This is a genomic window from Streptomyces ambofaciens ATCC 23877 (assembly GCF_001267885.1).
Classification (GTDB): Bacteria; Actinomycetota; Actinomycetes; order Streptomycetales; family Streptomycetaceae; genus Streptomyces; species Streptomyces ambofaciens.
On record NZ_CP012382.1, the window covers coordinates 1,190,797 to 1,246,267 of the forward strand.

General features: G+C 73.6%; 54 protein-coding genes (1 of these 54 cut by a window edge). 27 read left to right on the plus strand and 27 right to left on the minus strand.

All coding sequences use genetic code 11. From position 1 onward, the window contains the following. Positions 1 to 384, plus strand: the 3' end of a protein-coding gene (locus tag SAM23877_RS05265; protein WP_053142186.1) for a hypothetical protein. Its footprint begins 414 nt before the window's first position; the window shows 384 of its 798 coding nt (coding positions 415-798); the start codon falls outside the window, past its left edge; it ends in the stop codon at positions 382 to 384. On the opposite strand, the gene SAM23877_RS05270 is transcribed toward SAM23877_RS05265, so the two are convergent. From SAM23877_RS05270 to SAM23877_RS05290, 5 genes are all read right to left on the minus strand, one after another. After that, positions 365 to 1,663 carry a DUF6986 family protein gene (locus SAM23877_RS05270; protein WP_053127361.1) on the minus strand — a complete coding sequence of 433 codons (1,299 nt, stop codon included), beginning with the start codon at positions 1,661 to 1,663 and terminating at the stop codon, positions 365 to 367. The two genes, SAM23877_RS05265 and SAM23877_RS05270, sit on opposite strands and share 20 nt — an antisense overlap. A 155-nt stretch (positions 1,664 to 1,818) precedes the next feature. Beyond that, positions 1,819 to 2,781 carry an electron transfer flavoprotein subunit alpha/FixB family protein gene (locus SAM23877_RS05275; protein ID WP_053127363.1) on the minus strand — a complete coding sequence of 321 codons (963 nt, stop codon included), beginning with the start codon at positions 2,779 to 2,781 and terminating at the stop codon, positions 1,819 to 1,821. Between the two features lie 58 nt (positions 2,782 to 2,839). Further along, positions 2,840 to 3,628, minus strand: a complete 789-nt coding sequence (locus tag SAM23877_RS05280; RefSeq protein WP_053127365.1) for an electron transfer flavoprotein subunit beta/FixA family protein — start codon at positions 3,626 to 3,628, stop codon at positions 2,840 to 2,842. Positions 3,629 to 3,847: 219 nt separating this feature from the next. Beyond that, on the minus strand, positions 3,848 to 4,357 hold the full coding sequence (locus SAM23877_RS05285) for a flavin reductase family protein (RefSeq protein WP_053127367.1): 510 nt from the start codon (positions 4,355 to 4,357) through the stop codon (positions 3,848 to 3,850). Between the two features lie 146 nt (positions 4,358 to 4,503). Further along, positions 4,504 to 4,851 carry a TlpA family protein disulfide reductase gene (locus tag SAM23877_RS05290; protein ID WP_053127369.1) on the minus strand — a complete coding sequence of 116 codons (348 nt, stop codon included), beginning with the start codon at positions 4,849 to 4,851 and terminating at the stop codon, positions 4,504 to 4,506. 293 nt (positions 4,852 to 5,144) lie between these two features. On the opposite strand from SAM23877_RS05290, the gene SAM23877_RS05295 reads away from it, so the two are divergent. Continuing rightward, positions 5,145 to 5,873 carry a lysophospholipid acyltransferase family protein gene (locus SAM23877_RS05295; RefSeq protein ID WP_053127371.1) on the plus strand — a complete coding sequence of 243 codons (729 nt, stop codon included), beginning with the start codon at positions 5,145 to 5,147 and terminating at the stop codon, positions 5,871 to 5,873. A 21-nt stretch (positions 5,874 to 5,894) separates the two neighbouring features. On the opposite strand, the gene SAM23877_RS05300 is transcribed toward SAM23877_RS05295, so the two are convergent. The 4 genes from SAM23877_RS05300 to SAM23877_RS05315 form a co-directional block, all read right to left on the minus strand. Then, positions 5,895 to 6,473, minus strand: a complete 579-nt coding sequence (locus SAM23877_RS05300) for a transglutaminase domain-containing protein (RefSeq protein WP_053127373.1) — start codon at positions 6,471 to 6,473, stop codon at positions 5,895 to 5,897. An 83-nt stretch (positions 6,474 to 6,556) separates the two neighbouring features. Beyond that, positions 6,557 to 7,627, minus strand: a complete 1,071-nt coding sequence (locus SAM23877_RS05305; RefSeq protein ID WP_053127375.1) for a threonine aldolase family protein — start codon at positions 7,625 to 7,627, stop codon at positions 6,557 to 6,559. Next, positions 7,624 to 8,370 (minus strand): SDR family NAD(P)-dependent oxidoreductase, encoded by a 747-nt coding sequence (locus tag SAM23877_RS05310; RefSeq protein ID WP_053127377.1) that lies wholly within the window; start codon positions 8,368 to 8,370, stop codon positions 7,624 to 7,626. Before SAM23877_RS05310 ends, SAM23877_RS05305 begins: the two co-directional genes overlap by 4 nt. 50 nt (positions 8,371 to 8,420) lie before the next feature. Beyond that, positions 8,421 to 9,818 carry a DUF6421 family protein gene (locus SAM23877_RS05315; protein WP_053127379.1) on the minus strand — a complete coding sequence of 466 codons (1,398 nt, stop codon included), beginning with the start codon at positions 9,816 to 9,818 and terminating at the stop codon, positions 8,421 to 8,423. Positions 9,819 to 10,044: 226 nt separating this feature from the next. Here SAM23877_RS05315 and SAM23877_RS05320 point away from each other — a divergent pair, with 226 nt between their 5' ends. After that, positions 10,045 to 10,728, plus strand: coding sequence for a glycerophosphodiester phosphodiesterase (locus SAM23877_RS05320; protein ID WP_053127381.1), 684 nt, complete (start codon positions 10,045 to 10,047; stop codon positions 10,726 to 10,728). A 12-nt stretch (positions 10,729 to 10,740) separates the two neighbouring features. Here the strand turns inward: SAM23877_RS05320 and SAM23877_RS05325 are convergent, their stop codons facing one another. After that, entirely contained in the window at positions 10,741 to 11,289 is a 549-nt protein-coding gene (locus SAM23877_RS05325; protein WP_053127383.1) for a GNAT family N-acetyltransferase, read from the minus strand. 81 nt (positions 11,290 to 11,370) lie between these two features. Between SAM23877_RS05325 and SAM23877_RS05330 the strand changes: the two genes are divergently transcribed. Together SAM23877_RS05330 and SAM23877_RS05335 are read left to right on the plus strand one after the other, a co-directional pair. Next, positions 11,371 to 11,763 carry a VOC family protein gene (locus SAM23877_RS05330; RefSeq protein WP_053127386.1) on the plus strand — a complete coding sequence of 131 codons (393 nt, stop codon included), beginning with the start codon at positions 11,371 to 11,373 and terminating at the stop codon, positions 11,761 to 11,763. A gap of 103 nt (positions 11,764 to 11,866) precedes the next feature. After that, positions 11,867 to 12,631, plus strand: coding sequence for a VOC family protein (locus SAM23877_RS05335; RefSeq protein ID WP_053127388.1), 765 nt, complete (start codon positions 11,867 to 11,869; stop codon positions 12,629 to 12,631). Positions 12,632 to 12,853: 222 nt separating this feature from the next. Here the strand turns inward: SAM23877_RS05335 and SAM23877_RS05340 are convergent, their stop codons facing one another. Both SAM23877_RS05340 and SAM23877_RS05345 read right to left on the minus strand, forming a co-directional pair. Beyond that, positions 12,854 to 13,411: a MarR family winged helix-turn-helix transcriptional regulator gene (locus SAM23877_RS05340; RefSeq protein WP_053127390.1), complete on the minus strand. Its 558-nt coding sequence runs from the start codon at positions 13,409 to 13,411 to the stop codon at positions 12,854 to 12,856. After that, a complete protein-coding gene (locus SAM23877_RS05345) occupies positions 13,408 to 15,096 on the minus strand; it encodes an FUSC family protein (RefSeq protein ID WP_053127393.1) in 1,689 nt (562 codons plus the stop codon). The genes SAM23877_RS05340 and SAM23877_RS05345 overlap by 4 nt, the downstream gene beginning before the upstream one ends. 186 nt (positions 15,097 to 15,282) lie before the next feature. Here SAM23877_RS05345 and SAM23877_RS05350 point away from each other — a divergent pair, with 186 nt between their 5' ends. From SAM23877_RS05350 to SAM23877_RS05365, 4 genes are all read left to right on the plus strand, one after another. Further along, positions 15,283 to 15,891 carry a DUF5134 domain-containing protein gene (locus SAM23877_RS05350; RefSeq protein WP_053127395.1) on the plus strand — a complete coding sequence of 203 codons (609 nt, stop codon included), beginning with the start codon at positions 15,283 to 15,285 and terminating at the stop codon, positions 15,889 to 15,891. A gap of 119 nt (positions 15,892 to 16,010) precedes the next feature. After that, on the plus strand, positions 16,011 to 16,946 hold the full coding sequence (locus SAM23877_RS05355; RefSeq protein WP_053127396.1) for a M56 family metallopeptidase: 936 nt from the start codon (positions 16,011 to 16,013) through the stop codon (positions 16,944 to 16,946). A 63-nt stretch (positions 16,947 to 17,009) separates the two neighbouring features. Then, entirely contained in the window at positions 17,010 to 17,681 is a 672-nt protein-coding gene (locus SAM23877_RS05360) for a phosphatase PAP2 family protein (protein ID WP_053127398.1), read from the plus strand. Positions 17,682 to 18,165: 484 nt separating this feature from the next. Next, the gene (locus SAM23877_RS05365; protein ID WP_053127401.1) at positions 18,166 to 18,849 is read left to right on the plus strand and encodes a TetR/AcrR family transcriptional regulator; all 684 of its coding nucleotides are present in this window, start codon (positions 18,166 to 18,168) and stop codon (positions 18,847 to 18,849) included. Here SAM23877_RS05365 and SAM23877_RS05370 read toward each other — a convergent pair. Beyond that, a complete protein-coding gene (locus tag SAM23877_RS05370) occupies positions 18,837 to 20,339 on the minus strand; it encodes an LVIVD repeat-containing protein (RefSeq protein WP_053127402.1) in 1,503 nt (500 codons plus the stop codon). The two genes, SAM23877_RS05365 and SAM23877_RS05370, sit on opposite strands and share 13 nt — an antisense overlap. A 205-nt stretch (positions 20,340 to 20,544) precedes the next feature. Here SAM23877_RS05370 and SAM23877_RS05375 point away from each other — a divergent pair, with 205 nt between their 5' ends. Continuing rightward, positions 20,545 to 21,201, plus strand: a complete 657-nt coding sequence (locus SAM23877_RS05375; protein WP_053127404.1) for a DUF305 domain-containing protein — start codon at positions 20,545 to 20,547, stop codon at positions 21,199 to 21,201. Between the two features lie 16 nt (positions 21,202 to 21,217). Here SAM23877_RS05375 and SAM23877_RS05380 read toward each other — a convergent pair whose 3' ends face one another. Further along, on the minus strand, positions 21,218 to 21,673 hold the full coding sequence (locus tag SAM23877_RS05380) for a DUF6214 family protein (RefSeq protein WP_053127406.1): 456 nt from the start codon (positions 21,671 to 21,673) through the stop codon (positions 21,218 to 21,220). A gap of 220 nt (positions 21,674 to 21,893) precedes the next feature. Here SAM23877_RS05380 and SAM23877_RS05385 point away from each other — a divergent pair, with 220 nt between their 5' ends. Continuing rightward, positions 21,894 to 23,240 carry an FAD-dependent oxidoreductase gene (locus SAM23877_RS05385; protein ID WP_053127408.1) on the plus strand — a complete coding sequence of 449 codons (1,347 nt, stop codon included), beginning with the start codon at positions 21,894 to 21,896 and terminating at the stop codon, positions 23,238 to 23,240. A 22-nt stretch (positions 23,241 to 23,262) separates the two neighbouring features. Here the strand turns inward: SAM23877_RS05385 and SAM23877_RS05390 are convergent, their stop codons facing one another. Next, the gene (locus SAM23877_RS05390) at positions 23,263 to 23,625 is read right to left on the minus strand and encodes an ArsR/SmtB family transcription factor (protein WP_053127410.1); all 363 of its coding nucleotides are present in this window, start codon (positions 23,623 to 23,625) and stop codon (positions 23,263 to 23,265) included. 155 nt (positions 23,626 to 23,780) lie between these two features. Between SAM23877_RS05390 and SAM23877_RS05395 the strand changes: the two genes are divergently transcribed. Then, entirely contained in the window at positions 23,781 to 24,860 is a 1,080-nt protein-coding gene (locus SAM23877_RS05395) for an NADH:flavin oxidoreductase/NADH oxidase (protein WP_053127412.1), read from the plus strand. 220 nt (positions 24,861 to 25,080) lie between these two features. Next, the gene (locus SAM23877_RS05400; protein WP_053127414.1) at positions 25,081 to 25,884 is read left to right on the plus strand and encodes a pectate lyase; all 804 of its coding nucleotides are present in this window, start codon (positions 25,081 to 25,083) and stop codon (positions 25,882 to 25,884) included. A gap of 32 nt (positions 25,885 to 25,916) precedes the next feature. On the opposite strand, the gene SAM23877_RS05405 is transcribed toward SAM23877_RS05400, so the two are convergent. Next, a complete protein-coding gene (locus SAM23877_RS05405; RefSeq protein ID WP_053127415.1) occupies positions 25,917 to 26,669 on the minus strand; it encodes a PaaX family transcriptional regulator C-terminal domain-containing protein in 753 nt (250 codons plus the stop codon). 103 nt (positions 26,670 to 26,772) lie between these two features. On the opposite strand from SAM23877_RS05405, the gene SAM23877_RS05410 reads away from it, so the two are divergent. The 5 genes from SAM23877_RS05410 (at position 26,773) to SAM23877_RS05430 (ending at position 32,488) form a co-directional block, all read left to right on the plus strand. Next, on the plus strand, positions 26,773 to 28,476 hold the full coding sequence (locus SAM23877_RS05410; RefSeq protein WP_053127417.1) for a DNA alkylation response protein: 1,704 nt from the start codon (positions 26,773 to 26,775) through the stop codon (positions 28,474 to 28,476). Positions 28,477 to 28,555: 79 nt separating this feature from the next. Next, positions 28,556 to 29,710: a WD40/YVTN/BNR-like repeat-containing protein gene (locus SAM23877_RS05415; protein WP_053127419.1), complete on the plus strand. Its 1,155-nt coding sequence runs from the start codon at positions 28,556 to 28,558 to the stop codon at positions 29,708 to 29,710. Between the two features lie 70 nt (positions 29,711 to 29,780). Continuing rightward, a complete protein-coding gene (locus SAM23877_RS05420) occupies positions 29,781 to 30,458 on the plus strand; it encodes a uracil-DNA glycosylase (RefSeq protein WP_053127421.1) in 678 nt (225 codons plus the stop codon). Next, positions 30,455 to 31,432 carry an N-acetylglucosamine kinase gene (locus SAM23877_RS05425; RefSeq protein ID WP_053127423.1) on the plus strand — a complete coding sequence of 326 codons (978 nt, stop codon included), beginning with the start codon at positions 30,455 to 30,457 and terminating at the stop codon, positions 31,430 to 31,432. Before SAM23877_RS05420 ends, SAM23877_RS05425 begins: the two co-directional genes overlap by 4 nt. A 135-nt stretch (positions 31,433 to 31,567) precedes the next feature. Continuing rightward, a complete protein-coding gene (locus SAM23877_RS05430) occupies positions 31,568 to 32,488 on the plus strand; it encodes a sirohydrochlorin chelatase (protein WP_053127425.1) in 921 nt (306 codons plus the stop codon). Between the two features lie 133 nt (positions 32,489 to 32,621). On the opposite strand, the gene SAM23877_RS05435 is transcribed toward SAM23877_RS05430, so the two are convergent. Together SAM23877_RS05435 and SAM23877_RS05440 are read right to left on the minus strand one after the other, a co-directional pair. Then, complete coding sequence (locus SAM23877_RS05435) at positions 32,622 to 33,656, minus strand: lactonase family protein (RefSeq protein ID WP_053127427.1); 1,035 nt, start codon at positions 33,654 to 33,656, stop codon at positions 32,622 to 32,624. A 166-nt stretch (positions 33,657 to 33,822) separates the two neighbouring features. Continuing rightward, positions 33,823 to 35,343 (minus strand): FUSC family protein, encoded by a 1,521-nt coding sequence (locus SAM23877_RS05440; protein WP_053127429.1) that lies wholly within the window; start codon positions 35,341 to 35,343, stop codon positions 33,823 to 33,825. A gap of 203 nt (positions 35,344 to 35,546) precedes the next feature. On the opposite strand from SAM23877_RS05440, the gene SAM23877_RS05445 reads away from it, so the two are divergent. From SAM23877_RS05445 to SAM23877_RS05460, 4 genes are all read left to right on the plus strand, one after another. Beyond that, positions 35,547 to 36,023 (plus strand): Lrp/AsnC family transcriptional regulator, encoded by a 477-nt coding sequence (locus tag SAM23877_RS05445; protein WP_053127431.1) that lies wholly within the window; start codon positions 35,547 to 35,549, stop codon positions 36,021 to 36,023. 28 nt (positions 36,024 to 36,051) lie between these two features. Continuing rightward, positions 36,052 to 36,747, plus strand: a complete 696-nt coding sequence (locus SAM23877_RS05450) for an HAD family hydrolase (RefSeq protein WP_053127433.1) — start codon at positions 36,052 to 36,054, stop codon at positions 36,745 to 36,747. Positions 36,748 to 36,849: 102 nt separating this feature from the next. Beyond that, positions 36,850 to 39,678, plus strand: a complete 2,829-nt coding sequence (locus SAM23877_RS05455) for a beta-L-arabinofuranosidase domain-containing protein (protein ID WP_053127435.1) — start codon at positions 36,850 to 36,852, stop codon at positions 39,676 to 39,678. Positions 39,679 to 39,848: 170 nt separating this feature from the next. Next, complete coding sequence (locus SAM23877_RS05460; protein WP_053127437.1) at positions 39,849 to 40,589, plus strand: DUF4142 domain-containing protein; 741 nt, start codon at positions 39,849 to 39,851, stop codon at positions 40,587 to 40,589. Between the two features lie 18 nt (positions 40,590 to 40,607). On the opposite strand, the gene SAM23877_RS05465 is transcribed toward SAM23877_RS05460, so the two are convergent. Beyond that, positions 40,608 to 41,453 (minus strand): LysR family substrate-binding domain-containing protein, encoded by an 846-nt coding sequence (locus SAM23877_RS05465; protein ID WP_053127439.1) that lies wholly within the window; start codon positions 41,451 to 41,453, stop codon positions 40,608 to 40,610. Positions 41,454 to 41,626: 173 nt separating this feature from the next. On the opposite strand from SAM23877_RS05465, the gene SAM23877_RS05470 reads away from it, so the two are divergent. Then, positions 41,627 to 42,025, plus strand: coding sequence for a DUF5997 family protein (locus SAM23877_RS05470; RefSeq protein WP_053127441.1), 399 nt, complete (start codon positions 41,627 to 41,629; stop codon positions 42,023 to 42,025). A gap of 170 nt (positions 42,026 to 42,195) precedes the next feature. Here the strand turns inward: SAM23877_RS05470 and SAM23877_RS05475 are convergent, their stop codons facing one another. Next, positions 42,196 to 42,582, minus strand: a complete 387-nt coding sequence (locus tag SAM23877_RS05475; protein WP_053127443.1) for a DUF2267 domain-containing protein — start codon at positions 42,580 to 42,582, stop codon at positions 42,196 to 42,198. Positions 42,583 to 42,747: 165 nt separating this feature from the next. Beyond that, positions 42,748 to 43,887, minus strand: coding sequence for an MGDG synthase family glycosyltransferase (locus tag SAM23877_RS05480; protein WP_053127446.1), 1,140 nt, complete (start codon positions 43,885 to 43,887; stop codon positions 42,748 to 42,750). A 184-nt stretch (positions 43,888 to 44,071) separates the two neighbouring features. On the opposite strand from SAM23877_RS05480, the gene SAM23877_RS05485 reads away from it, so the two are divergent. Genes SAM23877_RS05485 through SAM23877_RS05495 form a run of 3 tightly spaced genes read left to right on the plus strand, consistent with a single transcriptional unit; the run spans position 44,072 to position 46,719 of the window. Next, a complete protein-coding gene (locus SAM23877_RS05485; protein ID WP_053127448.1) occupies positions 44,072 to 44,926 on the plus strand; it encodes an SDR family NAD(P)-dependent oxidoreductase in 855 nt (284 codons plus the stop codon). A gap of 27 nt (positions 44,927 to 44,953) precedes the next feature. After that, positions 44,954 to 45,916 carry a DMT family transporter gene (locus SAM23877_RS05490; RefSeq protein ID WP_053127449.1) on the plus strand — a complete coding sequence of 321 codons (963 nt, stop codon included), beginning with the start codon at positions 44,954 to 44,956 and terminating at the stop codon, positions 45,914 to 45,916. A 35-nt stretch (positions 45,917 to 45,951) separates the two neighbouring features. After that, positions 45,952 to 46,719 (plus strand): polysaccharide deacetylase family protein, encoded by a 768-nt coding sequence (locus SAM23877_RS05495; RefSeq protein WP_053142188.1) that lies wholly within the window; start codon positions 45,952 to 45,954, stop codon positions 46,717 to 46,719. 319 nt (positions 46,720 to 47,038) lie between these two features. Here SAM23877_RS05495 and SAM23877_RS05500 read toward each other — a convergent pair whose 3' ends face one another. The 4 genes from SAM23877_RS05500 to SAM23877_RS05515 are packed head-to-tail and all read right to left on the minus strand — an operon-like array spanning position 47,039 to position 51,897. Then, positions 47,039 to 48,169 (minus strand): XdhC family protein, encoded by a 1,131-nt coding sequence (locus tag SAM23877_RS05500; RefSeq protein ID WP_053127451.1) that lies wholly within the window; start codon positions 48,167 to 48,169, stop codon positions 47,039 to 47,041. After that, positions 48,162 to 50,312 carry a xanthine dehydrogenase family protein molybdopterin-binding subunit gene (locus SAM23877_RS05505; RefSeq protein ID WP_053127453.1) on the minus strand — a complete coding sequence of 717 codons (2,151 nt, stop codon included), beginning with the start codon at positions 50,310 to 50,312 and terminating at the stop codon, positions 48,162 to 48,164. The genes SAM23877_RS05500 and SAM23877_RS05505 overlap by 8 nt, the downstream gene beginning before the upstream one ends. After that, positions 50,309 to 51,301: an FAD binding domain-containing protein gene (locus tag SAM23877_RS05510; protein WP_053127455.1), complete on the minus strand. Its 993-nt coding sequence runs from the start codon at positions 51,299 to 51,301 to the stop codon at positions 50,309 to 50,311. The genes SAM23877_RS05505 and SAM23877_RS05510 overlap by 4 nt, the downstream gene beginning before the upstream one ends. After that, a complete protein-coding gene (locus SAM23877_RS05515; protein WP_053127457.1) occupies positions 51,298 to 51,897 on the minus strand; it encodes a 2Fe-2S iron-sulfur cluster-binding protein in 600 nt (199 codons plus the stop codon). The genes SAM23877_RS05510 and SAM23877_RS05515 overlap by 4 nt, the downstream gene beginning before the upstream one ends. Positions 51,898 to 52,142: 245 nt before the next feature. Here SAM23877_RS05515 and SAM23877_RS05520 point away from each other — a divergent pair, with 245 nt between their 5' ends. Continuing rightward, positions 52,143 to 52,754, plus strand: a complete 612-nt coding sequence (locus SAM23877_RS05520; protein WP_053127459.1) for a TetR/AcrR family transcriptional regulator — start codon at positions 52,143 to 52,145, stop codon at positions 52,752 to 52,754. Between the two features lie 162 nt (positions 52,755 to 52,916). Here the strand turns inward: SAM23877_RS05520 and SAM23877_RS05525 are convergent, their stop codons facing one another. Next, positions 52,917 to 53,720 carry a response regulator gene (locus tag SAM23877_RS05525; RefSeq protein WP_053127461.1) on the minus strand — a complete coding sequence of 268 codons (804 nt, stop codon included), beginning with the start codon at positions 53,718 to 53,720 and terminating at the stop codon, positions 52,917 to 52,919. Then, positions 53,717 to 55,363, minus strand: coding sequence for a sensor histidine kinase (locus tag SAM23877_RS05530; RefSeq protein WP_053127463.1), 1,647 nt, complete (start codon positions 55,361 to 55,363; stop codon positions 53,717 to 53,719). The genes SAM23877_RS05525 and SAM23877_RS05530 overlap by 4 nt, the downstream gene beginning before the upstream one ends. Positions 55,364 to 55,471 lie beyond the last annotated feature (108 nt).

Sequence of the window (55,471 nt, forward strand, 5' to 3'; positions counted from 1 at the left end):
GCCTGGCTCCCCGCACCCGACGTACGTGTGGAGCCCGCGGAGGGCACGGTGCTGCGCGGTGCCTACGCCTACGTCAACCGTCATGGTGTCCTGCGCGGCGGCGACGGAGCACCGCGCAGGCACCCGGGCGACCAACGGGTGCTGATCGGGGAGCTGCTGCGGGGGTCGGCCCGTCTGCGGAGGCTGTTCGGGACGACGCCCGAGGATTTCTGTGCGCGGGCCCGGGCCGACCGGCGGCTGTGCGAGCGGGGGTCCCGGCTGTTCGCCGAGGAGGACCGGGTGACCGCGTCCGGCCTGGAGCGTCACGTGCGCTCCGGCGACCGGACCGGCGGTGCCGCGCCGCTCCCCCGCACCCAGCCGCCGCCTACTGCGCCGATGCCGTGAGGTCGCCGCGCCGCGGCGAGGAGAAGCCCTCCAGGTCGGCGCGGGTGAGACCGGTCAGCCGGGCCACCTCGCCGATGTCGAGGGCGCCGCAGTCCAGGCCGCGCAGCAGGTAGCCGCTGAGGGCCTTGGCGGTGGCGGGCTCGTCCATGACGTCGCCGCCGGTGCGGTTGGCGTAGCGGGCGAGGCGGGCGGCCGCCTGCTCGAAGCCCTCGCGGTAGAAGGCGAAGACGGCCGCGTACCGGGTGGGGATGTGGCCGGGGTGCATGTCCCAGCCCTGGTAGTAGGCGCGGGCGAGGGCGCGGCGGGTCAGGCCGAAGTGCAGGCGCCAGGCGTCGTGCACCTTCTCGGTGGGTCCGACCGGCAGGACGTTGGTGGAGCCGTCCGAGACGCGTACGCCGGTGCCGGCGGCGGCGACCTGCATGATCGCCTTGGCGTGGTCGGCGGCCGGGTGGTCGCTGGCCTGGTGGGCGGCGGAGACGCCGAGGCAGGCGCTGTAGTCGAAGGTGCCGTAGTGGAGGCCGGTGGCGCGGCCCTCGGCGGCCTGGATCATGCGGGCGACGGCGGCGGTGCCGTCGGCGGCCAGGATGGACTGGCTGGTCTCGATCTGGATCTCGAAGCCGATCCGGCCGGGCTCCAGGCCGCGCGCCTTCTCGAACGCCTCCAGGAGCCGCACCATGGCGGTGACCTGCTCGGGGTACGTCACCTTGGGCAGCGTGAGCACCAGCCCGTCGGGCAGGCCGCCGGCCTCCATCAGACCGCTGAGGAAGACGTCGAGGGTGCGGATGCCCCGGGCGCGCACCGGAGCCTCCATGCACTTCATGCGGATGCCCATGTACGGGGCCGCCGTGCCCTGGTCGTACGCCTCGGCGATCAGCCGCGCCGCGCGGGCCGCGGCCTCGTCCTCCTCGGCGTCGGAGCGGTTGCCGTAACCGTCCTCGAAGTCGACGCGGAGGTCCTCGATCGGTTCGCGCTCCAGCTTGGCGCGCACGCGGCTGTACACCGGCTCGGCGAGGCCGTCGGCGAGGCCGAGGACGGCGGCGAAGGAGGCGGCGTCCGGCGCGTGCTCGTCGAGGGCCGCGAGCGCCTGGTCGCCCCAGGTGCGGATCGTGTCGGCGGCGAAGACGTCGCCCGGGACGTAGACGGTGTGGACGGGCTGACGGGTGCCCGGGTCCCCGGGGTAGCAGCGCTCCAGTTCCGCGTCGACCGGTGCGAGGGAGGCACTGATCTCCTCGCTGACGGCGCCCGCGAGGCTCGTTGCCACCTTCTCCTGCTGACCCATCCCACACCCTCCTGTTTTCCGCTGAACGGAATCAATAATCCGTAGAGCGAAGTTATCTGCCGGTCACGCGCCGGTCAACACCCATCCTGCGCAGACACCGAGGCCCCCGCGACCAGGACGGTCGCGGGGGCCTCGGCCGGTGTCCGGAGGGTCGATCAGCCCTTGCGGGTCTTCACTTCCTCGGTCAGCTGCGGGACGACGTCGAAGAGGTCGCCGACGACGCCGTAGTCGACGAGCTCGAAGATCGGGGCCTCGGCGTCCTTGTTGATCGCCACGATCGTCTTCGAGGTCTGCATGCCCGCGCGGTGCTGGATCGCGCCGGAGATGCCGGAGGCGATGTACAGCTGCGGGGAGACCGACTTGCCGGTCTGGCCGACCTGGTTGGTGTGCGGGTACCAGCCCGCGTCCACCGCGGCGCGCGAGGCGCCCACGGCCGCGCCGAGGGAGTCGGCGAGGGCCTCGATGATCGCGAAGTTCTCCGCGCCGTTCACGCCGCGGCCGCCGGAGACGACGATGGCGGCCTCGGTCAGCTCCGGGCGACCGGTCGACTCGCGCGGGGTGCGCGCGGTGACCTTGGTGCCGGTCGCGGCGGCGGAGAAGGACACCGACAGCGCCTCGACCGCGCCGGCGGCCGGGGCGGCCTCGACGGCCGCGCTGTTCGGCTTGACCGTGATGACCGGGGTGCCCTTGGAGACGCGGGACTTGGTGGTGAAGGCGGCGGCGAACACCGACTGGGTGGCCACCGGACCCTCGTCACCGGCCTCCAGGTCGACGGCGTCGGTGATGATGCCGGAGCCCAGGCGCAGGGCCAGGCGGGCGGCGATCTCCTTGCCCTCGGCGGAGGAGGGGACCAGCACGGCGGCCGGGGACACCTGCTCGACGGCGGCCTGGAGGGCGTCCACCTTCGGGACGACCAGGTAGTCGGCGTACTCGGCGGCGTCACTGGTGAGGACCTTCACCGCGCCGTGCTCGGCGAGGGCGGCGGCGGTGTCGCCGGCGCCGTTGCCCAGGGCCACGGCGACGGGCTCGCCGACGCGGCGGGCGAGGGTCAGCAGCTCCAGGGTGGGCTTGCGGACGGCACCGTCCACGTGGTCGACGTAGACGAGAACTTCAGCCATGGGACTTCTTCTCTCCTGCTTGCGAGATGTGAGGGGCGGTCAGCGGAACCAGCGGGGCTCAGATGAACTTCTGGCCCGCGAGGAACTCGGCGAGCTGCTTGCCGCCCTCGCCCTCGTCCTTGACGATCGTGCCCGCGGTGCGCGCCGGGCGCTCGGCCGCCGACTCCACGACCGTGTACGCGTTCTCCAGACCGACCTCGTCCTCGTCGATGTCGAGGTCGGAGAGGTCCCAGGACTGAACCGGCTTCTTCTTCGCCGCCATGATGCCCTTGAACGACGGGTAACGCGCCTCGCCCGACTGGTCGGTGACCGAGACGACGGCCGGCAGGGAGGCCTCCAGCTGCTCCGTGGCGGCGTCGCCGTCGCGGCGGCCCTTCACGGTGCCGCCCTCGACCGAGACCTCGGACAGCAGCGTCACCTGCGGCACGCCCAGGCGCTCCGCGAGCAGGGCCGGGACGACGCCCATGGTGCCGTCGGTGGAGGCCATGCCGGAGATGACCAGGTCGTACCCGGCCTTCTCGACGGCCTTGGCCAGCACCAGGGAGGTGCCGATGGCGTCGGTGCCGTGCAGGTCGTCGTCCTCGACGTGGATCGCCTTGTCCGCGCCCATGGACAGCGCCTTGCGCAGCGCGTCCTTCGCGTCCTCCGGGCCCACCGTCAGGACGGTGATCTCCACGTCGTCGTCGGAGTTCTCCGAGATCTGCAGTGCCTGCTCGACCGCGTACTCGTCCAGTTCGGAGAGCAGACCGTCGACGTCGTCGCGGTCGACGGTCAGGTCATCGGCGAAGTGCCGGTCGCCGGTGGCGTCGGGCACGTACTTCACAGTGACAACGATCCTCAAGCTCACGCCGGCTCTCCTACTGCGTCGACATTTCAGTGCTGCCTCTTGCAGGCAGCATAGGCGCCCCAAGCGGCCGATCCCGGTCGGGGCGACCCGCGCTCCGCCCGGAATATTACTCGTCAGTACATCCAGTTCTTTCCCGCTAAGCAAGCGCTTTGAACTGTGACCTTCGCAACGCAGCGTAACCGGAACCCGACGGCTCCGCAGAAGCGCCCCGGAGTGCGGTCACTCACGCAGTCCGTTGTATCGCCCCTGGTGGTAGAGGAGCGGGCTGCCGCTTCCGGCGGGATCGCCGAGCAGGACCTCCGCGAGCACGACGCGGTGGTCGCCCGCGGGTACGCGGCCGACGACGCGGCACACGAGCCAGGCGAGCACGCCGTCCAGCACGGGCACCCCCTCGGGCCCCTCGCCCCAGGCGGTGGGCGCCGCGAAGCGGTCGGCGCCGCTGCGGGCGAACGTGGCCGCCAGTTCCCGCTGGTGCTCGCCGAGCAGGTGGACGCCGACGTACTCCGCCTCGGACACCGCGGGCCAGCTCGAGGAGCCGGTACCGATGCCGAAGGAGAGCAGCGGCGGCTCGGCGGAGACCGAGGCGAGGGAGGTCGCCGTGAACCCGACGGGGCCGGCGTCACCGCGCGCGGTGATCACCGCGACCCCCGCCGCGTGCCGCCGGAAGGCGGACCGGAGCAGGTCGGCGCCGGCGAGCAGCGGCGCGGCCAGGTCGGGTGTGACCGTCATTCGGGGTGTCCTTCCGCGTTGCGCCTCGGTCCGGGGCGAGGGGATCGAAGACCTGGGGGCAGGCTGTCGACGGTTGGCACACACAGTCAAATACGTCCCGGAAGATGGAAGCAGTGGAGAACGCCTCACCGGCGGGGTGTCGGTCGTCACACCGCCTCACCCAGCGCGGCGATCACGTCCGCCTTGCGCGGCTGCCCCACCGCGCGCCGTACGACACGTCCGTCGGCGTCGAGGACGAGCACGGTCGGGGTCTTGAGCACGCCGAGGGCACGGACCAGCTCCAGGCGGGCCTCGGCGTCGATCTCGACGTGTCTGACGCCGGGGACCATGCCGGCCACCTCTCCGAGAATCCGCCGGGTGGCCCTGCAGGGTGCGCAGAAGGCGCTGGAGAACTGAACGAGCGTCGCGCGGGCGCCCAGTTCCCCGTCCAGGTCGGTCGCGTCCAGGCGGGGGCCGGATGGATCGAGCCGCCTGCCGTCGCCCTGCCCGCCCACCCGCGCACCCCGTTCCGCCGCCTCGCGGCACTCATGGGCACGCCACGCACGCGTGCCACCAGTCCAGTCGTCCACAGGTGCAGCGCTCGGGAGACGGGTGAGATTCCCGGACCACCGGCGTGTTTCGGCCATCGAAGGGTCGTGACGTGATGAGGATCTCGCCGCGGGCGGGCACCAAGGCTGGTACACCGGCCGTTCTTGGGGCACGATCTGCGACAAGCCGTAAACCTACGGCTGCGTAACTTTGACTGGGAGCCCCTTCCCAGGCTGACAAGGAAGGGTTCGACCCGCCCATGGCAGAACTCGTCTACCGCCCGGTGGTCGGTCTCGCCCGCACCCTGTTCAAGGTGTGGGACCTCAAGATCGACTGCCAGGGTTCGGAGAACATCCCGCGCTCGGGCGGCGCCGTGCTGGTGAGCAACCACATCAGCTACCTGGACTTCATCTTCGACGGCCTGGCCGCGCTGCCCCAGAAGCGGCTGGTGCGCTTCATGGCGAAGGAGTCGGTCTTCCGGCACCGGGTCTCCGGCCCGCTGATGCGCGGCATGAAGCACATCCCCGTGGACCGCAAGCAGGGCGAGGCCGCCTACGCGCACGCCCTGGACTCGCTGCGGTCCGGCGAGATCGTGGGGGTGTTCCCGGAGGCGACGATCTCCGAGTCGTTCACCCTCAAGAGCTTCAAGTCGGGCGCCGCGCGCCTGGCACAGGAGGCCGGCGTCCCGCTGGTCCCGATGGCGGTGTGGGGCACGCAGCGCCTGTGGACCAAGGGCCACCCGCGCAACTTCAAGCGCAGCCACACCCCGATCACGATCCGGGTCGGCGAGCCGATGGAGGCCCCCCGCGAGCAGTACGCGGGTGCCATCACCCGTCGGCTGCGCGAGCGGGTCCAGGAGCTGCTGGAGGCGGCGCAGCGCGCCTACCCGGTGCGCCCCAAGGGGGCGGACGACACGTGGTGGATGCCGGCCCACCTCGGCGGCACCGCCCCCACCCCGGAGCAGGTGCGGACGGCCGAGGCGCACTGAGCCCGCCCCGGGCCGCCTCGGCTACGACGGCAGCCCGGGCGGCAGCGTCGCCCACAGGTGGGAGCGGTCGGTGGCCGCCCGCAGGACGTCCAGCACCACCGGGTGCGGCGCGGCGTACAGATGCGGGTAGTCCGCCTCACCGGCCGCGGTGTCCGGCGTGAAGGCCAGCCGCTCCCGCCCGAGCGAGAACCGGGCGTCCACGCCGGGCTTGTTGCCTCGCGGGTCCTGGCGGTGCCAGGCGCCGTCGAGCCGTACGGCGACCAGCCCGTGCACCACGTCGAACCGCTGGTAGCACAGGGCGGTCGGGATGTCCTCGGCCCGCAGCAGCGCGGCCAGCGCGTGGGCCTTGGCATAGCAGATGCCGGTGCGCTGCTCCAGGACGTCGGAGGCCCGCCAGGTGACGCGCGGATCACCGGAGTCCTGTGAGTGCGGGATGGTGTCGCGCACGAACTCGAAGGCCAGCCTTGCATAGGCATACGAGTCCTCGGCCTCCTTGGCCAGCTGCCCGGCCACCTCCCGCACCTGCGGATGGTGGTGGTCGATGGCTTCGTCGGCGGCCAGATACGCGGACAGGTCAGGGGACTTCTGGATCAGCTCCATGCCCGCAGAGCATAGGAACGCGACCACCCTTCAGTCAATGACTTTCCAGGTGGACGCATACCTATGCATCGTCTGGGTTCGCGCTAGCGCGCCATCTCCTCCTTGAGGGCGGCGACGAAGGCGTCCACGTCGTCCTCGGTGGTGTCGAAGGCGCACATCCAGCGGACATCGCCCGAGGCCTCGTCCCAGAAGTAGAAGCGGAACCGCTTCTGCAGGCGCTCGCTCACCTCGTGCGGCAGGCGGGCGAAGACCGCGTTGGCCTGCACCGGGTAGAGGATCTCCACGCCGTGCACGGCCCGTACGCCCTCGGCCAGGCGCTGGGCCATCTCGTTGCCGTGCCGGGCGTTGCGCAGCCACAGGTCCTTGGCGAGCAGGGCCTCCAGCTGTACCGACACGAAGCGCATCTTGGAGGCGAGCTGCATCGACAGCTTGCGCAGATGCTTCATGTGGCGCACGGCGTCCTGGTTCAGGACCACGACCGCCTCGCCGAACATCGCGCCGTTCTTGGTGCCGCCGAGCGAGAGGAGGTCGACGCCGACCGCGTTGGTGAACGTGCGCATGGGCACGTCCAGGGAGGCGGCGGCGTTGGCTATCCGGGAGCCGTCCAGGTGCACCCTCATGCCGTGGGCGTGGGCGTGCTCGCAGATGGCACGGATCTCGTCCGGCGTGTAGAGGGTGCCCAGCTCGGTGCTCTGGGTGATCGAGACGACCTGCGGCATCGCCCGGTGCTCGTCGTCCCAGCCGTAGGCCTGCCGGTCGATCAGGTCGGGCGTGAGCTTGCCGTCGGGGGTGGGGACGGTGAGCAGCTTCAGGCCGCCCATGCGCTCGGGGGCGCCGCCCTCGTCGACGTTGATGTGCGCGCTCTCGGCGCAGATCACCGCGCCCCAGCGGTCGGTGACCGCCTGGAGCGCGACGACGTTGGCGCCGGTGCCGTTGAAGACCGGGAACGCCTCGGCGCCGGAGCCGAAGTGGCTGCGGATGACCCGCTGGAGGTTCTCGGTGTACTCGTCCTCGCCGTAGGCGACCTGGTGACCGCCGTTGGCCAGGGCCAGCGCGGCGAGCACCTCGGGGTGCACGCCGGCGTAGTTGTCACTGGCGAAACCGCGGACCTCGGGGTCGTGATGGCGACGCGCGTCGGTCTTCGGAGGATTCACGGCTTCTCGGTCAGCCACAGACGGTTTCCGTTCACTTCCGCGGCGGGCTTCTCCCAGACTCCGGCGACGGCCTCGGCGAGGTCGCGCACGTCCGTGAAGCCCGCGAACTTCGCGTTGGGGCGCTCGGCGCGCATCGCGTCGTGCACCAACGCCTTGACCACCAGGATCGCAGCCGCCGACGTCGGTCCCTGCTCGCCCCCCGCCTTGCGGAAGTAGTCCGCCATGGCCAGCGTCCACGCCTCGGCGGCGGCCTTGGCGGCCGAGTAGGCGGCGTTGCCCGCGGTGGGGTTGCTCGCGCCCGCGGCGCTGATCAGGACGTAGCGTCCGCGGTCGCTGCGCTGGAGCGCCTCGTGGAAGGCGAGGGAGGTGTGCTGAACGGTGCGGATCAGCAGCTTCTCCAGCAGGTCCCAGTCCCCGAGGTCGGTCTTGGTGAAGGTCTGGCTGCCGCGCCAGCCGCCGACGAGGTGGACGAGGCCGTCGACCCGCCCGAAGTCCTTCTCGATGCCGTCGGCCCATCCGCGGACGGAGTCCAGGTCGAGCAGGTCGACGGTCTCGCCGGTGACGGTGGCGCCGCCGTGCGCGTAACGCGCCGCGTCGACCGCCTCCGCCAGTCGCTGCGGGTCGTTGTCCGAGCCGACGACCGTCGCGCCCGCCTCGGCCAGCCGCAGCAGCGCGGCCCGCCCAGCGGGCCCGCCCGCTCCCGCCACCGCGATCACCGCGCCGTCGAGCGCCCCGTTCCCCATGGTCCTCGCCTCCCGAGCCTGTGCCTGTGCCTGCCTGTCGGTGCTGTCGCTCACGCGGCGACCCGCTCGGCGCCGTCCCTGGTGATGCCCCGGGTCGAGGCGATCACGCCCTTGAGCTTCTTGGACAGGGCCTCGTAGAACATGCTCAGCGGAAACTCGTCCGGAAGCACGTCGTCGACGAGCTTGCGCGGCGGCAGCGTCAGGTCCAGGGCGTCGGGGCCCTTGGCCCACTTCGAGCCCGGGTGGGGGGCGAGGTAGGTGGAGACCAGCTCGTAGCCGGCGAACCAGTGGACCAGCTTGGGCCGGTCGATGCCGTCGCGGTAGAGCGTCTCGATCTCGGCGCACAGCTGGTTGGTGACCTGGGGGGCGCGCTGCCAGTCGATGAAGAGCTTGTTGTCGGTCCAGCGGACGACGTCGTGCTGGTGCAGATAGGCGAAGAGGAGCTGGCCGCCCAGACCGTCGTAGTTGCGCACGCGCTCGCCGGTGACCGGGAAGCGGAACATCCGGTCGAAGAGGACCGCGTACTGCACGTCACGGGCCTGCGGGACGCCGTCGGCCTCCAGCTTCACGGCTTCCCTGAAGGCGGTGAGGTCGCAGCGCAGCTCCTCCAGGCCGTACATCCAGAACGGCTGGCGCTGCTTGATCATGAACGGGTCGAAGGGCAGGTCGCCGTGGCTGTGGGTGCGGTCGTGGACCATGTCCCACAGGACGAAGGCCTCCTCGCAGCGCTTCTGGTCGTCCACCATCGCGGCGATGTCCTCGGGCAGCTCCAGGCCGAGTATGCCGACGGCGGCCTCGGTGACGCGACGGAAGCGGGCGGCCTCGCGGTCGCAGAAGATGCCGCCCCAGGAGAAGCGCTCGGGGGCCTCGCGCACGGCGATGGTCTCCGGGAAGAGGACGGCCGAGTTGGTGTCGTACCCCGAGGTGAAGTCCTCGAAGGTGATGCCGCAGAACAGCGGGTTGTCGTAGCGGGTGCGCTCCAGTTCGGCCAGCCAGTCGGGCCAGACCATGCGCAGCACGACCGCTTCGAGGTTGCGGTCCGGGTTGCCGTTCTGCGTGTACATGGGGAAGACCACCAGGTGCTGGAGGCCGTCCGCGCGGCTCGCGGCGGGCTGGAAGGCCAGCAGCGAGTCGAGGAAGTCGGGCACCTGGAATCCGCCCTCGGCCCATCGGCCGAGGTCCTTCACGAGGGCCTCGTGGTAGGCGCGGTCGTGCGGGAGCAACGGGGACAGCTCCCGGACGGCCTCGGCGACACGGCGTACGGCGTCCTCGGCGGCGGCCCGGTCCGGGGCGCCCTCGGCGTCGAAGGCGATCGACCCGTCCTTGGACTGCCATGGCCGGATCTGCTCCACGGCATCCTTGAGCACGGGCCACGCCGGGTGCTCGACCACCCTGCTCACCGGAGGAACCTTCTCCTCCGCACCCACCTGCACAAGAATTTCCGTCATGTCCCATCCTCCACGGGAGAAGCTAGCGTCAGGACACCGTATGCATACGAGGTTTCTTCCAGCAAGGGGAGCCTCCGTAAATTATCCTGCCCGACCCGGCCCTTGACCGCATTATTTCCTGTGGGGCACGTGAGTCGTATACCAGGCGCGGCAGAGGGGAAACGGTCCCGCAGGGCCGTTAGGCTGCGCCCTGCCATCGCCGCCGTCGACGGAAGCGAGTCGAGCCTTGAACTTCCTCACCATCGGTCACCGCGGAGCGATGGGTGTCGAACCCGAGAACACCCTGCGTTCCTTCGTCGCCGCCGAGCAGGCCGGCCTCGACGTCGTCGAACTGGACCTGCACCTGAGCAAGGACGGCGCGCTCGTGGTCATGCACGACGCGGACGTGGACCGCACCACGGACGGCACGGGCGCGATCGCCGACAAGACCCTGGAGGAGCTGCGGGCGCTCGACGCGGGCCGCGGGGAGCGGGTCCCGGTCTTCGAGGAGGTGCTGGACGCCGTCTCGGTGCCGTTGCAGGCCGAGATCAAGGACGCGGCGGCGGCGCGGACGCTCGCCGAGGTGATGCACCGGCGGGACCTCGTGGACCGGGTGGAGGTGATCTCGTTCCACGACGAGGCCATCGTCGAGATCGCCCGGCTGGTGCCGGGGGTGCGGACCGCCCTGGTCGCGCAGTACTACGGCCCCGAGGTCGTGGACCGTGCCGTGGAGGCCGGTGCCGGGACCCTGTGTCTGGACATCAACCGCATCACGCTGGAGATCGTGGAGCGGGCCCGCAAGGCCGGCCTCCGCGTCTTCTGCTGGACGGTGAACACGCAGGACCAGTTGCGGCTGGTGCGCGCCCTCGGTCTCGACGGCGCGACGACCGACTACCCGGAGATCAAGCGCACCGGCCGCTTCACGGCATGAGCCCCGCGCACCTCACGCGGGTCGGGCCAGCGGCTTGACCAGGAGCTCGAACCGCAGATCGTCCCGCTGCGGTATGCCGAAGCGCTCGTCGCCGTACGGGAACGGGGTCGTCTCTCCCGTACGGCGGTAGCCGCGGCGCTCGTACCAGGCGATGAGGTCCTCGCGCACGGAGATCACGGTCATGTGCATCTCCGTCACGCCCCAGTCCTCGCGGGCCCGGCGCTCCGCCTCCGCGATGATCGTCCTGCCGAGTCCCCCGCCCTGGAGGGCCGGGCTGACGGCGAACATGCCGAAGTAGGCGTGCGCACCGCGGTGCTCCAGCTGGCAGCAGGCCACGAGCACGCCGTCGCGCTCGACGGTCAGCAGGCGGCTGTCCGGCGACTTGACGACCTCGAGCACACCCTGCGCGTCCGTGCGCTGTCCCTGGAGGATGTCCGCCTCCGTGGTCCACCCGGCCCGGCTGGACTCGCCCCGGTACGCGGACTCCACGAGGGCGACGATCGCGTCCACGTCCGCGTCCGTCGCGTCGCGGTAGGTCAGTGGGCTGGCGGCGGTGTCCATAGGGGGCTTCTCCGGTTCGTTCTCGGGCGCGGCGCGGCGCGGACATCGACGAGACTAACGCCGCCACTAGGCTCGGGACGCATGGTGCACGTACTCAGCAGCCGCATCCTGCTCCGCCCCACCGATCCCGAGCGCTCCCGCGCCTTCTACGGCGAACAGCTCGGCCTCGCCGTCCACCGCGAGTTCGGTACGGGTCCCGAGCGGGGCACGGTCTACTTCCTGGGCGGCGGTTTCCTGGAGCTCTCCGGCCGCGCCGACGCCCCGCTCTCGCCCTCGCTCAGGCTGTGGCTCCAGGTGGAGGACGCGGCGGCGGCCCACGACGAGCTGCGCGCCCAGGGCGTCGGGATCGTCCGGCCGCCGGTCCAGGAGCCGTGGGGGCTGGTCGAGATGTGGATCGAGGACCCGGACGGGACCCGGATCGTCCTGGTCGAGGTGCCCGCGGACCACCCGCTGCGCTACCGGCCCGGCATCTGAGCCGTCGGGACGGTACGCGCCGGATGGCCCGGGGCCGGGCCCGGTCGTAGCGTGCTGGAGGGGGACGGACGGTCTGCGGCCGAGCGGAAGGACGCCCCACGCGATGAAGCTCCACGAACCGGTGACCGGCGGGCCCTGCTGGGTCGAGCTGGGGACCAGCGACCTGGAAGCGGCCGAGCGGTTCTACGGCGAACTGTTCGGCTGGCGCCCCGAGACGGATGCGCGCCGGCAGGCGGACGGCTACACGGTCGCCCGCCTCGACGACGCGGCGGTCGCCGCCCTGGCGCCGCTGCACCGGCGGGGGCAGCCGGTCGCGTGGAACGTCGCGTTCGCGGTGGGCGACGCGGACGCCGCCGTGCGGCAGGTGACGGCGGCCGGCGGGACGGTCGCGCAGAGCCCCACCGAGGTCCTCGACGCGGGTCGGTCCGTGGTGGCCGTCGATCCCACCGGGGCGTTGTTCCAGCTGTGGCAGGGGCGGTCCTTCCCGGGCGCGGGGCTGTTCAACGCGCCCGGCTCGCTGGGCTGGGTGGAGCTGCTGACCCGGGAGCCCGACCGGGCCGCCGACTTCTACACCACGGTGTTCGGCTGGAGCGTGACCGCCTCCGACCGCTACCCGCAGTGGGGGATCGACGGCGCGGACTTCGGCGGGATGGTGACGATGGACGACAAGTTCCCGCACGAGGTGCCGGCGCACTGGCTGCCGTACTTCGCGGTGGCGGACGTGGATGCGGCCGCGGCCGGCGCGACGGGCGCCGGCGGCACCGTGCTCATGCTGCCCACCTCCGTGCCCGACGGCCCGCGCATCGCGGTGCTGCGCGATCCGCAGGGCGCGATGTTCGGCGTCTACCGGGCGGGCCACGAGCGCTGACGGTCCGTGGACGGGCCCCGGAGCGAGCTCACCGGTACGGCACCGGTTCGGCGAGACCGACGGCCACGCGGCGGGCGCCGGGCCGGCGGAACCGGTGACCCGTCCCGCGCCCTGTACGAAAACGTCGGTGGCCCAGGCTGTCCCGTGCGGTGACGGCCCCCCGGTGCGGTGTCGGCCCGGGTCGAGGGCGCGCGTGGTCCTCGTCCGGCGGGCCGGGTCGTCTCAGCGCCGCAGTGCGTCCAGGCGGCCCTCGAGTCGTCCCAGCAGTCCGCCGAGAAGCACCGCGAGCTCGTGCTGCTCGACCCCGTCGATGCCGGAGAGCACCGCGGACTCGTAGGCGAGCTGCTCGGGCAGGATGCCGTCGACGAGGTCGCGTCCGGCGTCGGTGAGGCGGACGTGGGCCACCCTGCGGTCGCGGGTGTCGCCGCGCCGCTCCACGAGACCGCGTTCGGTGAGCTGCTTGAGGCGCTTGGTGACGGCTGCGCCCGAGGAGAAGGTCTCCCGGGCCACGTCACCGGGGGTCAGCTCGTGTCCGGTGCGGCGCAGCGCCCCGAGCAGGTCGAACTCGGCGCGACTGAGGCCGGCCCGGCGAAGCGGGGCGTCCTCGGCCTGTTGGAGGAGGGCCGCGCAGCGGTTGATGCGGCCGATGATCTCCATCGGTCCGGTGTCGAGGTCGGGGTGGACGGCCCGCCACTGCCGCACGACCGCGGCGACGGTGTCCCCGCCCGGCCCGCCCCTCGCGTCGCCCCCGGCCGCCGAGCCCCCGTCGGTTGCGGTCATGGCCGTACGTCCTCCGTTCTCGTGCCCGTCTCCCGGTCCGCACGCGCTGCCTGGCGTCGGACCGTTGCCGCGAGCGTACGGTGTCCGGACTGCTCGGCGAGCACGACCCTCTCCTGGGGCAGGGCGCGCCCCCACCATTCGCCGGCCGCCGCGTCGACGGTGGTCCGCAGGTCGGTCAGCGCGGCGGCCAGGCCCCGGCGGGCGGCCTCCAGGGCGCCGGGCGCGGGGTCGGGCTCCGCCAGGAGGCGGGCGGCGCGTTCGCGGGCGCGGTCGGCCGCGGTCACCGCCAGTGCGACACGGCTCCCGGCGCGCCGGTTGGTGACGACGACGGCGGCCAGGAAGCCGACGAGGGCGCCGACGAGGGTGTCCACCACGCGCTCCGTGATCAGTTCGCCGGGCGCCTGGTACCCGGTGAACTCGGTGATGAGCAGCGCCATCGGGGTGACGCAGACGCTGCCGAGCCAGTAGTTGCGGGTGATGAGCGCTTCGGCACCGAAGTTGAGGGCGAGGCAGAACAGGACCAGGAGCGCCTGCCCGAGGTGGGCCAGCGGGGCGATGGCGGCGAACACCAGCACGCCCGCGACGTTGCCGACCACGCGCTGGACCGCACGGCTCCACGTCAGGGTCATGTTGGCCTGGTAGAGCGCGGCGGCGGTGACCAGGGCCCAGTAGGGGCGGCCGATACCGAGCGCGAGGGAGGCGTAGCCGGCCAGGGCGCAGCCCAGGGCGGTGCGCAGGGCGATCGGGGTCAGCGGGCCGAGCCGCTGCCACAGGGGCGTGGGGCGGGCGGCGAGTTCGGCCTCCACGCCGAGGAGTTCGTCCAAGGCCCCCGGGGCGTCGCCGGTGCGGGGGACGCGGCCGGTGCCGCGCAGGGCGCGGGCCCAGGTCCGCAGCGGCTCCGGGTCGGTGTCGGCGGGCGCGGCGAGGGCGACCTCGGCGCGGACCACGAGGTGTTCCAGAGCGCGCCGGGTGGCGGCGCCCCTGCCGGTCGCGGGGAGGGAGAGCAGCGTCTGCCAGGCGGCCTGCACCGCGGCGTAACCGGCGGCGCGGGCGGGATCGTGGCCGTCGCCGCTGCCGCGGGTGTCGGCGTACGCGGCGGCGGCGCGCAGCGCCTGGGCGGTGGCCCGGCGTTCCGGACCGTGCGGACGGACGAGCGCGGGAGCCATGCAGACGATCCAGGCCCAGGCGCCCGCGGCGGCGCCCAGGGCCAGATGGCCGGGGACCTGGCCGAGGGTCTGCGGGACGAAGAGCGCGGCGGAGCTGATGAAGGTCAGCACCACGTTGCCCGGCGGACCGAGGCGGGTGGCGTCGCACAGGGCCTTCTGCACGGCGGCCAGCAGGGCGCCGACGGTGACCAGTACGACCGCGTCGTGCGTGAGCGAGGCGGTGACCAGGGCGACGGCCACGCCGCCGAGCATGCCGAGCACCACCCGGGCCAGGGTGCGGGCCCGGGCCGCGTAGGGGCGGTTGTGCGCGTAGAGGGCGCACAGGGACCCGGCCATGGTGTACATCGCGAGGTCGAGCCGGCCGAGCGCCAGCAGGATCAGATTGGGCGGGGCGACGGCGGCGACCGAACTCAGCGCGGGCTTGAACCAGATCTCGGAGGGGCGGCGCAGGCGCAGCACGCCTGCCAGGGACAGACGTCGGCCGAGTGAGGTGCCGGAGGTGGGGGTCGCACTGCTCATGACGGAAAGTTTAACAGGTGTTTTACCTGTAAATGACTGCTGGGCGCGTGACGCGGACCTCGGCCACCTGCGGCGATCCGGCACGCTCCCCCGAATACTCCCCGTGTACTTCCTTGCGCTCGCGTGTGCGCCGCACGGCCCGGGCAGTCCTTGACCGACCGGCGAGCGTCGAACGGGGAGGCACGTGTGCACGGACCGGCGTCGTCCGGATGGCTGCTGGTCGCGCTGTGCGCGGCGACCGGCGCCTACTGCCTGCTGCGCATGCGCAGCAGCGTCGAGGAGCAGCGCCGCGCGGCGGGCGGCGAGGCCCTCATGGGATTCGGGATGGCCGCCATGGCCGTCCCGGCGGCGGTGTTCACTCCGCCGCAGTGGGCCTGGCCCGTCTACGCCGTGGTGTTCGGGGCGGCCGGGCTGCGCGCCCTGTGGACGGCCCGGGCGGGGCGGCACCACCTGCACCATCTCGTCGGGGCCGCGGCCATGGTGCACATGGCGGTGGCGATGGCCGGTTCACCCGCCCACGCCCACGGGCACGGCTCTTCCGGTGTGCCCGCGCTGACCGGGCTGCTGCTGCTCTACTTCACCGGGTACGTACTGCTGACCGGCGTGCGCCTGATACCGGTCGCCGCCGTGGCCGGGGGTGTTCCGGCCGCGGGTGTTCCGGCCGCGGGTGTTCCGGCCGGGGGCGTTCCGGCCGGGGGCGTTCCGGCGGCCGGGTGGGGCGACCGGCCGGAGCTGGCGCGGGCCTGCCGGCTCTCGATGGGAATCGCGATGCTCGCCATGCTGCTGACCATGTGACCTCCGGTGGCCGCGCGCGGCACGCCAGGCCCCACTCCCGCCCGGCGAACGGCCGTTGCCTGCGTCACTTTGCGCCGCGGGCCGTACACCCGGCCCTCCGGCGCTCATAGGCTGCCCCCATGATTCTCCCCGCGGCACTGTTGCTGCTCGGCGCCCTGGCCGCCGTCCTCGCCCCCAGGCTGCTCGCGCGGGCCGACTGGCCGGACCGCGAACCGGTGGTCGCCCTGTGGGCGTGGCAGTGCGTCGTGGCGGCCGTGCTCCTGTGCTGCGCGCTGTCGATGACGCTCAGTGCGGCGGCGGCCTGGCACGCGGTGGGCGGGCACGTCTTCGCCACGGCGCCGGGGCCGGTGGTCGAGGCCTACGCGCTCGGCACGTCCGGCCCGTGGGCGGACACCACCGCCGTCACGCTGGCCTGCGGCGGGCTGTGGAGCGTCGCGATGCTGGCCCGGGAGATCGTGCGGGCCAGGGCCCGGCGCCGCCGCCGCCGGGCCGAACTGCTGCTGCGCGCTCCGCTGTTGCCCGGCGAGGCGCCCCGCTCGGACCCGCTGGTCGTCCTGGAGGGCGAGCGGCCCGACGCCTGGTGGCTGCCCGGCACTCCCCCGCAGCTGGTCGTCACCACCGCCGCGTTGCGCCGCCTCAAGGGCCGCCAGCTGGACGCGGTCCTCGCCCACGAGAAGGGGCACGCGCAGGCACGGCACGACTGGCTCCTGCACTGCTCGGCCGCGCTCGCGGACGGATTCCCGCAGGTTCCGGTGTTCGCGGCGTTCCGCGACGAGATGCACCGCCTGGTCGAACTCGCCGCCGACGACGTGGCCTCCCGGCGCTTCGGCCGGCTGACCACCGCCCTCGCCCTGGTCGAACTCAACGAGGACCGCGGCGTGTTCGGCCCCTGCCCGACCGCGCGGGCCGACGTCCCGCAGCGGGTGAACCGGCTGCTCACCCCGCCCAACCGGCTGACGGCGGCCCGGCGGCTGCGGCTGACCGCGGCGGCCGCGCTGGTGCCGGTCGTTCCGGTGCTGGTGGCATTCGTCCCGGGACTGCGGGCACTGGGATAGTCCCGCACCGTTCACCGTTCCGGGAATTGGCCCCGGAACCCTGGAGTCCGCGAGTATCGCAGCATGCAGACGCCGCCCGTCGAATCCCCGCCCGGCCCCCCGCGGACCCGCACCGTCCGCCACGTGACGTGGGTACTCACCCTGTGCTCCGCGCTGTTGCTCACCCTGGTCGCGGTCGAGTGGCACCCGTTGATCGCCATGGACGACGACATCGCCGGTACCACGCACCGCTGGGCGGTCGACGAACCGGGCGTCACACAGGCCATGCGGGTCCTCACCGACTGGGTGTGGGACACGTGGACGATGAGGCTGCTGTGCGCGGTGGTCGTGCTGTGGCTGTGGCTGCGGCGCGACGACCGGTGGACGGCCGTGTGGCTGGGGATGACGTGTCTGCTGGGCAGCCTGCTGCAGCAGGCCCTGAAGGCGGCGGTGGACCGCCCGCGCCCGGTCTGGCCCGACCCCGTCGACTCCGCGCACTACGCGGCCTTCCCCTCCGGCCACGCCATGACCGCCACCTTCGTGTGCGGCCTGCTGGCCTGGCTGGTCCATCAGCACGGCGCCCCCCGGGGCGCACGCCTGGCCGCCCTGGCCGTGGCGGCGGTCTCGGTGATCGGTGTCGGCGTGACCCGGGTGTGGCTGGGTGTCCACTGGGCCACGGATGTCATCGGCGGCTGGCTCCTGGGCGCCCTGGTCGTGGCCCTCGCGGTACTCATCCACCGGCGCCGGCACCCATGACCCTGCCGGCGCACGGCTCCCTCGGCCGTTGCCCGCGGCCCCGCCCCGGCCGCGGCGGCCGTCGGGCCCAGGGGCCCGCGCGCGAGCCGCACGGAGGAAGGCCTGCGGGGGACCGCACGCCGGACCGCACGGGGAGGCCCACGACGTGAACCGTCCCCCGCCGAGCGGCCGACCGGGCCTCGACGGCGTGGGGCCGCGGGGCGCGGATAGAGGGCGCGGGGCCGGGACGCGCATAGAGGGCGCGGGACCGGGGCGCGGATAGAGGGCGCGGATACGGGGCCGGAGCAGCTTCACGGCCGGGCATCCCCGACGGAATCGGCCCCTCCCCCGGGCACGTAGCCCGAGGCAACCAGCCGGGCGGAGCGTCCGCCTCGGACGATCCCCCGTGTCGCCCGAGGCAGACGTAGCCGGGCCGGGCCCACCGGGGCCCGTCCGCCTGCGCTGAGTATAGTTGGCTGGCAGCCAGTCAACGCAGGAGTACAGCATGTCCCCGCGCAGCGCCTCGGTCAATGAAGAGTTGCGGCGGCGTTCCCAGGAGCGGCTCCTGCAGGCCGCGGTGGAGCTGGTGGGCCAGCACGGGTACGACGCGACCACGCTGGGCGCCATCGCCGACCGGGCCGGTTCGGCGCGCGGTCTGGTCTCGTACTACTTCCCCGGCAAGCGCCAGCTGGTGCAGTCCGCCGTGCACCGGCTGATGCACCGCACACTGGAGGAGGCGCTGGAGCGCGAGCCGCGCACGGCCGAGGGACCGGAGCGGATGGCCCGGGCCATCGACGCGATCCTGGGCCTCGCCCGGGACCGGCCGGTGCTCATGCGCCAGCACATGGCGGGCCTGCTCCAGGCCGAGGTGGGCTTCGTGCCGTGCCCGGAGCAGCGGCGGCTGGCGGAGCTGCTGCGGGACACGGTGGCCCGGCACGGCTCCCGGGACGTCGACCGCGACTACCCGAGGCTGCGCGCGCTGCTGATGGGCGCCGTCTTCGCCGCTCTGGTGCCGGGGGCGCCGATGCCCGTGCCGGTGCTGCGCGCCGAGTTGTTCGGGCGCTACCGGCTGGCCTGGGAACTGGGCGTCCCGCCGGACGCCGAGGCGCCCGACGGGACGGTGTGCGACACGGACCTGTCACGCTTCTTCGCGACCGGCGGGTCCGGACAGACCGCTCAGTCGAAGTAGTCCGGCTGCGTCTGCGTGTTGAGCTCGCTCAGGTGCACCCGCTTGGCCGGGTCGGTGCGCCGGTCACTGAGCTTGAGGACGTCGAAGCCCTTGGCGATGTCGTTCGAGTAGATGTAGCCGTTGTAGTAGTACGCCGACCAGGAGCCACCCGTGGTCACGCCGTCCGTGGTGAGCGGACCGCGCTCGAAGAAGGCGATCTCCTTCGGGCGCTCGGAGTCGGTGAAGTCCCAGACCGAGACGCCGCCCTGGTACCAGGCCTGGACCATGATGTCGCGGCCCTTGACCGGGATCAGCGAGCCGTTGTGGGCGACGCAGTTCTCGGTGTCCGCCTGGTGACGGGGGATCTTGAAGTAGCTGCGGAAGACCAGTTCGCGGTGGTCGCCCCTGCCGACGATGTCGTAGATGCCGTCGGCGCCGCGGTTCGGGCCGATCTCCGCGTTGCAGGTGGCGGCGCCGCCGCCGCCCAGCTCGTCGGTGAAGACGACCTTGTTCGCCTTCTGGTTGAAGGTCGCCGAGTGCCAGAACGCGAAGTTGACGTTGTCCTGCACCCGGTCGATGACCTTCGGACGCTCGGGGTCCTTGATGGAGAACAGGATGCCGTCGCCCATGCACGCGCCCGCCGCCAGGTCCTCGGAGGGCAGGACGGTGATGTCGTGGCAGCCGGTGGTCTTGGAGACACCCGGGTTGGTGGGCCCGCCCGGGTTGCCGCCGCCGTCGGGGCCCTCACCGGGGAACAGCACCGGGAAGTCCACCACGGCCGCCCGCTCGGGGGCGTTGCGCGGCACCTTGATGACGGAGATGCCGTCGTGCGGCGGCCGGCAGTCGGGGTAGGCGGCGCTCGGGGAGTACGAGGAGACGTAGACGTAGACGTTCCTGCGCTCGGGCACCAGGGTGTGGGTGTGCGAACCGCAGGCGGTCTCGACGGCGGCGACGTACTTCGGGTTCCGTTTGTCGCTGATGTCGAAGACCTTCATGCCCTCCCAGGAGGACTTCTCGGTCGCGGGCTGGGTGGTGCTGTTGCAACTGCTGTCGCTGCGAGAGGAGTCGGTCGACAGGAACAGCAGGTCGCCGGAGACGGAGATGTCGTTCTGCGAGCCGGGACACAGCACCTGGGCGACGGTCCGCGGCTTCTTCGGGTTCTTGATGTCGAAGATGCGGAAGCCGTCGTAGTTGCCGGCGAAGGCGTACCGGCCCTGGAAGGCCAGGTCCGAGTTGGTGCCGGGCAGCGCGTCCTTGGGGATGTTGGTCAGGTGCTCGATGTTGTCCGAGTGGACGACCTCGTCCTGACCGGGTATCGCGCCGCTCTCGATCGCCTCGCGCACCTCGGCGCGCGCACTCTTGGACACCTCCTTGGAGGCGGCCGGCCCGTCACCCGGGTCGGGGGTCGCCATCGCCGGGCCGGCCGTCAGCAGCGCGGACAGGAGACCGGCGGCGGCCGCCGCGACTCCCAGACGTCTGCGCCGCGTTCGCGGGTCATTGAACAGGGTCACTGTTTCCTCCCTACGTCCGTTCCCTTCGGAACGGTTCACGCACCCCGCAGTATCGTCTTCACCATGCACATATCAACAGGGGGCAACAAACTCGCAATGAAGTTTTTTGATCAGTGACGCACGGAAGCGTGCTAAGACGGTCATCGCACTCACGAGGTGTCCCGCACCCCTCCCCCAACGGGGGTTCCAGCCACAGGAGGTCGTTGTGCCCTTCCGTCCCGCGTCGACCCGCGCGTCGCTCGTCACGGCCACGCTGACCGCACTGGCCGTGCTCGGGCTCGGGGCCTGCGACTCCGGTTCGGACACCGGGTCCGCGGCCTCGGCCGGGCCCTCGGTGATCGCCCCCGGCAAGCCGGGCGAGGGCAACCGGACGCTCTCCGCGCAGGACGCCGAACGGCAGCGCGCCGACGACGACTCCCCCAACTCGGCGGACGTCTCCTACGCCCGCATGATGATCCAGCACCATGCCCAGGCCCTGGAGATGACCGAACTGGTGCCGGCGCACGCCGGATCCGGGCAGGTCAGGAAGCTCGCCGAACGGATCTCCGCCGCGCAGCGACCGGAGATCACGGCGATGCAGGGCTGGCTGAAGACCCACGGCGAGAAGGAGACGGGCGGCGGGCACGACCACGCCGCGATGCCGGGGATGGCGACCGAGGCCCAGTTGGAGAAGCTGCGCGCGGCGAAGGGGAAGGCATTCGACCGGCTCTTCCTCGAGCTGATGATCACTCACCACGAGGGAGCGATCAGCATGGCCACGGAGGTGAAGGCGCAGGGCAACAACGTCCAGGTCGAGGAGATGGCCGACGACGTGGTCGCCCAGCAGACGAGCGAGATCTCGCGGATGCGCGGGATGCTCTGACGCTCCCGGCGGCGCCTCAGCGACGGGCGCGGCGCGGGGCCAGGAAGCCCTCGTCGCGCGCCTGCCCGATCAGTCTGAGCGACCTCCGCCGACTGTGCCCCGTCGCGCACATCACCGCGAGCACGGGATCGGCGCCCTCCGCACGGGCGGCCCGGTACTCCTGTGCGACCAGTCGGCGCCCCTCCCTGCCCCGCGGCCACGCGGGACGGGCCCGCCGGGAGGCGGCCCGGGCGGCACCGGCGGAGGCCGGCAGGCACGCCTCGAAGAGCGGGCTCTCCAGCCACTCGGCGAGCGCGGCCAGGTCGTCGAGGGACAGGGGCGGTTCGGCCCGCACGTCCTCGACCATCACGCCCTGACCGGACAGCACGGCGAGCGCCTCCACCCGGGCGCCGTCGGTGAACGTCAGCCGGACGTCGAACCAGGACGTCGCTTCGCCGTCCTCGCGCACCACCCAGGTCTGCCGCACGGACATCGCCCCGTCGTCCGGACAGCGGTCGGAAAGCTGAAGAGAACGATCAACGAAGGATGCTTCGAGCACATACGCAACGTAACCGCATGATCACATTCAATACGAACAGAACACGCACGGAACACGTGCCGTTCACCGGGCGCAGCACCCTGTCAGCGGAGCGGCGGCGGTGGGATGCTGGAAGCCCCAGCGACCTCCGTCCGTCCGGGGCAAGGAGTCCGCCGTGCTGCGTGTCGCCGTCGTCGGCTCGGGACCCAGCGGGTGCTACACCGCCCAGAGCCTCGTGCAGCTCGACCACGAGGTGCACGTCGACGTGCTGGACCGCCTGCCCTGCCCGTACGGGCTGGTGCGGTACGGCGTGGCGCCCGACCACGAGAAGATCAAGTCTCTGCAGGGCGCCCTGTGCACGGTCCTGGAGCACGAGCGGGTGCGGTTCCTCGGCGGGGTCACGGTCGGCCCGGGCGGCGTCGCGGCCGCTCGGCTGCGGGAGCTCTACCACGCGGTCGTGTACTGCGTGGGCGCCGCCGCCGACCGGCGGCTGGGCATTCCCGGCGAGGATCTGCCGGGCAGCTGGTCGGCGACCGAGTTCGTGTCCTGGTACAGCGCGCACCCGGACGCCGTGGACGGCGGCTTTCTGCGCGGGGCCCGGGCCGCGGTGGTGATCGGGATGGGGAACGTCGCCCTCGACGTGGCGCGCATGCTGGTCCGCGGCGTGGCCGAGCTGAGCGGCACCGACATGCCGCAGGCAGCGCTCGAGACGCTCGCCGCCGGGCGGGTGGCCGATGTGCACCTGGTGGGCCGCCGGGGCCCCTCGCAGGCCCGTTTCACCACCAAGGAGGTGCGTGAGCTGGGCGCGCTGCCGGACACGGCCGTCCTCGTCGACCCGGCGGAGGCGGCGCTGGATCCGGCCTTCCGGGACCCTTCGGGACTGCCCGGTCCGCTCCGCCGCAACGTCGACGTGCTGCGCGCCTGGGCCGGGCGCCCCCCGCACGACGCGCCCCGCCGGATCCACCCGCGCTTCTTCCTGCGCCCGGTGGAGCTGACGGCGGACGGCGCGGGCCACGTGTCCGCCGTGCGTTTCGAGCGCACGGCGCCGGACGGCCACGGCGGCGTGACGGGTACCGGACGGTACGAGGAGATCGAGGCCCAGCTGGTCCTGCGGTCGGTGGGCTACCGCGGGGTGGCGCTCGAAGGGCTGCCGTTCGACGCGGCGAGCGGCACGGTGCCGCACCGGGCGGGACGCGTCCTGCGGGCGGGCGCCGCGACCCCGGGCGAGTACGTGGCCGGCTGGATCAAGCGGGGCCCCACCGGCGTCATCGGGAGCAACCGCCCCTGCGCCAAGGAGACGGTCACGTCCCTGCTGGCGGACGCCACCGCGCTCGCGGAGCGGGACGTACCCGCCGACCCCCTCGAAGGGCTGCGCGCCGAGGGCGTCGACCCGGTCGAGTGGGCCGGATGGCGGGCCATCGAGCGGGCCGAGGCGGAACTCGGAGCCTCCCTGGGGCGGCACGTGGCGAAGCTGTCCGACTGGGATGCGCTGCGGGCGGCGGCGCGCCGGGCCGCGACCTGAGTACGCCCGCCCCCGCCCGCCGTCAGCCGGCGCCCAGCCGGGCGGCTTGACGGGCGGCGGCGGCGAGGAGGGCGTCGAGCAGTCCCGGGAACAGCGCGTCCAGGTCGTCCCCGCGCAGGCCGTTCATCTTGGCCGTCCCCCGGTACACCTGCCGGATCACCCCGCTCTCCCGCAGCACCCGGAAGTGATGCGTGGTGGTGGACTTGGTCACCGGCAGGTCGAAGTACGAGCAGGAGAACAGCTCCGTGCTGTCGGCGGCGAGGGCGCGCACGATCCGCATCCGCACCGGGTCGGAGAGCGCGTGCAGCACGTCCTCCAGCCTGATCTCGTCCCGCGCCGGGTGCGGCAGGTCGCGGGTGCCGGCGGCGGTGGCGGCGGGGGTCACGGCGGCTCCAGTCGTCCGGGAGGACCCGCCGTCCGGGTGGGGCCTCCGTCGAGATCCCCCATTGTACGAGGGACACCGTAGTTTGACACTCGCCGTAGTACGAGGGTTATCGTACGAGCCGTCCCGTCCCGCCCCGACCCTGGGAGCAGCCCTCCATGAGCGCCCTTTTCCAGCCTCTCCAGCTGCGCGGCACCACGATCCCGAACCGGGTCTGGATGCCGCCGATGTGCCAGTACTCCGCCGCGCCCGAGGGCCCGTCGGCGGGGGTTCCCGGCGACTGGCACTTCGCGCACTACGGCGCACGCGCGGTCGGTGGCACCGGCCTGATCGTCGTCGAGGCCACCGCCGTCACACCGGAGGGCCGCATCTCCCCGCAGGATCTCGGCCTGTGGAACGACACCCAGGTCGAGGCCTTCCGCCGGATCACCGGCTTCCTCCGGGACCGGGGTACGGTGCCGGCGATCCAGCTGGCCCATGCCGGCCGCAAGGCGTCGACCGCGCAGCCGTGGAAGGGCGGGGCTCCCGTGGGCCCGGACGCGCACGGCTGGCAGCCGGTGGCGCCGAGCGCGCTCGCGTTCGACGAGCGGCACCCCGTGCCGACCGAGCTGACGGTCGCACAGATCCAGGAGGTGGTCGGCCGGTTCGCGGACGCGGCCCGCCGGGCCCTCGCCGCCGGCTTCGAGGTCGCCGAGATCCACGGCGCCCACGGCTACCTGATCCACGAGTTCCTGTCCCCGTACTCGAACCACCGCGGCGACGGGTACGGCGGGTCGTACGAGAACCGCACACGGTTCGCCCTCCAGGTCGTCGACGCCGTGCGGGAGGTGTGGCCCGACGACAAGCCGCTGTTCTTCCGCGTCTCGGCGACCGACTGGCTGGAGGAGGGCGGCTGGACGCCCGAGGACACCGTGCGCTTCGCCGGGGACCTCCAGGCGCACGGCGTGGACCTCCTCGACGTCTCCACGGGCGGCAACGCCCCGCGCGTCCGCATCCCGACGGGTCCCGGCTACCAGGTCCCGTTCGCCGCGCGGGTGAAGTCCGGGACCACGCTGCCGGTCGCCGCCGTCGGACTGATCACCGACGCCGGACAGGCCGAGAAGATCCTGGCCAACGGCGAGGCCGACGCGGTGCTGCTGGGACGCGAACTGCTGCGCGACCCCTCCTGGGCCCAGCACGCGGCCCGGGAGCTGGGCGAGGAGGTCCGGATGCCGGACCAGTACGGCTGGGGCATGTGAAGGGGAACCGCTGGGACAGGTCGAGGGGCAACCTCGCGGGAAGCGTTGACTAGAAAGCGCTTGCCCTTTACGGTCCGTTCATCAGCATGACCGCCGCGGACGCCGTCGACCCTCGCGGGCAGCGTAGGTCGCACGGCGTTCGCGGCGCCGGACAGAATCACGCACTGCGTTCACGTACATGTTCCGTTCCACCCCCACTCCCTATGGAAGGGACCAGAACATGACTGCTGCGACACGCTCCCGCACGCACGGGCGCGCGGCGACCGGCGCGCTGGCCGCCCTCGGGCTCTCGATTGGCATGCTCATGTCATTCGGGACCACCGGGGCGCACGCCGCCACCTGGCCGACCCCCAACGGCAGCCAAGGAGTCTCCGCCACCATCGCGGTCTCCGGCACCAAGGACTACGGGATGAAGCGCCTCTACGGCACCGGCGACCTCGGCTCCGGCGGCCAGGGCGAGGATCAGGGGCCGATCCTGGAACTGGCGCCCGGCGCCGTCCTCAAGAACGTGATCATCGGCGCCCCCGCCGCCGACGGCGTCCACTGCAAGGGCAGCTGCACCCTGCAGAACGTCTGGTGGGAGGACGTCGGCGAGGACGCCGCGACCTTCCGCGGCTCGTCGTCGTCGAACGTCTACACGGTCTCCGGCGGCGGCGCGAAGGAAGCCAGCGACAAGGTCTTCCAGTTCAACGGCGCCGGGACGCTGAACGTGTCCGACTTCGCCGTGAAGAACTTCGGCACCTTCATCCGCTCCTGCGGCAACTGCTCGACGCAGTACAAGCGGACGATCAACCTCAACAGCATCGAGGTGAGCTGGAAGGGCAGCCGGATCGCCGGCATCAACACCAACTACGGCGACAGCGCGACCCTGCGCAACATCACGATCGTCGGCGACAGCGGCAAGAAGATCGTCCCGTGCCAGAAGTACATCGGCAACGACGACGGGGACGAGCCGGACTCGAACGGCTCGGGCCCCGACGGCACCCACTGCAAGTACGCGACGTCCGACATCACCTACAAGTGAGGCGCGCGTGACGGGCGGGTGACCCCGCCCCGTCAGGTCCGGGTGCTCCGCGCCCGGACCTGAAGCGCCTGCTCCCGCTGGTAGTCCGTGTAGGCGTCCCGCAGAGCCCCGCCCGGCCAGCGGGCCGGGAGGAGTTCCGGGGGCAGGACCGGGTCGGCGAGCAGATGGCGCACGACGGCCGCGAAGGCGGCCAGGCGGTCGGCCGGGCGGCCGGCCCGGTCCACCCGGGCGAGCAGCGCCCACGCCGTCGCGGACCAGTCGTCCAGCGGCCAGAGCCTGGAGGCCAGTTCGCGGCCCGGGCGGCCGGGGCGCGAGTCGAGGCGCTCTGCCACCCGGTCGAGCCCGGCGGGCAGCGGGCGGCACAGATTGGCGGGGCGCAGCCAGACACCCTCGCGCAGTTCGGCGAGGCGCAGCGCGGTCAGCCGGGCGCGCAGGTCCGCCCGTTCGGCGGGCTCGCGCCCGGTGGCGGTGACCACGACGGTCTCCCAGTCGCCCTTCCACGCGCGCGTGCGCGGGTGCACCGCCTCGTCCTGGCGCCGCTGGCGCTCCAGCAGCCGTTCGCTGAGGCGGTAGCCGGTGTCCGTACGGCGCAGGTCCCCGGCGGCGGCCATCCGGCTGAGCGCCGCGCGCACGGTGGGCCCGCCGATCCCGAAGCCGTCCACCAGGCGCACCAGCTCCCGGACCGGCAGTTCGGGAGGGTGGGTGCCGAGCAGCAGGCTGAGGACGACCGACCGCGCGGACAGCGGGCGCGGCGTGAGATCGCCCTGGGGCGCCGGATCGTTCATCCGCGCGGCCTCGAGTCGTCCGTCCACATGAGCACGTACTGTACGTGCGCCGAACGTGTTGCACTGTTGCTGCGGCCGTGGAGCGAGTGCAACACTCGGGTGCATGACGACACGCGCGCAGGAGTCGTACGAGGAGTCCGCGGACCGTTCGGGAGCATCCGCGGACCGTCCGGAGGGGTACGCCACGCACGACGTCACCAATCAGCCGCCTCCCCTGGCCCCCTACGACGCCTTCGACGACACGGCCCTGCGGGAGGGCCTGCGACGGGAGGGCGCCGGGTGGGCCGAGGAGGAGCTGCGGCGGCTCGGCCGGCGGGCCGGGAGCGTGGCCGCGCAGGAGTGGGGTGACCTGGCCAACCGCCATGAACCCGTGCTGCGCACCCACGACCGGTACGGCAACCGGGTCGACGAGGTCGAGTACCACCCGAGCTGGCACCGCCTGATGCGCGTCGCGGTCGGCGAGGGGCTGGCGGGTGCACCCTGGGCCGACGACCGGCCGGGCGCCCATGTCGCGCGGACGGCGGGCGGGCTGGTCTGGGGGCACACGGAGGCCGGACACGGCTGTCCGACGTCCATGACCTACGCGGCCGTCCCGGCGCTGCGCGCCCAGCCCGATCTCGCGAAGGTGTACGAGCCCCTGCTGACCAGCCGGGAGTACGAGCCCGGGCTGCGCACTCCCACGGAGAAGCGGGGCCTGCTGGCCGGCATGGGGATGACCGAGAAGCAGGGCGGCTCCGACGTCCGCACCAACACCACGGCGGCCACCCCCACGGGCGAGCCCGGCGTGTACACCCTGCGCGGGCACAAGTGGTTCACGTCGGCGCCGATGTGCGACGTGTTCCTGGTGCTGGCCCAGGCGCCCGGGGGCCTGTCCTGCTTCCTGGTGCCGCGTGTGCTGCCCGACGGCGGTCGCAACACGTTCCGCATCCAGCGGCTGAAGGACAAGCTCGGCAACCGCTCCAACGCCTCGTCCGAACCCGAGTTCGACGGAACGGTCGCCTGGCTGGTCGGGCCCGAGGGGCAGGGCGTCAAGACGATCATCGAGATGGTCAACTGCACCCGGCTGGACTGCGTGATGTCCTCGGCGACGCTGATGCGCAAGACGCTCGTCGAGGCCGGTCACCACGTACGGCACCGCAGCGCCTTCGGGGCCCGGCTGGTCGACCAGCCGCTGATGCGCAACGTCCTGGCCGACCTGGCGCTGGAGTCGGAGGCCGCGACGACCCTCACCCTGCGGCTGGCGGGCGCGGCGGACCGGGCGGTGCGCGGCGACGCCGGGGAGGCGGCGTTCCGGCGGATCGCCACCGCCGTCGGCAAGTACTGGGTGACCAAGCGGGGCCCGGCGTTCACCGCGGAGGCCCTGGAGTGCCTGGGCGGCAACGGCTACGTGGAGGAGTCGGGCATGCCCCGCCACTACCGCGAGGCGCCCCTGCTGTCGATCTGGGAGGGCTCGGGGAACGTGAATGCTCTCGACGTACTGCGGGCGCTCGGCCGCTCCCCCGCCGCCGCGCACGCCCTCTTCGCCGAACTCGCCCTCGCCCGCGGGGCGGACGCCCGGCTGGACACCGCCGTGTCCCGGCTGGAGTCGGGGCTGGCCGAGGCGTCCGAGACCGGTGCCCGCCGTCTGGTGGAGCAGATGGCGCTCACCCTCCAGGCCTCCCTCCTGGTCCGGCACGCCCCGCCCGCCGTCGCCGACGCCTTCTGCGCGAGCCGGCTCGGCGGCGACTGGGGGCACTCCTTCGGCACGCTGCCGGCCGGGGCGGACCTCGACGGCATCCTGGCGCGGGCGCTGCCCGGCGAGGGCTGAGCGCTCGCGCCGGACCTCGCGCCGGGCTCGACGCCACCGCCCCGACCTGCGGCGACGCACTGTGCAGAGGTGACTGTCAGTGCCGGGGTGCAGACTGGCCCGTGTCCGAGACAAAGGCGTCGCCGAGGACGCCGCGGAGGTGATCGGCATGACCGAGGTACTGCTCGCCGTGGGCACGCGCAAGGGCCTGTTCATCGGGCGCCGGCGCGGTGGCACCTGGGAGTTCGACGAGAGTCCCTACTTCAACGCGCAGGCCGTCTACTCGGTCGCCCTCGACACCCGCGGCGACACCCCGCGGCTGCTGGCCGGCGGTGACAGCGCGCACTGGGGTCCGTCCGTGTTCCACTCCGACGACCTGGGCCGCACCTGGACCGAGCCGGCCCAACCCGCCGTCAGGTTCCCGAAGGAGACCGGCGCCTCGCTGGAGCGCGTGTGGCAGTTGCACCCGGCCGCCGCGGAGCCGGACGTGGTCTACGCGGGCACGGAACCGGCCGCGCTCTACCGCTCCGAGGACCGCGGCGAGAGCTTCGAGCTGGTCCGGCCCCTGTGGGAGCACCCCACGCGCTCCCAGTGGGTGCCGGGCGGCGGTGGCGAAGGGCTGCACACCGTGCTCACCGACCGGCGGGACCCGAAGTCGGTGACGGTCGCCGTCTCCACCGCGGGCGTGTTCCGCACGGTGGACGGCGGCGAGAGCTGGACACCGTCCAACTCCGGTGTCTCCGCGGTCTTCCTGCCCGACCCCGACCCGGAGTTCGGCCAGTGCGTGCACAAGGTCGCGCGGGACGCGGCGACGCCGGACCGGCTGTATCTGCAGAACCACTGGGGGGTCTACCGCAGCGACGACGCGGGCGCGCGGTGGACCGACATCGGCGAGGGACTGCCGTCCACCTTCGGCTTCGCGGTGGCCGCCCATCCGCACCGCGGTGACACGGCGTACGTCTTCCCGATCAACGCCGACGCGGACCGGGTCCCCGCGGACCGCCGCTGCCGGGTCTACCGCACGGCGGACGCGGGCAAGAGCTGGGAGCCGCTCTCCGCGGGGCTGCCGCAGGAGGACCACTACGGCACGGTGCTGCGCGACGCGCTGTGCACCGACGACGCGGACCGGGCGGGCGTGTACTTCGGCAACCGCAACGGCGAGGTGTTCGCGTCCCCCGACGACGGGGACAGCTGGGAGCAGTTGGCCTCCCACCTGCCGGACGTGCTGTGCGTGCGCGCGGCGGTCGTCGGGTGATCCGGACCGGGGGGACCGGCCGCGGCCACCGGTTGATCGACGTCACCCGTACGGCAGTAGGGTGACGCCCGTGGCACCACGACCCTTGAACGAGATCGTCGAAGCGGGCTGGGCGCAGGCCCTGGAACCCGTCGCCGGGCGGATCACCGCGATGGGTGAGTTCCTGCGCGCGGAGATCGCCGCCGGACGCACCTATCTGCCCGCGGGAGCGAACGTCCTGCGGGCCTTCCAGCAGCCCTTCGACGACGTCCGGGTCCTGATCGTCGGACAGGACCCGTATCCCACTCCGGGGCATGCCGTGGGGCTGTCGTTCTCGGTCGCGCCCGAGGTGCGTCCGCTGCCCGGCAGCCTCGTCAACATCTTCCGGGAGCTGAACACCGACCTGCATCTCCCCCAGCCCTCCTCCGGGGACCTGACCCCGTGGACCCGGCAGGGCGTGCTCCTGCTCAACAGGGCGCTCACCACCGCCCCGCGCAAGCCCGCCGCGCACCGCGGCAAGGGCTGGGAGGAGGTCACCGAGCAGGCGATCCGGGCCCTGGTGGCGCGGGGCAAGCCGATGGTGTCCATCCTGTGGGGCCGCGACGCCCGCAATCTGCGTCCGCTGCTCGGCGACCTGCCCTCCGTGGAGTCCGCGCACCCGTCCCCGATGTCGGCCGACCGGGGCTTCTTCGGCTCCCGTCCCTTCAGCCGGGCCAACGATCTGCTGGTCCGGCTGGGAGGTCAGCCGGTCGACTGGCGCCTGCCGTGAGCGGCGGCTTCCTCGCCGTGGACTCCGGCGGTTCGGGTCTGCGGGTCGTCGTCGGCAGGACCGGCGGTGGCGAAGGGCTCGGGCGGCGTGATTCGCGGGAGCCCGTCCGCACCGGGGAACGGGGTATCGATCCCGGGCACCTGATGGCGCAACTGCTGCCCATGGCCAGGGCGTTGGTCGCGGAGACCGGCGTGGAGCGGCTCACCACCGTGGTCGTCGGGGCCGCGGGACTGGCCACCCTGGGCGACGCCCTGCGGGCCGAACTGCCGGGCGCGCTCGCCCGGGAGCTGGGCGTGCGGACGGTCGCACTCGTCGCGGACGCCGTCACCGCGTACGTCGGCGCGCTCGGTCCCCGGGCCGGTGCGGTGGTCGCCGCGGGCACCGGACTGATCGCCACCGGCACCGACCTGACCCGCTGGCGCCGGGCGGACGGCTGGGGCCATCTGCTGGGCGACTGCGGCGGCGGCGCCTGGATCGGCCGGGCCGGCCTGGAGGCGGCGCTGCGCGCCCACGACGGGCGCCAGGGCGGCTCCACGCCGCTGCTGGCCCGGGCCGAGGAGCGGTTCGGGCCGATGGCCGGGCTGCCCGGCCTGCTGTATCCGCGTACGGACCGCCCCGCCGTCCTCGCGTCCTTCGCGCCCGACGTGGCCGCCTGCGCGGCCGACGACCCCGTCGCCGCGGGCATCCTGCGGACCGCCGCGCGGCACATGGCCGACTCCGCCGCCGCGGTGTGCCCGCCGGGCGGGGAGCCGCGTGTCGCGGTCACCGGCGGCCTGCTGAAGATGGGCGACCCCCTGGCCGTCCCGCTGGAGGAGGCGCTGGCGAAGCGGCTGCCGCACGCGCGGCGGACGGCCGCGGAGGGTGATCCCCTGCGGGGTTCGGTGCGCATCGCGACGGACCTGGCGACCGGCTCGCTCACCCTTCCGGGCGACGACCGGATGCTGTGGGTGACGGCCCTGCCGGGCGGCCGGTAATCGACCCTCCGGTGAGGTGAATCGTGCCGATGTCAGCCGATCCGTACATCACTCTTCCGACAAAACCGGACGGATACCGCTCACCTGCACCCTCCCCGAACAGGGAAACCCGGGAAACCAGTAACATGCGGCGCCATGAGCTCCCCCACTGGGCCCGCCGGCCTGCCAGTACGAATGCCGCGCCCCCGCCAGCCCGGACGGCACCGCCGTCCCGAACCGCTGGTGGCTCCCGAGGGCGCGCCGGCGCTCGTCCTCGCCGTGCCGGGGACGCCCAGCAGCGCCACCCGAGGCCTCGCCGACGAGGTCATCAGCATCGCCCGCTCGGAGCTGCCCGGCCTCGACGCGCGAATCGGCCACCTCGACGGGGACGACGAGGAGTTCCTCTCCCTGTCGACCGTGCTCGTACGCGCCGCCGAGGAACGCGCCGCGCGCTACGAGCAGGCGGTCGCCGCCGGCCTGGAGGTGAAGGAGCCCGAGGGCCCCGTCGCCGTCGTCGTGCCCCTGCTCGCCGGTCCGGACAACGCGCTGCTGCGCCGGATCCGGCAGGCCGTCATGGACAGCCGGATCGCGGCCGAGCTGACCGACGTGCTCGGCCCGCACCCGCTGCTCGCCGAGGCGCTGCACGTGCGGCTCTCCGAGGCCGGACTGGCCCGCGCCGACCGTGCTCGTCTGTTCACCGTGGCGACCGCCGCGGACGGCATCATCCTGGCCTCCGTGGGCGGTGACGAGGCGGTGCAGGCCGCCGGGATCACCGGCATGCTGCTCGCCGCGCGCCTCGCCGTGCCGGTGATGGCGGCGGCCCTGGACGACGAGGGCTCGATCGCGTCGGTGGCCGAGCAGCTGCGTTCCTCGGGTTCCCAGCAGCTGGCGCTCGCGCCGTACCTGATCGGCCCGGAGATCGAGGCGAGCCTGCTGGCGGAGGCGGCCAAGGAGGCGGGCTGCTCCACCGCCGAGCCCCTCGGCCCCTACCCGGCGATCGGCAAGCTGACGCTGGCCAAGTACACGACGGCGCTCGGTATCTCGCCGCAGCAGCCGCAGGGCACGCCGGTCCGCTGACCGCACGGCAGGCGCGAGCGCGACACGCAGGACGGAAGGGGCCCGCTCCGGTGCAGGAGCGGGCCCCTTCGGTCGTGCCGTGCGGCTCCTGGAGCCCACCGCGTGTCCCGCGGCGGGCCGCCGGCCGCGCCGGTCAGCCGAAGACCACGCAGGATGCCGCGGGCACGGCGAGCGAGCCGGCGCGCCGGGGGACACCGGTCTCCGGGTCCGGCGCGAACCAGGTCACGTCCCCGGAGCGCTCGTTGGCCGCGTACAGGAAACCGCCCGACTCGGTGATCTCCCGCGGCCAGTGACCGCCGCACGGCACGGTCGCGGAGAGCCGCAGCCCGTCCGGCTCCACGACGAACACGGACAGGACGTCCTCACCGCGGGTCGCCGTCCACACGAAGCGGCCGTCGGGCGAGACGACGATGCCGGAGGGATAGGCGTCACCGGACGGGGCCCCGGGCAGCACCGGCACCTCGCTCACGGGCTGCAGTACGCCGTCGGCCGCGTCCCAGCGGCAGACGGTGACCGTCGGCGCCAGTTCGTTGACCACGTAGGCGCGGGAGCCGTCCGGGTGGAACGCCAGGTGCCGGGGGCCCGAGCCGGGGCGCAGCGCGATCTCCCGGTGCACGGCGAGGGCGCCGTCCGCCAGGGTGCAGACCCGCACCGAGTCGGTGCCGAGATCCACGCTGACGACCCACCGCCCGCTCGGGTCGGGCCGCACCTGGTGGGCGTGCGGGCCCTGCTGGCGCTGGGCGTGCGGGCCTGAGCCGGTGTGCCGGAGAACGCCGGACAGGGCCCGGGCGAGGGTTCCGTCGGAACGCACGGGCACGGCGGTGACGCTGCCGGAACCGTAGTTGGCGGTCAGGACGTGTCCCGCGTGGAGGCTGAGGTGGGTCGGCCCGTCGCCCCCGACGGACACCGGCCGCCCGGCGGGCTCGGGCTTGTCCCCGCTCACCCGGTAGGCGGCCACCGCGCCCTCGGCCGTCTCGCTGACCGCGTAGAGCGTGTCCCCGTCGGGCGCGAGGGCGAGGTAGGAGGGGTCGGGCAGGCGGTCCGTGCCGTTCAGGACCGTCAGCGCGCCGCTGTCGGGTGCGACGGCCGCCGTGACGATGCCGGGCCCGCCGGCCGCCGTGAACGACCCGATGAACGCCCGTCGCTGCCGCCTGCCGCCGTCTGCCACCGCTGGCCCCTCTCGTGTCGGCTCATGCCGCCTCGTACGCCTCTACCGCTTCGTGCCGCCTCGTGCGGCCCCTCGTCGAGTGCCGACTGATCGTCTGCCCCGGGGCGACGGTAGCAGTCGATCAGCTGCGGTCTAGACCAAACGGGTGGCGCGGGACCGGACGGGGTCAGGCGCCGACGAGCGGGGAGCCGGAGGGGGCGCGCAGGGGCGCGGCGAGTTCGGTCAGGGCGCGTTCCACGCCGTGGAGATGGACCAGCGCGGGTTCGGTGGCGCCGGGTCCGTCGGTCCGGACGGGGACCGCTCCTCCCGCGGTGAGTGCCTCGACGGCGTTCTCGACCCGCCAGCAGGCGGCGGCCAGCCGTGCGTCGTGCGAGGCCTCCGGGTCGGCGGCGACGGCGACCAGACCGCGGATCTCCCGGGCGCACTCGTCGAGCAGTACGAGTACGCGGCGGGCGCGGTGCTTGCGGCCGCGCATCGGGTTCAGGGGGTGTACGAGCGGGGCGAGCGACAGCCGCACCCGGCCGAGCAGCTGCTCCAGTTCGGCCACCCGCGGCGCCGGGTCGGCGCCCTCGGTTCCGGCGAGGCGCGCGGCCGCCTCGGCGGTGCAGGCGTGCACGCAGCGCAGGGCGCGCTGGATCCAGGCGTCGTTGACGGCGTGCGTGGTGACGGGCAGGACGAGGAGCACCGCGAGCGCGGCTCCCAGGGCGCCCACCCCGGTCTCCACGAGCCGCAGGGCGAGCAGCCCGGGAGTGAGGACGCCCAGCAGGCCGTAGAGCAGTTCGGCGAGCAGCGTCACGCAGAGCATCATCCAGGTGTAGGAGACGGCGGCGGTGTAGAAGATGCCGAAGACGCAGGCGGCGGCGAGCACGGCCGTGGGCACCGCGGACCCGGCGACCGGGACGGCGACGAGGAAGCCGAGACCGATGCCGACGACCGTGCCGAGGACCCGGCGGAAGCCGCGGACCAGTGTCTCGCCGCGCGAGGTGGTGTTGACGAACACCCACCAGGTGGCGCCGACGGCCCAGTACCAGCGCTCGTCGGACACCAGCTGGCCCACGACCAGGGCGAAACCGGCGCCCGCCGTGGCCTGGACGGCCTGGCGGGTGGTGATGCGGGCCGGACGGGCGGCTCCCTTGCCCGGACGGCCCGGAAGGTACCGCCAGGCCGGTGCGGGGACGGCGGGCGGGGCCTGGCGGCGTTCGTAGCACCACAGGCCGAACCGCACCGCCGCGGCGGTGGCCACGGACAGCAGGACGGCGGCGAACATCTCGGGCAGGCGGTCGGTGGTCGCGTGCAGGAACTGCGCGACGAAGAAGGTCATGAAGGCGAACACGCCGAGGCTGTGCCCGCGCGGACCCCAGCGCCGGGCGTACACGCCCGCGCCGACGACGGCGAGGAAGGCGAGGTCCCGTGCCACGGGGAGGTCGTGCAGCGCGGCCGCGGCGGCGAGCACGGGCAGTCCGGTGACCGGCAGCAGCGCGGTGGTGACCGCCTGCCCGCGCACCGTGGCGTCGGTGACGGTGAACAGCGCGAGCAGCGCGGCGAGCCCACCGGTGACGGCCCCCACCAGGGAGGTGCCCGCCAGGCCGCAGACGGCGACGGCCAGACCGATACCGAGGACGGCCCGGGCGGCGAACCGCAGTCGCGTCCGCCCCGGGTCCGGGCTCACGAACACCCTCTTCAGCACTGACAACCGCCCCCTCCTACTGGCCCGGAATCCACCGGCACGAAAAAGGCGCCGCGGAATCCGCAGCGCCATCGACCCACCCATAGGAGCATCTCTTCCACCAGTGGCTCAACAGGCTCGCTCAGGACAGGTCCATTGGTACAGTTCCAGCGGCACTTTCACGGCCACCCAAGAGCCAATGGCCGACGAAGGGACCCGGCGCCATGGCGGTCGACGAACTCGACACCCGCATCCTTCGGCTGCTGCTGGAGCAGCCGCGCACCAGCGTGCGCGAGTACGCCCGCCTCCTCGGGGTCGCCCGGGGCACGCTCCAGGCCCGGCTGGACCGCCTGGAGCGCGACGGGGTGATCACCGGCACCGCACCGTCCCTCTCCCCCGCCGCACTGGGCCACCCGGTCCTCGCGTTCGTGCACATCGAGGTGACCCAGGGCCACCTGGACGAGGTGGGCGAGGCACTGGCCGCCGTCCCGGAGATCGTCGAGGCCTTCTCCATCACGGGCGGCGGCGACCTGCTGACCCGCGTCGTGGCGCGTGACAACGCACACCTGGAGGACGTGGTCCAGAAGCTGATCAGCCTGCCCGGCGTCGTGCGGACCCGCAGCGAGGTGGCGCTGCGCGAGCGCGTCCCGCACCGGCTGCTGCCCCTGGTGGAGTCGATCGGGCGCCAGGCGCGGAAGTGACCGCCGGCTCCTTGGCATCCTGGGGCCCATGAGCACTCTCGGCGGCATCTCGGTCATCTTCGATCTCGACGGAACGCTCGTGGACAGCGAGCCCACCTACTACCAGGCGGGCCGGCGGACGCTGGCCGAGTACGGCGTGCCGGACTTCACCTGGGCGGACCACGAGGGGTACGTGGGCATCAGCACCCGGGAGACCGTCGCCGACTGGAAGCGGCGCTACGGCCTGCGAGCTCCGGTGGAGGAACTGCTGGCCGTCAAGAACCGCCACTACCTGGAGCTGGCGCGCACCTCGGCCCAGGCGTACCCGCGGATGCGCGAGTTCGTCGAGCTGCTGGCGGACGAGGGGGTACCGCTGGCGGTGGCGTCGGGTTCGTCGCCCGAGGCCATCAGGGCGATCCTGGCCCGCACCGGACTGGACGCGCGGCTGCGCACGGTCGTCTCGGCGGACGAGGTCGCCGAGGGCAAGCCCGCCCCCGACGTCTTCCTGGAGGCGGCCCGCCGGCTCGGGTCGGACCCGGCCGACTGCGTGGTCCTGGAGGACGCCGCTCCGGGGGCCGCCGCCGCGCACGCGGCCGGCATGCGCTGCATCGCGGTCCCGTACGTCGCGGCCCAGGCCGATGCCCCGGAGTTCGCCACCGCCGACCTCCTGCTGCGCGGAGGGCAGGCGGAGTTCACGGCGCGGGCGGCGTACGAGTGGCTCGTGCGGGCGGCCCGGCCCGTCTGACCGTACCCGTCGGTACCGTTGACGCCCCTGTGCCCCTTGCCTATCTTCTGGGCGGGCTTTCGAACGGCATTCGATATTTCGAACCGAAGAAACGAGGAGCACATGGCAGCGCCCCTCTCCCGGCGGGCCCTCCTGCTGGCCACGGCCGTCGTCGCGGGAACGCCCGCGGTCGCGTACGCGGCGGGCGGCGGGCCCGGCGCCGCACCACGGGTCCCGGCCACGCTCCCGGACACCCCGACCCCTGCGGCCTGGTCCGTGCGGCCGTTCGGGCTGGAGGACGTGACCCTCGGCCGGGGCGTCTTCGCCGACAAACGTCGCCTGATGCTCGACCACGCGCGCGGCTACGACGTCGACCGGCTGCTCCAGGTCTTCCGTGCGAACGCCGGTCTGTCCACCCTCGGCGCCGTCGCCCCCGGCGGCTGGGAGGGGCTGGACGGCGAGGCCAACGGCAACCTGCGCGGTCACTACACCGGCCACTTCCTGACCATGCTCGCCCAGGCCCACCGCGGCACCGGGGAGGAGGTCTTCGCCGAGCGGATCACCAGCATGGTCACCGCCCTGACGGAGGTGCGCGAGTCCCTGCGCCACGACCCCGCCGTGCTGAGCACGCCGGGCCGCTTCGGCGCCGCCGCTCAGAACGTGCGCGGCTCCCACCAGTACGTCGACCTCCCCGCCGGCGTCCTCGGCGGCGCCTCCGCGATCACGCTGGCGGCCTGGGTGAAACCCACCCACGCCGGGGACTGGGCCCGCGTCCTCGACTTCGGTGACGACACCACCCGCTACCTCTACCTCGCGGCCCGCAACGGTGACGGCGTACCGCGCTTCGCCCTCACCGGCAGCGGCGCCGGGGGCGAGCAGGGCCTCGACGGCGCGGCCGCGCTGCCCCTGGACGAGTGGAGCCACCTGGCGGTGACCCTCGCGGACGGCACCGGAACCCTCTACGTCGACGGCGCCGCCGTGGCGCGCAACACCGCCATGTCCCTGACCCCGGCCGGCCTCGGCCCCCTCGCCCACCACTGGCTCGGCCGCTCGCACTACCCCGCCGACCCCGTCTTCGCGGGGGCGTTCGGGGGGTTCGACGTGTGGTCACGCGCCCTGAGCGCCGCCGAGATCGGCGCGCTGCGGGACCGTCGCGCCGCCGACACCCCGGCGGGCCGGGGCGACCTGGCGTCGTACGCCTTCGACGAGACGGCCGGCGGTACGTTCGCGGACGCCTCCGGGCGGGGCCTGACCGCGACGCTGCGACGCACCTGGGGCGGACCCAGCCATCCCGGGTTCCTCGCGGCGTACCCGGAGACGCAGTTCGTCGAGCTGGAGTCGATGACCGGCAGTGACTACACCAGGGTCTGGGCGCCGTACTACACGGCCCACAAGATCCTTCGGGGCTTGCTGGACGCCCACCTCGCCACCGGGGACGGGCGGGCGCTGGACCTCGCGTCCGGACTGTGCGACTGGATGTACTCCCGGCTGTCGAAGCTGCCCGCGGCCACACTGCAGCGGATGTGGGGCCTCTTCTCCAGCGGGGAGTTCGGCGGCATCGTGGAGGCGATCTGCGATCTGCACGCCGTCACCGGCGAGGCGCACCACCTGGCGCTGGCCCGGCTGTTCGACCTCGACCGGCTGATCGACGCCTGCGCCGCGGACGACGACGTCCTCGACGGTCTGCACGCCAACCAGCACATACCGATCTTCACCGGTCTGGTGCGGCTCCACGACGCGACGGGAGAGGAGCGCTACCTCACCGCCGCGAAGAACTTCTGGGGCATGGTCGTACCGCACCGCATGTACGCCATCGGCGGCACCAGCACCGGCGAGTTCTGGCAGGCGCGGGACGTGATCGCGGGCACGCTCGGCGCCACCACCGCCGAGAGCTGCTGCGCGTACAACATGCTCAAACTGAGCCGGACGCTGTTCTTCCACGAACAGGACCCGGCCTACATGGACTACTACGAACGCGCGCTGTACAACCAGGTGCTCGGCTCCAAGCAGGACGCGGCGGACGCGGAGAAGCCGCTCGTGACCTACTTCGTCGGACTGACGCCCGGTCATGTCCGGGACTACACGCCCAAGCAGGGCACGACCTGCTGCGAGGGCACCGGGATGGAGAGCGCCACCAAGTACCAGGACTCGGTGTACTTCGCCGCGGCCGACGGCAACGCCCTGTACGTCAACCTGTACAGCCGCTCCACGCTGACCTGGGCCGAGCGGGGGGTGACCGTCACCCAGGACACGGACTATCCGCGGGAGCAGGGCAGCACCCTCACCCTCGGCGGTGGCAGCGCCTCCTTCGCGCTGCGGTTGCGGGTGCCCGCGTGGGCCACGGCCGGGTTCCGGGTCACCGTCAACGGGCATGCCGTACCGGGGACGGCGACGCCGGGCAGCTACTTCACCGTCTCCCGGACCTGGCGCCGGGGCGACACCGTGCGCGTCCGTGTGCCCTTCCGGCTGCGGGTGGAGAAGGCCCTCGACGACCCGTCCTTGCAGGCCCTCTTCCTGGGTCCGGTCCACCTGGTCGCCCGCGACCCGTCCACCGCCCTCCTGGAGTGCGGGCTGTACCGCGGCGCGGGGCTCTCCGGCGACCTGCTGCCCACGCTCACCCCCGTGTCCGGCAAGCCGCTCCACTACACGCTGGACGGGACCGAGTGGGCGCCGTTCGCCGAGGGGAGCGAGGATCCGACGCACGCCTACTTCCGGCGCTCGGAGCCACGGGTGGTCCTCGGCGGGACCGACTCGGGCGTCGCCAACCCCGCGAGGGACGACGGCACCTCGCTGCTCGACGAGATCTGGGCCGCGGCCCCGTTCCGCGGCAAGGGCGCGCTGGTGGCGCACGTGCGGTCGACGGTGGACGCGTGGGTGGGCGCCGGACTGCTGGGGCCCGACGAGGGTGAGCGCGTGGTGCGGATCGCCCGGCAGGCGTCCTACGCGGACTGACGGACGCCGGTCTCTCGCCCGAGCCCCTCCCGACGGACGCCGGTCTCTTGCCCGAGCCCTACCGACGGACGCCGGTCTCTTGCCCGAGCCTTTACCCGGGGAGGTGATCGGATCGCCGTCCGCATCCGTACCTCCTGGCGTCCGAGCCTGTCCTCGCCCCAGGAGGCACGATGCGCATCACGCGCACCACGGCAGGGACCGCCTTCGTGGCCGGTGCCCTGGTCCTCACCCTCACCGCGCTCGCCTATCCGACCATGCTCGGGGTGCAGAACACGGCCAGTACCCAGGACCGCGTCATCACCAACACGCTGTACGGGCCGCTCACCGAGGCCGACCGGGACTTCGTGGTGAAGGTCAGGGCCGCGGGGCTGTGGGAGCACCCGCTCGGGCTGATGGCCATGGAGCGGGGGACGACACCGGAGATGAAGGAGGCCGGCGAGCACCTCGTCGTGGGACACTCCCGGCTCGACGCGACCTGCCGCAAGATCGCGCCCGAGCTCGGCATCACGCTGCCCAACCTGGCGTCCCCGCAACAGCAGCAGTTCGTGTCGACCGTGGACGGGACCACCGGCAAGCAGTTCGACACGACGGCGGTCAACATCATGCGCATCACGCACGGCCAGATCTTCCCGGCCATCGCCAAGATCCGCGCCAACACCAAGAACTCCCTGGTCCGGCAGCTTGCCGACCAGGCCAACGACACGGTTCTCGACCACATCACCGTGCTGGAGAAGACCGGTCTGGTCAACTTCGACCAGGTCAACTTCCAGCAGTCGGCCCCGCCGGGCCTGCCGAAGGTCCAGCTCACGCCGCCGGCACCGCAGCCGGGTGAGCCGGTGCTCTCCCTCACGCAGCCGCCCGGGCTGGACGTCAACACCTCCGCGCCGACGCCCAGTCCGACGGTCCGCTGACGCTGCCGCCCCGCCGCGTCACCGCTGGCGGGGCCTGCCGCGCCTTCCGCCCTTGCCTGCGCCGCTTCCGCCGCCGCCCTTGCCGCCGCTCCTGGCTCCGCCCCTGGTGCCGCCCTTGGCACCGCCCTTCGTGCCGCCCTTCGTGCCGCCCTTGGCGCCACTCTTCGCGCCGCCGGTCCGGCCCCCGGCCGTGGGCTTGCGCCGGGTCGAGGCCGCTTCGGTTCGCTCGTCCTGCGGTCGTGCCGTGGCGGGCTGCCGGCCGCGGGTGCTGTTGACGGTGCGGCCCCGGACGATGCCGATGAAGTCCTCCACGCGGTCCGTGTGCGCGTCCTCCGGCCAGCACAGCGCCACGCTCGACTCGGGAGCGTCCGTGACCGTCCGGTACGTGAGGTCCTTGCGATGGTGCAGCCGGGCCAGGGACAGCGGCACGAGCAGCACACCGATACCGGCCGCGACCAGCTCGACGGCGTCCGCCGTGGTGGCCGGACGCTCGAGGGCGGGCCGGCCGGGCGGCCGCTCCCAGCCGAGGACGTCGTCCAGGGGGTGCAGCACGATCTCGTCGGCCAGGTCCTCGACGGTCACCTCGTCGGCGGCGGTGACGAGGTGGTCCTTGGGGACCACCACGACCGTGGTCTCGGTGTAGAGCGGGATCGCGCTGAGCACGGTCCGGTCGACGGGCAGCCGGACCAGCCCGGCGTCGGCGTCACCGGCCAGCAGCACGCCGCCCGCCTCGGCGGGGGTGGTCTGGGTCAGGGACAGCGGGACGTCGGGCAGTCGCTCGTTCCAGATGCGCACCCATTTGTCGGGCGTCACCCCCGGGACGTAGGCGAGCCGGAACGAGGGGGGGTCTACCGAGCCTGTCACCCGGCCAGGTTACCGGCCGTGGTCGAGGGCCGCGGTCGAGGACCACGGTCACCGGCCGGGGAGGGCCGGGATCACCGGCCGGGGAGGGCCGGGATCACCGGCCGGGGAGGGCCGGGCTCCGCGGTCACCCGGCGTGGTCGGCGGTCGCTCGGACGATCGATACCCTTGTCACCATGACGTCGCACCAGAACACCCAGACCATGAAGCCCGCGACCGCGGCGAAGAAGCTGGGTGTGTACCTCGAGGCCACACCCGCCGAGTTCCGGGAGGGCGTCGTCACGCGCGCCGAGCTGAACGCGCTCCAGACGGATCCGCCGGCGTGGCTGCGGGACCTGCGGCGCGACGGTCCGCACCCGCGGCCGGTGGTGGCGGCCAAGCTGGGCGTCTCCATCGCGGGCCTGCACCGGGGCGGCGTCTCGGAACCGCTCACCACCGACCAGATCGAGGCGCTGAAGCAGGAGCGCCCGGAATGGCTGGAGCGGGAGCAGGCCGTCCAGGCCGATGTGCGCAAGGAGACGGCCCGCGTGAAGAAGCTGCACGCCGAGCGCGCGGAGCGGACCGAGCGCGACTGACCGCCGACGACGGAGGTGCTCGCGGGGCCCCCGCGGGTGCCCAGCGGGCCGCCGGCCCGCTCGAGGTCACGCTCGTGCCGGGTGACCGCCGGGCACCGTCCCGCCCCGGGTCCCCGGGTCGGAGGCCGGTGCTCGGTTCGGGTCGTCCATCCGCGTGAGCCGGGTGGTTCTCAGCGCCCCGCGGTCCGGCCGAAGAGGTCGGCGCAGTCCGTCGGCAGGTGGGTCAGCAGGCGGTCGACGCGTTCGCCGGGGACCGCTTCGGTGAGGGTGGAGAGCACGGCGCCCGCGTCCCATTCCGCGGTGCGCGGCCGGGCCCCGGTCTGCTGGGCCACGCGCTGGAGGAACTCGTCGCGGCCGAAGGACTCCGGACGTCCGCGTTCCAGTCGCAGCGCCTCGGCCAGCGGTGCCGGCAGGTCGGAAGCCAGCGCGGTGGCCTCCTCCGGGCCCACGCGGGACGCCACCACCCACAGGACGGCCCTGCTGACCTGCTCGGCCTCGTCCTCGCTGTGGTACTCGCCGCGGTCACGGACCAGGGTCAGGAATTCGTCGAGCCGCACGGCGTCGCCTCCTTCCGCCGGTTCACCTCGGGCCCGGGTGCCCTGGGTCCGGAGGGCGAAACGGAACCGCTCGGTTCCGGCGCGGGGGGTGGCTGCGCGCAAGCGCGGCCGCAGGGGGGCGTAGGCGGTGACGGCGGTGCCGTCCCGTACGCGTGGCCGGCCGCCTCATCGGCTCGTCCGCAGGGCCTCGGAGAGGGCCAGCACCCGGGTGACGGCGTCGTCGGTGAACAGCGCCCGTCCCGCGGCGACCCGCTTCCGCCGGGCGGGGCCGGGGGCGGTGAGCCGCCGCAGCGCGCGGAGCAGCGCATCGTCGTCCTCGGCGAGCTCCGAGACCCCCAGTGCGACCATCCGCCGGACGCCGTCCGCACCGTGGCCCGGTATCGGGCGGTAGCCCACGACCGGCAGCCCGGCGGCGAGCGCCTGTACGGCGGTCTGGCCGGCGGCATTGTCGACCAGGGCGCGCGCGCCGTGCAGCAGGCCGGGCATGTCCGTCACCCAGCCCAGTGCCACCGCCCCCGGGGTCCCGGACAGCGCGCGGCGCAGCCGCTCGTTGTCCCCGCAGAGCACGACCGGCAGAAACCCGTGGTCCGCCAGGAACCGGACGGTGGTGCGAAGACGCGAGCCGACCCCCCAGGCACCGGCGGACAGCACCACGGCGGGCCGCCCGGGACCGAGCCGGTCGAAGAGCTCCCGCCAGCCGGCCGCCCCAGGAGGGTCGGCGAAGAACTCGGGGGCCACGACCGGACCGCACGCCGACGCGTGCGTGCCGGTGCTCTCCCGCACCTCCTGGGCCACGTCCGGAGTGAGACACAGACAGTGGTCGTTGCCGGCGTGCAGCCACTGCCGGTGGACCGCGAAGTCGATCACGAGGACGACGCTGGGCACGGGCAGCAGACCCCGCGCACGCAGGTGGCCGGTCAGCTGGGCGCCGAGGTGGAAGACGGGGACGACCACGTCGGCTCCCGTGCTCTCGGCCAGCTCCCGCAGCCGGCCGCCCGCGAGCCGGGCCAGGGGCGTGCCGCCGGGGCGGTGACCGGTGCCGGGACGCAGGAACAGTCGGTACAGGACGGCGTACGCCCAGGGGAAGTGGCGCACCGACCCGCGGTAGAAGCGCCGCAACGCCCCGCCGAGGCCGTACGGCAGCAGGGTGAGGACGTCGACGGTCACCGCCGCCTCACCGCGTTCCTCGGCCCGGCGGACGAGTTCGGCGGCGACCGTGTCGTGTCCGGCGCCCATGCTCGCGCTGACCACCAGCAGACACCGGCCGGCCGGCGGACCGGGCGGGTCCGCCGAACGGCGGGACATCGATGAGCTGCGAGGATGCACGGCGGTCCAAGTTGCCGGTGCGGCACATTCCAAACCGCTACAGAAGCGGGCGTTTCGGGCGCCCTGCCGGGGATACTCCGTGATCGCCCGTCCGGCCGGACGCCGGAGCCCGACCGCCCGGTCGGCCGCTCGTCGGTGTCCGCCCCGAGCCAAGGTGGTCCCCATGGCCCATGCGTTCTCCCGCCCCCGGTCGGCCCCCGGACCTCGGGTGGTCGCGCCCGACGCGGATCATGCCAGGCCGCGGCGGGAGCCCGTCGGCGGCCGGGGCACGCGGACGCGCACCGCGCTCGTGACCGGGGCGTCCTCCGGTATCGGCGCGGCCGTGGCCCGCCGGCTGAGCGACGAGGGCGACTGGCGGCTGGTGCTCAGCGGACGCGACCCGTCCCGGCTGCGCGCGGTCGCCGAGGACGCGTCGGCCACCGCCTTCGCCGCGGACCTCACCCTTCCCGGCGCCGATCGGCAGCTCGCCGACTTCACGCTGGCCACGGTGGGGCCGGTGGACCTGCTCGTGGCCGGTGCCGGGGTCGGCTGGGCCGGGGAGTTCCTGGACATGCCCCCGCACACCATCGACGAGGTGCTGGAGATCAACGTCCCGGCCACCCTCCGGCTGGTACGGCTGGTACTGCCGGGCATGGTGGAGGCCGGGTCGGGGCGGGTGGTGCTCATCGGATCGCTGGCGGGCAGCGTGGCGGTGCGCGACGAGGCCGTGTACTCCGCCGCCAAGGCGGCGATCGGCGCCTTCGCCGACGCCCTGCGCTACGAGCTGCGGGGCACCGGGGTAGGGGTCACGCACGTGGTGCCCGGGGTCGTCGACACGCCGTTCTTCGAGCGCCGCGGGGCGCCCTACCGGCGGTCACGGCCGCGTCCGGTGTCCGCCGAGCGGGTGGCCGAGGCGGTGCGCACCGCGGTGGTGCGGGGCCGGGACGAGGTGTACGTCCCCGGGTGGCTGCGGCTGCCGTGCCGGGTGCGGGGTGCGGCTCCGGGTCTGTACCGGCGACTGGCCACGCGGTTCGGGTGAGTTCCGGATGAGCGGGAGCGCGCGGCGGTGAGTGTCCTCACCGTCGTCCTCGCCCTGTTCGCGGCGCTGTCCAACGCCGCGGCGTCGGTCCTGCAACGCCGGGCCGCGGCGCAGGACGAGGACCGCGCGGGCGCCGTTCACACGGTGGTGCGCTCACTGCTGCGACTGGTGCACGACCCGTACTGGGTGGGCGGCGCCGCGCTGCTCGCGCTGACGACGGTCCTTCAGGGGGCCGCGCTGGCGGTGGGCAGCCTGTCCGTCGTCCAGCCGCTGATGGCCACCGAGCTGCTGTTCACTCTGATGGTCGGCAGCGTCGTCTTCCACCGGCGTCCCGACCTGCGGACCTGGCTCGCCTTCGTGGCCCTGGCCGTGGGGCTCGCGCTGTTCCTCGGTGCCGCCAGCCCGTCCGCCGGTCAGGACACCGCCACCCCGGGGCGGTGGGGCTGGGCGGGCCTGGCGCTGTTCGTCGTGGTGACGGCCCTCGCCTCGGTCGGCAGCCTGGTGCGGGGCGCGCCGCGCGCCGCGCTGTTCGGGTCGGCGTCCGCGGTGGCGTTCGGCGGTACGGCGGCGCTGCTGAAGGAGGTCACCGGTCGCCTCCCCCAAGGGGTGGGCGCGATGCTGACCCAGTGGCCGCCGTACGCCACGGCGGTGGTCGGGGTCGTCAGCTTCCTGCTGCTGCAGAGCGCGCTGCGGGCGGGGACGCTCGCGGCGTCGCAGCCGGCGCTGACCCTCGGCGACGCGTTGACCAGTGTCGCCCTGGGCTGGGCGCTGTTCGGCGAGGAGATCGCCCTCGGGGTGCGGGTGGTGCCCGAGCTGGTCGGCGTGGCGCTGATCGGCCTCGGCAGCATCGGGCTGGCCCGGGCGCCGTCGGTCCACGGGGCGTGGGACACGCCGCCCGCGGCGCGGGACGGCCCTCGGGCGGACGGACGGAAACAGGAGCAGGGTCAGGGGCAGGAGCGGTACCGCGGTCGGGGCCGGCGGGGGGCGTGACCGACACCGCGCGGCACCCGCTACAGGAGGCACAGATGCGTCAGAGGCCGGCCCTCACACCGGCGGTGTACGTCGCCGCACCAGTCGCCTTCGCGCTGGCCCACATCGGCCCGGCCGCGACCTGGCTGCCGGGTTTTCGCCGGCGCGCGTTCCCGGGCCTGACCGGACAGGGCCGACCCGGTCACGTCGCGCTCACCTTCGACGACGGCCCCGATCCGGCGTCCACACCGCGTTTCCTCGACGTGCTGGACGAGCTCGGCGTGCGGGCGACGTTCTTCCTGCTCGGCGAGAACGTCGTACGTCACCCGGCGACGGCCCGCGAGCCGGCCCGGCGGGGACACGAACTCGCCGTGCACGGCTGGGCGCACGACCGCCCCTGGCTGCCGTCACCGGCACGGGACGCGCGCGAGCTGCTGCGCGCCGTCCACGCGGTGGGAGAGGCCGCCGGACGCGCCCCGCTCTGGTACCGCCCGCCCTACGGCATCCTGACCTCCGGACGCTGGGCCGCGGCACACCGGGCGGGACTGCGGCCGGTGCTGTGGACCGCGTGGGGGAAGGACTGGCGGCCGGACGCCACGCCCGCTTCGGTGCGGGCCACCGTCACGGCGGACCTGCGCGGGGGCGGCACGATCCTCCTCCACGACACCGACCACGCCTCCGCCCCCGGCAGCTGGCGTTCCGCCCTCGGTGCCCTCCCCGGCATCGTCCGTGACTGCCGGGAGGCGGGGCTGACGGTGGGACCGCTGGGGGAACACGAAGTGGGCCGACCGGACGGGCGACGCGCGCCGGCATCGGTCCGGTGACGGCGGGGACGGCGGACGCCGCGGTCGCGCCGGAGACAGCAGACACGGCGGACACGGCGGACCCGGCACGGTGCCCGCCACCGGCGACGGCGGTCCCGCCGGGCAGCGCCCACCGACCGGACCCGCCGGACGGGACAACGGAAGGCCACGGTCCGACACCGGCCCGATGACGGCCCACACGGCACGCAACCGCCGCCGGCGACAGCAGCCCGGCCATGCAGCCGACGTCGGAGACGGCCCACACGGCAGCCCGCCGACCGCCGGCGACGGCGGCCCCGCCGGTCGGACGCCACCGGGCGGGGCCGCCGGAGGGGAGTGGTCAGGCGGCGGCACTCGTCAGGTCGCGGTGGATCGGGGCCGCCCCGCCCGTCAGGGGTACGCCCGTTCCGCCGCGCCGCATCGCGACGATCTCCGCCGCGATGGAGAGCGCGGTCTCCTCGGGCGTCCGGGCGCCGAGGTCCAGGCCGATCGGTGAGCGGAGCCGGGACAGCTCGCGCTCGGTCAGGCCCGCTGCGCGCAGCCGCCGGTCGCGGTCCTCGTGGGTGCGGCGCGAACCCATGGCACCGACGTACGCGACCGGCGTCCGCAGGGCCTCCGTCAGCAGCGGTACGTCGAACTTGGCGTCGTGGGTGAGGACGCACAGCACCGTGCGTTCGTCGGTCGGCGTGCTCCGCAGGTAGCGGTGCGGCCAGTCCACGACGACCTCGTCGGCCTCGGGGAAACGGGCCGCGGTGGCGAAGACGGGCCTGGCGTCGCACACGGTCACGTGGTGGCCGAGGAACTTGCCGGCCCGCACCAGCGCCGCGGCGAAGTCGACCGCCCCGAAGACGATCATGCGGGGCGGCGGCACCCTGGACTCGACGAGCAGCGTGAGTCCGCCGGGGCAGTGCGAGCCGTCCTCCGAGATGCCGACCGTGCCGGTGCGGCCGGCCTCCAGCAGGGCCCGGGCCTCGGCCACCGCCGTGCGGTCCAGGTCCGGATGGCCGCCGAGCCCTCCGTCGTACGAGCCGTCGGGGCGGACGAGCAGGGCCCGGCCCAGAATCCCGGACGGGCCCTCGACGACCCGGGCGAGGGCCGCGGTCGCGCCCCCGGCGACGGCCGACAGGGCCGCTCGCAGGACCTCCCGCTCGGGCGCGTCCGCGCCGACCGGCGTGACCAGCACGTCGATGACGCCACCACAGGTCAGTCCGACCGCGAAGGCGTCCTCGTCGCTGTAGCCGAACCGTTCCCGCACGGGCTCGCCGTTCCGCAGGGCCTCGGCGCACAGCTCGTACACCGCGCCCTCGACACAACCGCCGGAGACCGATCCGATCGCCGTGCCCCCGCTGTCGACGGCGAGGGCGGCGCCGGGACCACGCGGCGCGCTGCCGCCGACGGAGACGACCGTGGCGACGGCGAACTCCCGGCCCTCGGCGAGCCAGCCGTCCAGCTCGTCGGCGATGTCAAGCATCGGCCGCTCCCCCGCCCTCGGGCGCCGCGGCCGAGAGCACACGGTCGGGCCGGATGGGAAGGTTCCGGTGGCGTACGCCGGTCGCGTGCCAGACCGCGTTGGCGACGGCCGCCGCCGCACCGACGATGCCGATCTCGCCGACGCCCTTGATACCGACCGGGTCGTCCGGATCGGGGTCGTCCACCCAGTCCGCCTCGACGTCCGGGACGTCGGCGTGCGTGGCGACGTGGTAGCCGGCGAGGTCGGGGCCGTAGAGGCCGCCGCTCGCCCGGTCCCGGACCGCCTCCTCGTGCAGGGCCATGGAGATGCCCCAGATCATCCCGCCGACGAGCTGGTTGCGGGCGGTGAGCGGGTTGACGATGCGGCCCGCCGCGAAGATGCCGAGCATCCGGCGCACCCGCACCTCACCGGTGGCGGTGTCCACGGCGACCTCGGCGAACTGCGCCCCGAAGGAGTGCCGTTCCTTCTGCGCGAGGGCCCCGAGGGCCTCGGTGGTGTCGGAGCGGACGGTGATGCCCTCGGGCGGGACGCTCGTGCCGAGGGCGAGCCGCTCGCGCAGTTCACCGGCCGCCGCGGTGATCGCCCACGCCCAGGACCGGGTCCCCATCGAGCCGCCCGCGATCATCGCCGGCCCGAAGTCGCTGTCCCCGATCCGCACCCGGACCCGCTCGGGCGCGACCTCCAGCGCGTCGGCGGCGACCAGGGTCAGGGCGGTACGGGCGCCGGTGCCGATGTCGGCGGCGGCGATCCGCACGGTGAAGGTGCCGTCGGCCTCCGCGGTCAGCAGGGCCGTGGAGGGACCGGCGCCCGCGCCGAAGGAGGCGGCGGCCGTGCCGGTGCCCAGCAGCCAGCGGCCCTCGCGGCGCACGCCGGGGCGCGGGTCGCGGTCCGCCCAGCCGAAGCGCCGGGCGCCCTCGTGGAAGCAGGCCGCGAGGTTGCGGCTGCTGAAGGGCAGGCCGGAGACCGGGCCGACGTCCGGCTCGTTGCGCAGGCGCAGCTCGATGGGGTCGACGCCGCAGCGTTCGGCGAGTTCGTCGAGCGCCACCTCGATCGCGAAGGAGCCCGGCGCCTCGCCCGGCGCCCGCATGAAGGTCGGGGACGGCACGTCGAGCCGTACGACGTGGTTGGCCGTACGGTGGGCCTCGGCGTCGTACATCACCCTGGCGACACCGGCGCCGGGCTCGACGAACTCGTAGACGGTCGACGTCTGGTTCAGGGAACGGTGCTCCAGGGCGCGCAGCCGGCCGTCGGCGTCGGCACCGAGCCGTACGCGCTGGGTGGTGGGGCTGCGGTAGCCGGCCAGCGAGAACATCTGACGCCTCGTCATCACCACCCGCACCGGTCGCTCCAGGAGGGTCGCCGCCATGACCGCGGACACCTGGTGGGCGCGCAGGCCCTTGCTGCCGAAGCCGCCGCCGATGTGCTCGGAGCGCACCCGCACCGCGGACTCGTCGAGGGAGAACATCTTCGCCAGCTCGCCCTGGACCCAGGTGGTGCCCTGGTTGGAGTCGACCACCTCCAGCCGGCCGCCGTCCCACAGGGCCGTGGCCGCGTGCGGCTCCATCATGCTGTGGTGCTCTTCGGGAGTCGTGTACTCCTCGTCGACCACGACGGTGGAGGCGGCGAGCCCGGCCGCCAGGTCGCCCTTCTCGGTCTCCGCCGGCATGTGCCCCTCTGCCGGGTAGGCGTCGGGGTGGTCCGCGGTGAGCGCGGTGTCGTGCGGCTCCGTGTCGTACGTGACGGCGAGGGCCTCGGCGGCCTCCCGCGCCTCCTCGGGCGTCTCGGCGACGACCAGGGCGACGGGCCAGCCCGCGTGCGGTACCCGCTCGTCCTGGAAGACGGCGGCGGTCGGGTCCGGCGGGATGCCCAGCATGCCGATGTAGTCGGTGTCGACGCGCGGGGCGTTGCCGTGGTGCAGGACGGTGAGGACGCCCGGCATGCCGAGGACGGCGTCGGTGTCGATGGAGCGGATGCGGCCGCGGGCGACGGTGGACAGCACCAGCCAGCCGTGCGCGAGGTCGGCGAAGGGGATCTCGCCGGCGTAGCGGGCCGCTCCGGTGACCTTGTCGCGGCCCTCCACGCGCGTGTGCGAGGTGCCGACGGCGCCCTTGACCGTCGTACGGCCGGTGGTGACGGTGGTCATCGGGCGGCCTCCTCGGTGAGTTCGGTCAGCACGGCCACCACGAGGTTGCGCATCAGGGTCACCTTGTATCCGTTGTCGGGCAGCGGCCTGGCGGCCGCGAGTTCGGCGTCCGCGGCGGCGGCGAAGGTCGCGCCGTCGGCCGGCGCGCCGATCAGCACGTCCTCGGCGGCGCGGGCCCGCCAGGGCCGGGAGGCGACCGCTCCGAGGGCCAGCCGTGCGTCGCGTACGACGCCGTCCTCGACGTCGAGCGCGGCGGCCACCGAGCCGATCGCGAAGGCGTACGAGGCGCGCTCGCGCACCTTGCGGTAGCGGGAGCGGGCGGCGACCGGGGCGGCCGGCAGGGTCACGCCGGTGATCAGCGCCCCGGGCGGCAGGGCGGTCTCGCGGTGCGGGGTGTCACCGACGGGGAGGTAGAAGTCGGCGAGCGGCGACTCGCCCGGCCCGTCGGGGGTCTCGTAGGAGACGACCGCGTCGAAGGCGGCGAGGGCCACGCCCATGTCCGAGGGGTGCACGGCCACGCAGTGGTCGGAGGCGCCGAGAATGGCGTGGTTGTGGTGCTCGCCGGTGACGGCGGGGCAACCGCTGCCCGGCACGCGCTTGTTGCACGGCTTGCTCACGTCGGTGAAGTAGCCGCAGCGGGTGCGCTGGAGCAGGTTGCCGCCGACGGTGGCCATGTTGCGCAGCTGACCGGAGGCTCCGGCCAGCACCGCCTGGGTCAACGCCGGGTATCGGCGGCGCACTTCGAGGTGGGCGGCGAGGTCGCTGTTGGTGACGGTCGCGCCGATGCGCAGGCCGCCGTCGGCGGTCGGACCGATGCCGTCCAGGGGGAGGTCGCGGACGTCGACGAGCCGGGCGGGGCGCTCGACGCCGGTCTTCATCAGGTCGACGAGATTGGTGCCGCCGCCGAGGAAACGGGCGTCCGGGTCGGCGGCGAGCAGTGCCACCGCGCCGGACACGTCGTCGGCGCGCTGGTAGCCGAACTCCCTCATGCCGCCGCCCCCTTGGCGGAGCCGTCGCGGGCGCCGTCGCCGTCATGGGCCGTCGCGTCGTGGGCCTCGGCCGCGCGGGCGACCGCCTCGACGATGGAGACGTAGGCACCGCAGCGGCACAGGTTCCCACTCATGCGCTCGCGGATCTCGTCCGGTGTCAGGGGTGGTGGTCCGGCCTCGGGGCGGACGTCCTCGGTGGCGGCGCTGGGCCAGCCGGCCGCGTGCTCCTCGATGACGGCGACGGCCGAACATATCTGGCCGGGTGTGCAGTAGCCGCACTGGTAGCCGTCGAGGTCGAGGAAGGCCTGCTGCACCGGGTGCAGCCGGTCGCCCTCGGCCATGCCCTCGATGGTGGTGATCTCCCGCCCCTCGGCGGCGACGGCGAGATTCAGGCAGGAGACGGCGCGGCGCCCGTCGACCAGGACGGTGCAGGCGCCGCACTGTCCCTGGTCGCAGCCCTTCTTGGTGCCGGTGAGGTCGAGGCGCTCGCGCAGGGCGTCGAGCAGGGTGGTGCGGTGGTCGACGGTCAGCTGGTGCTTCTCGCCGTTGATGTTCAGGACGACGGCGCTGGACGTCGACGAGGGCGCTGGGGCCATGATCAGCCTTCTTCGTGTCTGTTGACTGCGTCTGGTGACTGGGTCCGGTGACTGTGGGCTGTCGGCTGTGTCGGCTGTGTCGGGTGGCAGAGGATGGGGGTGCAGGCGGCGGATTCGCCCGTATGTGAGCGCACCTGCGGGTTACGCCGGCCCGTTCCGCCGCTATCGTGGCAGGCAACCGGACAGCTGTCCGCTCACGAGAACGTAACGGACAGTTGTCCGCTTAGCAAGGACGGTATTCGGCCATGACCGTGGAAGGAGGAGGAGTGCCTCACCCGGACCGGGACAAGAAGGACGCTCCCCTGCGCTCGGACGCCCAGCGCAACCGCGAGCGCATCCTGGAAGTGGCCAGGGAGGAACTGACGCGCTGCGCGAACGCGCCGTTGAGCGCCATCGCCAGGAAGGCGGGCGTGGGACAGGGCACCTTCTACCGCAACTTCCCGCACCGCGAGGCGCTCGTCCTGGAGATCTACCGCTACGAGATGCAGCAGGTGGCCGACGCCGCGCGACAGCTGCTGGCCACCCGGGGCCCCGAACACGCCCTACGTGAGTGGATGGACCGCCTGGCCCGGTTCGCCATGACCAAGGCCGGGCTGGCGGACGCGATCCGGCTGGTCACCAGCGCGCCCGGCGGACCGGCGAAGCCGGGCCCCACGCCCGTGATGGAGGCCGCCGAGCTCCTGCTGCGCGCGGGCGAGGACGCCGGGGCCATCCGCCCCGGCGTCACGGCGGACGACTTCCTCCTCGCCATCGGCGGTCTCTGGCAGGTCGATCCGCGCGAGGACTGGCAGCCGAGGGTCACCCGGCTCCTGGACCTGGTGATGGACGGACTGCGCGCGGGGGCGCCCGGCCGGTGACCGCTCCGACCGGTGACCGCGTCCGCCGGTGACCACTCCGCCCGCGGTCGGCCGTGCCGTTCAACCGTGCTGTTCCGCCGTCCTGTTCCGCCGTGCCGTTCCGCCGTCCTGTTCAACCGTGCCGTTCCTCCGTGCCGTTCGGCCGGCGTTCCCGCTGTCCGGTCATCCCTCCCGCGGGTGAGGACGGGTCGCGCCGCCGGCCGTGCCGAGCCCCGTCGGGCGCCCCCGGAAGCGGTAGCGGCGTTCCGGCCGTCCCGCCACGCCGTACCGCAGGGAGACCTCCGCGGTGCCGACGGTGTGGAAGTACTCCAGGTAGCGGCGGGCACTGACCCGGGACACCCCGGTCAGTGCCGCGCACTCGCTGGCGGACAGGGTGCCGTCGGCCCCGCGCAGGGTCCGTTCGACCAGCTCGGCGGTCTCCACGCTCATGCCCTTGGGCAACGCCGGCACCGCGGCGGCCGGTGCCGATCCGGCCAGTACGCGGTCGACGTCGGCCTGACTGCGGACCACCGCGCCGAGGAGCCGGCCCCGCTGGGCGGCGTAGCGCTCCAGCCGGACCCGCAGGTCCTCGAACTCGAAGGGTTTGAGCAGGTAGTCGACCACGCCGTGCCGGACGGCGCCGCGCACCGCGTCCGCCTCCCGGGCCGCGCTGACGACCATGACGTCGCAGTCGTGGCCGGCGGCGCGCAGCCGGGGAATGACGTCGAGGCCGAAGACGTCCGGCAGGTACAGGTCGAGCAGGACGAGGTCGGGGCGCAGCTCCCCGACGGCGGCGAGGGCCTCCTCGCCGGTGCCGGCCACGCCGACGACCCGGAAGAGGTCGACGCGTTCGACGAAGGCGCGGTGGACGCGGGCCACCATGAAGTCGTCGTCGACCACGAGCACGCCGATCGCGGCTCCGGCGGCACGGGGCGCCGCTCCCGTCGCGCCGGCCGTGGCGGCGGCCGGGCCGCTCGTACCCGTCATGGTGCTGCTCCTTCCGCCACCGCTCCGGTGAGGTGGCTGACGGTCATGCGTGCGGTGAACATGGCGCCCTCGGGGGTGTTGGCCACCGTGATCTCACCGCCGTGACGTTCGCAGACCAGCCGGGTCAGCGCCAGGCCGATGCCGCGCTCACCCTGCCGGGCGGCCTTGGTGGTGAAGCCGTGGGAGAACACCTCGCGGGCCAGTTCGGGGGCCACCCCGGGCCCGGAGTCACGGACCACGATCTCGACGCTGGAGGCGTCCTGCCGCAGCTCGACCTCCACCCAGGCCTCGTGGCCGTCACCGGGCACCGCGGCGGCGTCCACGGCGTTGTCGACGAGGTTGCCGACCACGGTGGCCACGTCGGCGGCGTCCTCCGGGGCCAGCCGGTCGAGCGCCGTGCGGTCCGAGACACGCAGGGCGACCCTGCGCTCGGCCGCGAGGGAGGACTTCGCCGTCAGCAGCGCGGCGACGGCGGTGTCGCGGACCCGACGGCTGAGGGTGACGTCCAGGGACTGGCGGCGCCGGCTGAGCGCGCGGATGTAGCGCACGACCTCGTCCTGCTCGCCGATCTCGATGAGCCCGGAGATGGTGTGCAACTGGTTGGCGAACTCGTGGGCCTGGGCGCGCAGCAGCTCGGAGGTGCTGCGGAAGGAACCGATCTCCCTCTCCAGGCGGGCCAGTTCGGTGCGGTCGCGCAGGGTGGTGACCGAGCCGAGCGGGCGGCCGTCCTTGGTGACGGTCATGCGGTTCATCACCAGGACCCGGCCGTGGCGGACGACGACCTCGTCACGTGGTTCCGCCGCGTCGGCGGTGGCGCCGGCCAGGACGTCGCGCAGCCGTCCGTCGATGCCGAGGCCGTCCAGGTTCTGGCCCACGCAGTCCACGGGCAGGTCGAGCAGGCGCCGGCCCATCTCGTTGACCAGGGTGAGCCGGTGCTGCGGATCGAGGGCGACCACGCCCTCGGCGATGCCGTAGAGCATGGCCTCCCGGTGCTCGGCCAGTCCGGCGATCTCGCGCGGTTCGAGGCCGAGGGTCTGCCGTTTGACGCGCCGGGCGAGCAGCCAGGAACCGGCCACTCCGAGGCCGCTCGCGACGCCGAGGTAGGCCAGCAGGTAGGAGGAGGCGCCGCTCAGCCGCTGCCACACCGTGGGGTCGGCCTCACCGACCATCACCGTGCCCAGGTGCCGGCCGAGGGTCTGCCGGGTGGCACCGAGCACCGGAACCTGGGCGACCAGCTCCCGGCCGCCCCGCACCGCCAGCGGCCCGGACCAGCCGCGCCCCTCGGCGGCGCCCTCGCCGCGCGGCAGCCGGCCACCGATCGTCGTGGGGTCGGTGGAGCTGACGACACGGCCGTCGGCGTCGGCCACCGTGACCGAGGTGACCCCGGACTGGGTCTGAGTGGCGTTCACCAGCGGGGCCAGGGCCTCCTGCGGCACGGGACGCAGAAGCTGGCTGCGGACCAGCGGAGTGGCGGCCAGCTGTTCGGCCAGGGCGGTGACCCGGCGGCCCTCGACGCGGTTGAAGGTGGCCTCGGACTGGGCGAGCGAGACGGCGGCGACCGCGAGCAGGACCACCACGACGATGGCGAGCTGGAGGACCAGCATCTCGCCCGCGAGGGTCTGACGGCGGAAGGTGGGGGCCACGGCGGACTCGATCTCGACTGGCGGGCTGGGGCGGGAGGGCGGGGCGCCCGGCGGGTGCGCCGGGTCGCCATCATGGCGCCCACCTGCGGCGAAGGAAAGGGATGTGTT

Coding starts and splice junctions, on each gene's coding strand:
- SAM23877_RS05300 (WP_053127373.1), bottom strand. CDS start 6,473: ATGGAGCTGATCCAGAAGTCCCCTGACCTGTCCGCGTATCTGGCCGCC.
- SAM23877_RS05525 (WP_053127461.1), bottom strand. CDS start 53,720: ATGACGGGTACGAGCGGCCCGGCCGCCGCCACGGCCGGCGCGACGGGA.
- SAM23877_RS05360 (WP_053127398.1), top strand. CDS start 17,010: ATGCAGACGCCGCCCGTCGAATCCCCGCCCGGCCCCCCGCGGACCCGC.
- SAM23877_RS05520 (WP_053127459.1), top strand. CDS start 52,143: ATGACCGTGGAAGGAGGAGGAGTGCCTCACCCGGACCGGGACAAGAAG.
- SAM23877_RS05380 (WP_053127406.1), bottom strand. CDS start 21,673: ATGTCCGTGCGGCAGACCTGGGTGGTGCGCGAGGACGGCGAAGCGACG.
- SAM23877_RS05295 (WP_053127371.1), top strand. CDS start 5,145: ATGGCAGAACTCGTCTACCGCCCGGTGGTCGGTCTCGCCCGCACCCTG.
- SAM23877_RS05330 (WP_053127386.1), top strand. CDS start 11,371: ATGGTGCACGTACTCAGCAGCCGCATCCTGCTCCGCCCCACCGATCCC.
- SAM23877_RS05485 (WP_053127448.1), top strand. CDS start 44,072: ATGGCCCATGCGTTCTCCCGCCCCCGGTCGGCCCCCGGACCTCGGGTG.
- SAM23877_RS05460 (WP_053127437.1), top strand. CDS start 39,849: ATGCGCATCACGCGCACCACGGCAGGGACCGCCTTCGTGGCCGGTGCC.
- SAM23877_RS05355 (WP_053127396.1), top strand. CDS start 16,011: ATGATTCTCCCCGCGGCACTGTTGCTGCTCGGCGCCCTGGCCGCCGTC.
- SAM23877_RS05395 (WP_053127412.1), top strand. CDS start 23,781: ATGAGCGCCCTTTTCCAGCCTCTCCAGCTGCGCGGCACCACGATCCCG.
- SAM23877_RS05405 (WP_053127415.1), bottom strand. CDS start 26,669: ATGAACGATCCGGCGCCCCAGGGCGATCTCACGCCGCGCCCGCTGTCC.
- SAM23877_RS05480 (WP_053127446.1), bottom strand. CDS start 43,887: ATGTCCCGCCGTTCGGCGGACCCGCCCGGTCCGCCGGCCGGCCGGTGT.
- SAM23877_RS05310 (WP_053127377.1), bottom strand. CDS start 8,370: ATGGGGAACGGGGCGCTCGACGGCGCGGTGATCGCGGTGGCGGGAGCG.
- SAM23877_RS05500 (WP_053127451.1), bottom strand. CDS start 48,169: ATGCTTGACATCGCCGACGAGCTGGACGGCTGGCTCGCCGAGGGCCGG.
- SAM23877_RS05445 (WP_053127431.1), top strand. CDS start 35,547: ATGGCGGTCGACGAACTCGACACCCGCATCCTTCGGCTGCTGCTGGAG.
- SAM23877_RS05410 (WP_053127417.1), top strand. CDS start 26,773: ATGACGACACGCGCGCAGGAGTCGTACGAGGAGTCCGCGGACCGTTCG.
- SAM23877_RS05430 (WP_053127425.1), top strand. CDS start 31,568: ATGAGCTCCCCCACTGGGCCCGCCGGCCTGCCAGTACGAATGCCGCGC.
- SAM23877_RS05510 (WP_053127455.1), bottom strand. CDS start 51,301: ATGAGGGAGTTCGGCTACCAGCGCGCCGACGACGTGTCCGGCGCGGTG.
- SAM23877_RS05285 (WP_053127367.1), bottom strand. CDS start 4,357: ATGACGGTCACACCCGACCTGGCCGCGCCGCTGCTCGCCGGCGCCGAC.
- SAM23877_RS05315 (WP_053127379.1), bottom strand. CDS start 9,818: ATGACGGAAATTCTTGTGCAGGTGGGTGCGGAGGAGAAGGTTCCTCCG.
- SAM23877_RS05515 (WP_053127457.1), bottom strand. CDS start 51,897: ATGGCCCCAGCGCCCTCGTCGACGTCCAGCGCCGTCGTCCTGAACATC.
- SAM23877_RS05495 (WP_053142188.1), top strand. CDS start 45,952: ATGCGTCAGAGGCCGGCCCTCACACCGGCGGTGTACGTCGCCGCACCA.
- SAM23877_RS05450 (WP_053127433.1), top strand. CDS start 36,052: ATGAGCACTCTCGGCGGCATCTCGGTCATCTTCGATCTCGACGGAACG.
- SAM23877_RS05470 (WP_053127441.1), top strand. CDS start 41,627: ATGACGTCGCACCAGAACACCCAGACCATGAAGCCCGCGACCGCGGCG.
- SAM23877_RS05365 (WP_053127401.1), top strand. CDS start 18,166: ATGTCCCCGCGCAGCGCCTCGGTCAATGAAGAGTTGCGGCGGCGTTCC.
- SAM23877_RS05400 (WP_053127414.1), top strand. CDS start 25,081: ATGACTGCTGCGACACGCTCCCGCACGCACGGGCGCGCGGCGACCGGC.
- SAM23877_RS05340 (WP_053127390.1), bottom strand. CDS start 13,411: ATGACCGCAACCGACGGGGGCTCGGCGGCCGGGGGCGACGCGAGGGGC.
- SAM23877_RS05345 (WP_053127393.1), bottom strand. CDS start 15,096: ATGAGCAGTGCGACCCCCACCTCCGGCACCTCACTCGGCCGACGTCTG.
- SAM23877_RS05270 (WP_053127361.1), bottom strand. CDS start 1,663: ATGGGTCAGCAGGAGAAGGTGGCAACGAGCCTCGCGGGCGCCGTCAGC.
- SAM23877_RS05505 (WP_053127453.1), bottom strand. CDS start 50,312: ATGACCACCGTCACCACCGGCCGTACGACGGTCAAGGGCGCCGTCGGC.
- SAM23877_RS05455 (WP_053127435.1), top strand. CDS start 36,850: ATGGCAGCGCCCCTCTCCCGGCGGGCCCTCCTGCTGGCCACGGCCGTC.
- SAM23877_RS05335 (WP_053127388.1), top strand. CDS start 11,867: ATGAAGCTCCACGAACCGGTGACCGGCGGGCCCTGCTGGGTCGAGCTG.
- SAM23877_RS05325 (WP_053127383.1), bottom strand. CDS start 11,289: ATGGACACCGCCGCCAGCCCACTGACCTACCGCGACGCGACGGACGCG.
- SAM23877_RS05275 (WP_053127363.1), bottom strand. CDS start 2,781: ATGGCTGAAGTTCTCGTCTACGTCGACCACGTGGACGGTGCCGTCCGC.